The 54,337-nt window shown below is 68.3% G+C and carries 62 protein-coding genes (2 of these 62 cut by a window edge); 23 read left to right on the forward strand and 39 right to left on the reverse strand.

The annotated features are described in order from the left end of the window. The 3 genes in view from ACAG20_RS04240 to ACAG20_RS04250 are tightly spaced (at most 57 nt apart) and all read left to right on the forward strand, a layout consistent with a single transcriptional unit that may run on beyond the window. Positions 1-343, forward strand: the 3' portion of a protein-coding gene (locus tag ACAG20_RS04240; RefSeq protein WP_370491630.1) for an ABC transporter ATP-binding protein. The gene continues 596 nt to the left of window position 1, outside the view; the window shows 343 of its 939 coding nt (coding positions 597-939); its start codon lies beyond the left edge, outside the window; it ends in the stop codon at positions 341-343. Next, positions 340-1,128 (forward strand): ABC transporter permease, encoded by a 789-nt coding sequence (locus tag ACAG20_RS04245; protein ID WP_370491631.1) that lies wholly within the window; start codon positions 340-342, stop codon positions 1,126-1,128. Before ACAG20_RS04240 ends, ACAG20_RS04245 begins: the two co-directional genes overlap by 4 nt. A 57-nt stretch (positions 1,129-1,185) precedes the next feature. After that, positions 1,186-2,121 (forward strand): heme A synthase, encoded by a 936-nt coding sequence (locus ACAG20_RS04250; protein ID WP_370491741.1) that lies wholly within the window; start codon positions 1,186-1,188, stop codon positions 2,119-2,121. On the opposite strand, the gene ACAG20_RS04255 is transcribed toward ACAG20_RS04250, so the two are convergent. Next, the gene (locus tag ACAG20_RS04255; protein ID WP_370491632.1) at positions 2,077-2,784 is read right to left on the reverse strand and encodes a hypothetical protein; all 708 of its coding nucleotides are present in this window, start codon (positions 2,782-2,784) and stop codon (positions 2,077-2,079) included. The two genes, ACAG20_RS04250 and ACAG20_RS04255, sit on opposite strands and share 45 nt — an antisense overlap. A 31-nt stretch (positions 2,785-2,815) precedes the next feature. Here ACAG20_RS04255 and ACAG20_RS04260 point away from each other — a divergent pair, with 31 nt between their 5' ends. After that, positions 2,816-3,802 (forward strand): quinone oxidoreductase, encoded by a 987-nt coding sequence (locus ACAG20_RS04260; protein ID WP_370491633.1) that lies wholly within the window; start codon positions 2,816-2,818, stop codon positions 3,800-3,802. A gap of 23 nt (positions 3,803-3,825) precedes the next feature. Here ACAG20_RS04260 and ACAG20_RS04265 read toward each other — a convergent pair whose 3' ends face one another. The 3 genes from ACAG20_RS04265 to ACAG20_RS04275 form a co-directional block, all read right to left on the reverse strand. Continuing rightward, positions 3,826-5,421, reverse strand: a complete 1,596-nt coding sequence (locus ACAG20_RS04265) for a PPE family protein (protein ID WP_370491742.1) — start codon at positions 5,419-5,421, stop codon at positions 3,826-3,828. A gap of 64 nt (positions 5,422-5,485) precedes the next feature. Next, positions 5,486-7,033: a PPE family protein gene (locus ACAG20_RS04270; protein WP_370491743.1), complete on the reverse strand. Its 1,548-nt coding sequence runs from the start codon at positions 7,031-7,033 to the stop codon at positions 5,486-5,488. A 169-nt stretch (positions 7,034-7,202) separates the two neighbouring features. Then, entirely contained in the window at positions 7,203-8,126 is a 924-nt protein-coding gene (locus ACAG20_RS04275; RefSeq protein ID WP_112688603.1) for a heme o synthase, read from the reverse strand. 186 nt (positions 8,127-8,312) lie between these two features. Between ACAG20_RS04275 and tkt the strand changes: the two genes are divergently transcribed. Genes tkt through ACAG20_RS04305 form a run of 6 tightly spaced genes read left to right on the forward strand, consistent with a single transcriptional unit; the run spans position 8,313 to position 15,217 of the window. Then, entirely contained in the window at positions 8,313-10,403 is a 2,091-nt protein-coding gene (gene tkt / locus ACAG20_RS04280; protein WP_370491634.1) for a transketolase, read from the forward strand. A 44-nt stretch (positions 10,404-10,447) separates the two neighbouring features. Next, entirely contained in the window at positions 10,448-11,560 is a 1,113-nt protein-coding gene (tal, locus tag ACAG20_RS04285) for a transaldolase (protein WP_370491635.1), read from the forward strand. A gap of 4 nt (positions 11,561-11,564) precedes the next feature. Then, positions 11,565-13,121, forward strand: a complete 1,557-nt coding sequence (zwf, locus tag ACAG20_RS04290) for a glucose-6-phosphate dehydrogenase (RefSeq protein ID WP_370491636.1) — start codon at positions 11,565-11,567, stop codon at positions 13,119-13,121. Further along, positions 13,122-14,042, forward strand: coding sequence for a glucose-6-phosphate dehydrogenase assembly protein OpcA (gene opcA, locus ACAG20_RS04295; protein ID WP_370491637.1), 921 nt, complete (start codon positions 13,122-13,124; stop codon positions 14,040-14,042). Next, positions 14,039-14,785, forward strand: coding sequence for a 6-phosphogluconolactonase (gene pgl, locus ACAG20_RS04300; RefSeq protein WP_370491638.1), 747 nt, complete (start codon positions 14,039-14,041; stop codon positions 14,783-14,785). The genes opcA and pgl overlap by 4 nt, the downstream gene beginning before the upstream one ends. A 33-nt stretch (positions 14,786-14,818) precedes the next feature. Then, positions 14,819-15,217, forward strand: a complete 399-nt coding sequence (locus ACAG20_RS04305; RefSeq protein WP_370491639.1) for an ATPase — start codon at positions 14,819-14,821, stop codon at positions 15,215-15,217. 12 nt (positions 15,218-15,229) lie between these two features. On the opposite strand, the gene secG is transcribed toward ACAG20_RS04305, so the two are convergent. From secG to ACAG20_RS04370, 13 genes are all read right to left on the reverse strand, one after another. After that, positions 15,230-15,463 (reverse strand): preprotein translocase subunit SecG, encoded by a 234-nt coding sequence (gene secG, locus ACAG20_RS04310; protein WP_013829205.1) that lies wholly within the window; start codon positions 15,461-15,463, stop codon positions 15,230-15,232. 42 nt (positions 15,464-15,505) lie between these two features. After that, positions 15,506-16,291 carry a triose-phosphate isomerase gene (gene tpiA, locus ACAG20_RS04315; RefSeq protein ID WP_370491640.1) on the reverse strand — a complete coding sequence of 262 codons (786 nt, stop codon included), beginning with the start codon at positions 16,289-16,291 and terminating at the stop codon, positions 15,506-15,508. Next, complete coding sequence (pgk, locus tag ACAG20_RS04320; protein WP_370491744.1) at positions 16,288-17,499, reverse strand: phosphoglycerate kinase; 1,212 nt, start codon at positions 17,497-17,499, stop codon at positions 16,288-16,290. The genes tpiA and pgk overlap by 4 nt, the downstream gene beginning before the upstream one ends. Positions 17,500-17,540: 41 nt before the next feature. Continuing rightward, positions 17,541-18,563: a type I glyceraldehyde-3-phosphate dehydrogenase gene (gene gap / locus ACAG20_RS04325; protein WP_370491641.1), complete on the reverse strand. Its 1,023-nt coding sequence runs from the start codon at positions 18,561-18,563 to the stop codon at positions 17,541-17,543. Between the two features lie 102 nt (positions 18,564-18,665). Next, positions 18,666-20,417, reverse strand: coding sequence for a DUF3556 domain-containing protein (locus tag ACAG20_RS04330; RefSeq protein ID WP_370491642.1), 1,752 nt, complete (start codon positions 20,415-20,417; stop codon positions 18,666-18,668). A gap of 126 nt (positions 20,418-20,543) precedes the next feature. Next, a complete protein-coding gene (gene whiA, locus ACAG20_RS04335) occupies positions 20,544-21,521 on the reverse strand; it encodes a DNA-binding protein WhiA (protein WP_085975770.1) in 978 nt (325 codons plus the stop codon). Beyond that, positions 21,518-22,597 carry a uridine diphosphate-N-acetylglucosamine-binding protein YvcK gene (gene yvcK / locus ACAG20_RS04340; RefSeq protein ID WP_370491643.1) on the reverse strand — a complete coding sequence of 360 codons (1,080 nt, stop codon included), beginning with the start codon at positions 22,595-22,597 and terminating at the stop codon, positions 21,518-21,520. The genes whiA and yvcK overlap by 4 nt, the downstream gene beginning before the upstream one ends. Before the next feature lie 112 nt (positions 22,598-22,709). Next, positions 22,710-23,645 carry an RNase adapter RapZ gene (gene rapZ / locus ACAG20_RS04345; protein ID WP_370491644.1) on the reverse strand — a complete coding sequence of 312 codons (936 nt, stop codon included), beginning with the start codon at positions 23,643-23,645 and terminating at the stop codon, positions 22,710-22,712. Next, complete coding sequence (gene uvrC / locus ACAG20_RS04350; RefSeq protein WP_370491645.1) at positions 23,642-25,600, reverse strand: excinuclease ABC subunit UvrC; 1,959 nt, start codon at positions 25,598-25,600, stop codon at positions 23,642-23,644. The genes rapZ and uvrC overlap by 4 nt, the downstream gene beginning before the upstream one ends. Positions 25,601-25,666: 66 nt before the next feature. Continuing rightward, complete coding sequence (locus ACAG20_RS04355; protein WP_370491646.1) at positions 25,667-26,158, reverse strand: PH domain-containing protein; 492 nt, start codon at positions 26,156-26,158, stop codon at positions 25,667-25,669. Next, a complete protein-coding gene (ribH, locus tag ACAG20_RS04360) occupies positions 26,158-26,637 on the reverse strand; it encodes a 6,7-dimethyl-8-ribityllumazine synthase (RefSeq protein ID WP_013829216.1) in 480 nt (159 codons plus the stop codon). The genes ACAG20_RS04355 and ribH overlap by 1 nt, the downstream gene beginning before the upstream one ends. Positions 26,638-26,665: 28 nt before the next feature. Then, the gene (locus ACAG20_RS04365) at positions 26,666-27,943 is read right to left on the reverse strand and encodes a bifunctional 3,4-dihydroxy-2-butanone-4-phosphate synthase/GTP cyclohydrolase II (RefSeq protein ID WP_370491647.1); all 1,278 of its coding nucleotides are present in this window, start codon (positions 27,941-27,943) and stop codon (positions 26,666-26,668) included. 186 nt (positions 27,944-28,129) lie between these two features. After that, positions 28,130-28,621, reverse strand: coding sequence for a hypothetical protein (locus tag ACAG20_RS04370; protein WP_370491648.1), 492 nt, complete (start codon positions 28,619-28,621; stop codon positions 28,130-28,132). A gap of 261 nt (positions 28,622-28,882) precedes the next feature. Between ACAG20_RS04370 and ACAG20_RS04375 the strand changes: the two genes are divergently transcribed. The 9 genes from ACAG20_RS04375 (at position 28,883) to ACAG20_RS04415 (ending at position 31,859) form a co-directional block, all read left to right on the forward strand. After that, entirely contained in the window at positions 28,883-29,275 is a 393-nt protein-coding gene (locus ACAG20_RS04375) for a hypothetical protein (RefSeq protein WP_370491649.1), read from the forward strand. After that, entirely contained in the window at positions 29,272-29,586 is a 315-nt protein-coding gene (locus ACAG20_RS04380) for a hypothetical protein (RefSeq protein WP_370491650.1), read from the forward strand. The genes ACAG20_RS04375 and ACAG20_RS04380 overlap by 4 nt, the downstream gene beginning before the upstream one ends. Then, positions 29,583-29,792 (forward strand): hypothetical protein, encoded by a 210-nt coding sequence (locus ACAG20_RS04385; protein ID WP_370491651.1) that lies wholly within the window; start codon positions 29,583-29,585, stop codon positions 29,790-29,792. The genes ACAG20_RS04380 and ACAG20_RS04385 overlap by 4 nt, the downstream gene beginning before the upstream one ends. Continuing rightward, the gene (locus ACAG20_RS04390) at positions 29,789-30,067 is read left to right on the forward strand and encodes a hypothetical protein (RefSeq protein ID WP_370491652.1); all 279 of its coding nucleotides are present in this window, start codon (positions 29,789-29,791) and stop codon (positions 30,065-30,067) included. The genes ACAG20_RS04385 and ACAG20_RS04390 overlap by 4 nt, the downstream gene beginning before the upstream one ends. Beyond that, positions 30,064-30,261 (forward strand): hypothetical protein, encoded by a 198-nt coding sequence (locus ACAG20_RS04395; RefSeq protein WP_370491653.1) that lies wholly within the window; start codon positions 30,064-30,066, stop codon positions 30,259-30,261. Before ACAG20_RS04390 ends, ACAG20_RS04395 begins: the two co-directional genes overlap by 4 nt. Positions 30,262-30,281: 20 nt before the next feature. Further along, positions 30,282-30,689: a DUF732 domain-containing protein gene (locus ACAG20_RS04400; RefSeq protein WP_370491654.1), complete on the forward strand. Its 408-nt coding sequence runs from the start codon at positions 30,282-30,284 to the stop codon at positions 30,687-30,689. After that, on the forward strand, positions 30,686-30,931 hold the full coding sequence (locus ACAG20_RS04405; RefSeq protein WP_370491655.1) for a hypothetical protein: 246 nt from the start codon (positions 30,686-30,688) through the stop codon (positions 30,929-30,931). The genes ACAG20_RS04400 and ACAG20_RS04405 overlap by 4 nt, the downstream gene beginning before the upstream one ends. A gap of 182 nt (positions 30,932-31,113) precedes the next feature. Continuing rightward, positions 31,114-31,446, forward strand: coding sequence for a hypothetical protein (locus ACAG20_RS04410; RefSeq protein WP_370491656.1), 333 nt, complete (start codon positions 31,114-31,116; stop codon positions 31,444-31,446). Further along, positions 31,446-31,859, forward strand: a complete 414-nt coding sequence (locus ACAG20_RS04415) for a hypothetical protein (protein ID WP_370491657.1) — start codon at positions 31,446-31,448, stop codon at positions 31,857-31,859. Before ACAG20_RS04410 ends, ACAG20_RS04415 begins: the two co-directional genes overlap by 1 nt. A gap of 207 nt (positions 31,860-32,066) precedes the next feature. Here ACAG20_RS04415 and ACAG20_RS04420 read toward each other — a convergent pair whose 3' ends face one another. From ACAG20_RS04420 to ACAG20_RS04435, 4 genes are all read right to left on the reverse strand, one after another. Continuing rightward, on the reverse strand, positions 32,067-33,464 hold the full coding sequence (locus ACAG20_RS04420; protein ID WP_370491658.1) for a hypothetical protein: 1,398 nt from the start codon (positions 33,462-33,464) through the stop codon (positions 32,067-32,069). Between the two features lie 333 nt (positions 33,465-33,797). Next, complete coding sequence (locus tag ACAG20_RS04425) at positions 33,798-34,217, reverse strand: HNH endonuclease (RefSeq protein WP_370491659.1); 420 nt, start codon at positions 34,215-34,217, stop codon at positions 33,798-33,800. 166 nt (positions 34,218-34,383) lie between these two features. Continuing rightward, entirely contained in the window at positions 34,384-35,046 is a 663-nt protein-coding gene (locus ACAG20_RS04430; RefSeq protein ID WP_370491660.1) for a hypothetical protein, read from the reverse strand. Positions 35,047-35,062: 16 nt separating this feature from the next. Continuing rightward, entirely contained in the window at positions 35,063-35,470 is a 408-nt protein-coding gene (locus ACAG20_RS04435) for a helix-turn-helix domain-containing protein (RefSeq protein ID WP_370491661.1), read from the reverse strand. Between the two features lie 68 nt (positions 35,471-35,538). Here ACAG20_RS04435 and ACAG20_RS04440 point away from each other — a divergent pair, with 68 nt between their 5' ends. Then, positions 35,539-35,853: a DUF732 domain-containing protein gene (locus ACAG20_RS04440; protein ID WP_370491662.1), complete on the forward strand. Its 315-nt coding sequence runs from the start codon at positions 35,539-35,541 to the stop codon at positions 35,851-35,853. 30 nt (positions 35,854-35,883) lie between these two features. Here ACAG20_RS04440 and ACAG20_RS04445 read toward each other — a convergent pair whose 3' ends face one another. From ACAG20_RS04445 to ACAG20_RS04495, 11 genes are all read right to left on the reverse strand, one after another. Beyond that, positions 35,884-37,662 carry a hypothetical protein gene (locus ACAG20_RS04445; protein WP_370491663.1) on the reverse strand — a complete coding sequence of 593 codons (1,779 nt, stop codon included), beginning with the start codon at positions 37,660-37,662 and terminating at the stop codon, positions 35,884-35,886. A gap of 90 nt (positions 37,663-37,752) precedes the next feature. Further along, positions 37,753-38,130 (reverse strand): helix-turn-helix domain-containing protein, encoded by a 378-nt coding sequence (locus ACAG20_RS04450; RefSeq protein WP_370491664.1) that lies wholly within the window; start codon positions 38,128-38,130, stop codon positions 37,753-37,755. After that, positions 38,127-38,432: a hypothetical protein gene (locus ACAG20_RS04455; protein ID WP_370491665.1), complete on the reverse strand. Its 306-nt coding sequence runs from the start codon at positions 38,430-38,432 to the stop codon at positions 38,127-38,129. Before ACAG20_RS04455 ends, ACAG20_RS04450 begins: the two co-directional genes overlap by 4 nt. Before the next feature lie 144 nt (positions 38,433-38,576). Continuing rightward, positions 38,577-38,873, reverse strand: coding sequence for a WhiB family transcriptional regulator (locus tag ACAG20_RS04460; protein WP_370491666.1), 297 nt, complete (start codon positions 38,871-38,873; stop codon positions 38,577-38,579). Beyond that, complete coding sequence (locus ACAG20_RS04465) at positions 38,870-39,166, reverse strand: hypothetical protein (RefSeq protein ID WP_370491667.1); 297 nt, start codon at positions 39,164-39,166, stop codon at positions 38,870-38,872. Before ACAG20_RS04465 ends, ACAG20_RS04460 begins: the two co-directional genes overlap by 4 nt. Positions 39,167-39,182: 16 nt before the next feature. Then, on the reverse strand, positions 39,183-40,523 hold the full coding sequence (locus ACAG20_RS04470; RefSeq protein WP_370491668.1) for a DUF3631 domain-containing protein: 1,341 nt from the start codon (positions 40,521-40,523) through the stop codon (positions 39,183-39,185). Beyond that, a complete protein-coding gene (locus ACAG20_RS04475) occupies positions 40,520-40,780 on the reverse strand; it encodes a hypothetical protein (RefSeq protein WP_370491669.1) in 261 nt (86 codons plus the stop codon). Before ACAG20_RS04475 ends, ACAG20_RS04470 begins: the two co-directional genes overlap by 4 nt. Then, entirely contained in the window at positions 40,768-41,001 is a 234-nt protein-coding gene (locus ACAG20_RS04480; RefSeq protein ID WP_370491670.1) for a DUF6011 domain-containing protein, read from the reverse strand. The genes ACAG20_RS04475 and ACAG20_RS04480 overlap by 13 nt, the downstream gene beginning before the upstream one ends. 414 nt (positions 41,002-41,415) lie before the next feature. Next, on the reverse strand, positions 41,416-42,042 hold the full coding sequence (locus ACAG20_RS04485; protein WP_370491671.1) for a hypothetical protein: 627 nt from the start codon (positions 42,040-42,042) through the stop codon (positions 41,416-41,418). Then, positions 42,042-42,944, reverse strand: a complete 903-nt coding sequence (locus ACAG20_RS04490) for a tyrosine-type recombinase/integrase (RefSeq protein ID WP_370491745.1) — start codon at positions 42,942-42,944, stop codon at positions 42,042-42,044. Before ACAG20_RS04490 ends, ACAG20_RS04485 begins: the two co-directional genes overlap by 1 nt. 75 nt (positions 42,945-43,019) lie before the next feature. Next, positions 43,020-43,622 carry a riboflavin synthase gene (locus ACAG20_RS04495; RefSeq protein WP_370491672.1) on the reverse strand — a complete coding sequence of 201 codons (603 nt, stop codon included), beginning with the start codon at positions 43,620-43,622 and terminating at the stop codon, positions 43,020-43,022. A 107-nt stretch (positions 43,623-43,729) separates the two neighbouring features. Between ACAG20_RS04495 and ACAG20_RS04500 the strand changes: the two genes are divergently transcribed. After that, complete coding sequence (locus ACAG20_RS04500) at positions 43,730-44,428, forward strand: LppX_LprAFG lipoprotein (protein WP_370491673.1); 699 nt, start codon at positions 43,730-43,732, stop codon at positions 44,426-44,428. Next, positions 44,428-45,990, forward strand: a complete 1,563-nt coding sequence (locus tag ACAG20_RS04505; RefSeq protein ID WP_370491674.1) for an MFS transporter — start codon at positions 44,428-44,430, stop codon at positions 45,988-45,990. The genes ACAG20_RS04500 and ACAG20_RS04505 overlap by 1 nt, the downstream gene beginning before the upstream one ends. A gap of 47 nt (positions 45,991-46,037) precedes the next feature. Here ACAG20_RS04505 and ribD read toward each other — a convergent pair whose 3' ends face one another. From ribD to ACAG20_RS04535, 6 genes are all read right to left on the reverse strand, one after another. Beyond that, positions 46,038-47,069: a bifunctional diaminohydroxyphosphoribosylaminopyrimidine deaminase/5-amino-6-(5-phosphoribosylamino)uracil reductase RibD gene (ribD, locus tag ACAG20_RS04510; RefSeq protein WP_370491675.1), complete on the reverse strand. Its 1,032-nt coding sequence runs from the start codon at positions 47,067-47,069 to the stop codon at positions 46,038-46,040. Between the two features lie 63 nt (positions 47,070-47,132). Beyond that, on the reverse strand, positions 47,133-47,798 hold the full coding sequence (gene rpe / locus ACAG20_RS04515; protein WP_370491746.1) for a ribulose-phosphate 3-epimerase: 666 nt from the start codon (positions 47,796-47,798) through the stop codon (positions 47,133-47,135). A gap of 17 nt (positions 47,799-47,815) precedes the next feature. Continuing rightward, the gene (locus ACAG20_RS04520; protein ID WP_370491676.1) at positions 47,816-49,216 is read right to left on the reverse strand and encodes an RsmB/NOP family class I SAM-dependent RNA methyltransferase; all 1,401 of its coding nucleotides are present in this window, start codon (positions 49,214-49,216) and stop codon (positions 47,816-47,818) included. After that, positions 49,213-50,142: a methionyl-tRNA formyltransferase gene (fmt, locus tag ACAG20_RS04525; RefSeq protein WP_370491677.1), complete on the reverse strand. Its 930-nt coding sequence runs from the start codon at positions 50,140-50,142 to the stop codon at positions 49,213-49,215. The genes ACAG20_RS04520 and fmt overlap by 4 nt, the downstream gene beginning before the upstream one ends. Positions 50,143-50,179: 37 nt before the next feature. Further along, a complete protein-coding gene (locus ACAG20_RS04530; protein ID WP_370491678.1) occupies positions 50,180-51,679 on the reverse strand; it encodes an AAA family ATPase in 1,500 nt (499 codons plus the stop codon). Between the two features lie 33 nt (positions 51,680-51,712). Further along, complete coding sequence (locus tag ACAG20_RS04535; protein ID WP_370491679.1) at positions 51,713-52,597, reverse strand: universal stress protein; 885 nt, start codon at positions 52,595-52,597, stop codon at positions 51,713-51,715. Positions 52,598-52,800: 203 nt separating this feature from the next. Between ACAG20_RS04535 and ACAG20_RS04540 the strand changes: the two genes are divergently transcribed. Next, positions 52,801-53,781 carry an NAD(P)H nitroreductase gene (locus tag ACAG20_RS04540; protein ID WP_112689244.1) on the forward strand — a complete coding sequence of 327 codons (981 nt, stop codon included), beginning with the start codon at positions 52,801-52,803 and terminating at the stop codon, positions 53,779-53,781. A gap of 51 nt (positions 53,782-53,832) precedes the next feature. Here the strand turns inward: ACAG20_RS04540 and ACAG20_RS04545 are convergent, their stop codons facing one another. Then, positions 53,833-54,337, reverse strand: partial view of a primosomal protein N' gene (locus tag ACAG20_RS04545; RefSeq protein ID WP_370491747.1) — the end only. The gene runs 1,439 nt beyond the window's last position; 505 of the gene's 1,944 nt are visible here — the last part of the coding sequence; its start codon lies off the right edge, out of view; the stop codon is at positions 53,833-53,835.

The raw sequence follows: 54,337 nt of genomic DNA on the forward strand, positions 1-54,337 counted from the left end.
CGAGGAACTGGCCGACCGGCTGCTGATCATCGACCACGGCAAGGTGGTCGCCGCCGGCACGCCGGCGGAGTTGACCCGCAGCGGCGCTCAGGGCCAGGTGCGGTTCACCGCCCCTCCCCGACTGGACTTGTCGTTGCTGCTCACCGCGTTGCCCGAGGACTATCGGGCCAGCGAGCCGCAACCCGGCGAGTACCTCGTCGAGGGGGCAGTCGACCCGCAGGTGCTGGCGACCGTGACCGCATGGTGCGCCCTCCTGGATGTGCTGGCCACCCAGCTGCGGGTGGAGCAGCGCAGCCTGGAGGATGTGTTCTTGGACCTGACCGGACGGGAGCTGCGCAAATGAGTGACCAGCCGGTCTTCCCGCCGGGCACCTTCACGCCCGACCCGCGCCCGGCCGGCGTGCCCACGATGCTGGCCGCGCAGTACCGGCTCGAGTTGACCCTGCTGCTGCGCAACGGCGAACAGCTGCTGTTGACGATGTTCATCCCGATCACGCTGCTGATCGGGCTGACGGTGCTGCCGCTGGGCCCGTTCGGTGAGGGGCACGCCGAGCGCGTCACCACCGTGCTGCCGGTGATCATGTCGCTGGCGGTGATCGCCACCGCCTTCACCGGCCAGGCGATCGCGGTGGCATTCGACCGCCGGTACGGCGCGCTGAAACGCCTGGGCGCCACCGCGTTGCCGGTATGGGGCGTCATCACCGGTAAGTCGCTGTCGGTGGCGACGGTGGTGCTGTTGCAGTCGGTGCTGCTCGGGTTGATCGGCATCGCCCTGGGCTGGCGGCCGACACCGCTCGGGCTGGCGCTGGGCGCTGTCGTCATCGCACTGGGCACGGCGTGCTTCGCGGCGTTGGGGCTGCTGCTCGGCGGCAGCCTGCGCGCCGAGATCGTACTGGCCGTCGCCAACCTGATGTGGTTCGTTTTCGGCGGGTTCGCGGCGCTGACCGTGGAAACCGAGCTGGTGCCCGGCGCGGTCCGCTGGCTGGCCCGGCTGACGCCGTCGGGGGCGCTCACCGAGGCGCTGGCGCAGGCCCTGGCGGTCTCCTTCGACTGGTTCGGATTCGCGGTGGTGGCAGCGTGGGGGCTGCTGGCCGGCCTCGGCGCGGTGCGCTGGTTCCGGTTCAGCTGACCTACTACGGTACGTAGTTACCGATCCTCTACGATCAGCCCCGTGGCACGCTTCCTGATGCGCCTGGTGGATCTGCTGCCCGATCCCAGTCTGCGCACCCAGCGGCTGCTGGCCGCCGCCGTCGTCTTCACCCAGGGCTTCATCTCGGTCAGCGGAGCGATCGTCCGCGTCACCGCGTCCGGGCTGGGCTGCCCGACGTGGCCGCAGTGCTTCCCGGGCAGCTACGTCCCGGTCGCGGTCTCGGAGGTGCCGCGAATCCATCAGGCCATCGAGTTCGGCAACCGGATGGTGACCTTCGCGGTGGTCATCACCTCGGCGCTGGCGGTGCTGGCGGTGATCCGGGCGCGGCGACGCCGGGAGGTGCTGGTCTACGCCTGGCTGATGCCGGCCTCCACGGTGCTGCAGGCGATCATCGGCGGCATCACGGTGCGCACCGGGCTGGCCTGGTGGACGGTGGCGGTGCATCTGCTGGTCTCGATGCTGATGGTCTGGCTGGCGGTGCTGTTGTACGTCAAGGTCGGCGAGCCCGACGGCGAGACGGTCGTGGTACGCCACCGGGTCCCCGTCCCGTTGCGGCGGCTGACCGCGCTGTGCGCCGTCATGCTGGCCGCGGTGCTGGTCACCGGAACCCTGGTGACCGCCGCCGGACCGCACGCCGGCGACAAGAGCACCACCCGCACGGTCGCTCGGCTCAAGGTCGAGGTGGTCACGCTGGCACACGTGCACGAGTCGCTGCTGATCGGCTTCCTGGGCCTACTTGTGGGACTGGCGTTCGGGCTGGCCGCGGTACGAGCGGCCAAACCGGTGATCAACCGGCTTGCCTGGTTGACCGCGCTGACCCTGGCGCAGGGGGTGATCGGGGTCGTTCAATACTTCACCGGGGTGCCCGCGGTGCTGGTCACCATCCATGTGGCGGGCGCCGTGCTGGTCACCGGCGCGACCGCGGCGCTATGGGCGTCGCTGCGCGAGCGGGCCCAGCCCGAGCCGGTCTAGCGCCGAGGTGACCGCCAGCGCGAATCGGCGCTGCGCGCGGTCACATTCGTCGGCGCCGAGTTCCGCCCAGCCCAGGTCCGGCGCGACCAGATCCAGGCTGACCAGCCGCGCGTCGGCGCCGGCTCCGGTCACCTCGGCGCGCGCGTAGAGCAACTCCTCGAGGCGGATGCTCAAGCGTTCGGCGGCGGCGCGCAGTGCGGCGCGGCCGACGTCCCACAACTCGAAGTCCGGGTCGGTACCCGCGGCGCCGAACGCGTGCGACCGGCCGGCGCCGAAGAACACCAGCGCCGTGCGCTCCGTGGCCGCGCCGGACGCCGTCGGCACCCCGTCACACTGCAGGTCGGCCAGATAGCGGGGATCGGCGTTCCAGGCCACCACCTCCGGTGGGTTCAACAGGTTGCGCACCCGCTTGGTCCACGCCGTGAATTCGGCGCGCCGGTCCGGCTCACCGCCCGCCGACCGCAGGATCACCAGGTCGGCCTCAAGGGTTTCCGGCTCGTCCCAGGGCAATTGGCGGGCGTGCAGGCCGCGGTGTCGCAGCGCATGCACCAGCCCGGCGTCATCACCGGCGTCATCACCGGCGTCGGAAGCGTCGTGGTCGCGCCGCGAATCGCCCGCCAACACGATGCGCGGGTGGAAGATCTCGGGCCGGGCCAGCTTCATGCAGACTCCACAGTCGGAGATGATAGTCACCATGCACGCCGTGGAAATCGCCGCGACCGGCGGCCCTGAGGTCTTGGAACTGGTCGACAGGCCGCAACCCTCCGCCGCCGCCGGGGAGGTGGTGATCCGGGCCGACGCCATCGGGGTCAACTACATCGACACCTATTTCCGCTCCGGGATCTACCCGGCGGCATTGCCGTTCGTGCTCGGCAATGAAGCCGCCGGCGTCGTCGCCGAGACCGGCGCGGGCGTGACGACGCTGAGCGCGGGTGACCGCGTGGTGACGGCGGCCGCGACCGGCGGCTACGCGCAGTACTGCACCGCGCCGGCAGCGTTGGTGGCGCCCATCCCGGCCGGCGTCGACTCCGACGTGGCGGCGGCGGTACTGCTCAAGGGCCTGACGGCGCATTACCTGATCAAGTCGGTCTACCCGGTGTCACCCGGCGACACCGTGCTGCTGCACGCCGGCGCCGGCGGGGTGGGGCTGATCCTGACCCAGTGGGCCACTGCGCTCGGCGCCCGGGTGATCACCACGGTGTCGACACCGGCGAAAGCCGACTTGTCCCGAGAGGCCGGCGCCGTCGAGGTCCTCGACTACCCCGGCTCGGGTGACACGGCCGCCGCCGCCTTCGGCGCCCGCATCCGGGAATTGACCGACGGATCCGGGGTCGCCGCGGTGTACGACGGCGTAGGCGCGGCGACGTTCGACGCGAGCCTGGCCAGTCTGGCAGTCCGGGGCACGCTGGCGCTGTTCGGCGCGGCCAGCGGGCCGGTTGCCCCGGTGGATCCGCAGCGGCTCAACGCCGCGGGCTCGGTCTACCTGACCCGGCCGAACCTCGCTCACTTCACCCGCAGCGAGCAGGAATTCTCCTGGCGCGCAGGAGAATTGTTCGACGCGGTCGCGGCAGGATCGATCGAGGTGACGGTCAGCCGGCGCTACCCGCTGGCCGAGGCCGCCGACGCGCACCGGGACCTCCAGGCCCGCAAGACCACCGGTTCGATCGTGTTGATCCCCTAACGACGAGCCCCCGGTCCGCACGCTCAGCCGGACCGCCAGCTCTCCGGCAGCAGCGGCAGCCGCGGCCCCTCGGCGAATTCGGCCCCTTCCAGCCGGGTGAGCCCGGTGGCGCGGCTGCCGTCAGCCTGGGCTCTGCCGGTGCGCCCCAGTTCCCCAGCACCACGATCGGACACCGATGCCGGCTCCCAGTCCGGGGTCACCCCGACGGTCAGATCCATCGCGGCGTCACCGTGCCCCGCTCTGGTCTTGCGCAGCCGGAGGCGTTTGGCCCGGCGTGACTCCGCCGCCGCAGCCGAGGCGGCCGCCGGGGTGGGCCGCTTCCGCTTGGCGCTGTCGGCGGCGGCGGCGTGGGCGCCGAGCCCCGATCCGTAGTCGATCCGGGGCCCGCCCCCGACCAGGTAGGGGAACAGCGGTGTACCGGCAGACACGGTCGTCGCCGGTGGCGGGGCAGCCGGAGGCGCCGGGGCCGCACCGGCCGCCGGGGCTGCTGGCGGCGGGGCGGGCGGCGGCGGGGCAGCCGCCACCGCCGGGCCGACCGCGACCGCAGGCACATCGGCCACAACCGCTGCAGTCACTGGGCCTACCGGCACCGCAACACCCGGCACCGGCTCGGCCAACCCGGCCAGGCCGGCGAGGCCGCTCAGACCGCCGCCAGGTGCCACCACCGCACCCGCCGCGGCGACCATCGCCGTCGGCTGGCTGATCGCCTGCAGCAACTGGGCGATATGGGTGGGCCAGTCGAACAGCATCAGGGCCGCGACGTACTGCAGCGCCGGGATGATCTGCGTTGGGTCCTGGGTCATGATCAGGAAGTCCTGGTATAGCTCCAGAGTTCGCACGAGGTACCAGATCGGTTGGGTGGCATCGACGTATAACTCATAGTCGAAGCCGTTGAGTGTTCGGGCGGCTGGCTCCCAGTTGATCCCGAAGTGCTCCAGAAAGTCCGCGACGACGGTTGTCACGGCGTTGGTGATGGGCTCGCGCACCGGGCCGCCGTCTTCAAAACCGAGGCTTTTCAGGAACGGCTCGAGGACATCAAGGAGCTGCTGCAGCGGATTCTCGGTGATCGGTTCCGATGACCACGCTGACGGGCCCGCAGCCTTCTGGATCGGGACCGCCTGAGCAGCATGGGGGGTCGCTGCCGCCAACGCCTCACAGGTCGCCTGATAGGTGGTCATGGTGGTGGCCGCCTGCACCCACATCCGGAAGTAGTCGGCCTCGTTGACCGCGATCGGAATGGTGTTGATGCCGAAGAAGTTGGTCGCCACCAGCAGGGCGTGCGCCGCGTGATTGGCGGCCAGCTCCGGAAGTGTCGGCATGGCCGCGAACGCAGCGCTGTAGGCGCCCGCCGCGCTCTGGCACTGCGCGGCGACCACCGCACTGTGCGCGGCCGCTTGGTTCAACCAGGCCAGGTACGGCCCGTGGGCACCTAGATAGGCCTCCGCGCCGGTCCCCTGCCACACCCCGGCTGCGACGGTGGCCAGCACTGCGGTCAGCTCCTCGGCGACCGCCGTGTACTCGGCGCTCAACGACGACCACGCCCCCGCCGCCGCCAGCAGCGGCCCCGCCCCCGGCCCGGCGCTCAACAACGCCGAATGCACCTCCGGCGGCGACGCCATCCATACCCCTGGCACAACCACCGAGTTTACTGCATAGGAACTTTGTTTTTCGGCTACCCGAACTTTACCGGGCGGTGTCGGCTTCGCCCCAGCTACCCGGCACCATCGGCTGCTGTGGCCCGCCGCCGAACGCGTCGTCCAGCCGGGCCATCCCCACCGCGGTGAACCGCCCGTTGGCCGCGCTGCCGGCGACACCCAGCGTTCCGGCACCCCGGTCGGCGGCCGCCGGGTCGTCATCGGGCCGCTGCCACTCCGGGTCGACACCGACGCCCATCGTCATGAACTGATCGGCGTGTCCGCGGTTGGCGGCGCGCCGTCGGCGCCGGGCCTGCCCCCGCCCACGATGGGCCTCCGGTGCCGCTGCGGCCGCCGCGGCGCCGTCGGGTTCGGAGGCCTTGCGGGCCGCGCGGGCGGCGGCGCCCATTGCCGAACCCGAACCGATTCCGGGTCCGCCGATCAGGTAGGGCGGAACGAACGTCGAACCGCCCGCCGGTGGCGGCCCGGCCACTGCCGGCGCGGCACCCGTGGCCGCGCCAGCGGGGGCCGCCGGGACCGACGCGCTGACGGTTCCGGGCACCGCCGGTGCGGGCGGGACGGTCCCGATCGCGGGCAACGCATGGCCGCCGGGGCCGGCCGGCAGCGCGGGGATCGGCGCCACGGGCTGCGGCAGACCGGCCAATCCGGCCAGCCCGGCGAACCCACCCGCGGCGCCGACCGGGGCGACCACCACGGCGAGCGCCGCGGCGAACAGCTGCGGCGACTGCCCCGCCCAGGTGGCGATCTCGGCGAGGTGTGTCGGCCAGTCGAACTCGGCGAGCTGGACCAGATACTGAACGGCCAGCGCCGGATTCTGCTGGAAATTCACGCCGAGCTGCTGGAAATCCTCGAACAGCTCAAGCGCCCGTACCAGCCAGAACAGCGGCTGGTTGGGATCGACGTACTGGTCATAGGGGATTCCGTTGACCATGGCGTGGGCCGGATCCCAGTTGACCTGTCCGTTGCTGGCCGTCTGCAGCAGCTGGGCGATCAGCTGGTCCAGCGGGTCGTTGACCGTGGGGTCGGTGCCCTGATTGTCGCCACCGTGGGCATCGGCCTTGAGAATCGCCGGCGCCGGCGGCGGCTGTGGAGTCGAGGCCACCGCCGCGCCACTGACCGCTTGATAGATCGACATCGTCGTCGCGGCCTGCACCCACATCCGGACGTAGTCGGCCTCGTTGAGCGCAATCGGGATGGTGTTGAGCCCGAAGAAATTCGTCGCCACCAGCACCCCGTGGGTGAGGTGATTGGCCACCAGTTCCGACAGCGTCGGCATGGCCGACAGCGCGCTGCGATAGGCCCCGGCGACCGTCTCGCAGCGGGCCGCGGCCGCCGCGCTGTCCGCCGCGGCCTGCCGGAGCCAGGACAGGTAGGGCGCATGGGCCCGCAGGTAGGACTCCGCGGCGGGCCCCTGCCACGCGCTGGCCCCGACCGCCCCCAGCAGCGCCATGAGGTCGTCGGCGGCCTCGGTGTATTCGGCGCCCATGGCCGACCAGGCCGCTGCGGCCGCCAACAGTGGACCGGGTCCCGCTCCGGTGCTCAACAGCGCCGAGTGCACCTCCGGTGGAGATGCCATCCAGACCGGCGCCGGCGCGGTCACCGCCCGGCATCCACCGAATTATTGAATATGATTTTCATTAGCGATAATGAAAACCTGCCGCCGCCATCGGCGCAAGGTGTTAAACCCTCGCGTTACCTGGGGGCACGCTGGGAGATCGGTGGGCCGGCGGCAACCGCCGAGGGACTCAGAACAGGGTGGGCAGGCCGATGGCCGAGTCCACCGCCAGGGCGCAGAACACCACCGCCAGGTAGTTGTTCGACTGCAGGAAAAGCCGCAGCGGTTTGACCGGCTCGCCGCGGCGCACCCCGGCGTAGAGCTGGTGGGCCATGGTCAGGAACCAGACGCCGGCCAGGAACGCGACCGAGGCGTACAGCCACCCCGCAGCCGGCACCAGCGCCAGCGTCGCGATCACCGTCGCCCAGGTGTAGACCACGATGCGGTGGGTGACGACACGCTCGCTGGCGACCACCGGCAGCATCGGCACCCCCGCCGCCGCATAGTCATCCTTGTAGCGCATGGCCAGAGCCCAGGTGTGCGGTGGCGTCCAGAAGAAGATGACCGCGAACATCACCAGCGCCTGCCAGCCGACGGTGCCGGTCACCGCCGACCAGCCGATCACCACCGGCATGCAGCCGGCCGCACCGCCCCACACCACGTTCTGCGAGGTGTGCCGCTTGAGCAGCATCGAATAGACCAGCACGTAGAAGGCGATGGTGGCCACCGCCAGCAGGCCCGACATCAGGTTGGTGAACCGCCACAGCCAGCCGAAGGAGATAGCGCCGAGCACCAGGCCGAAGATCAGCGCGTTCCGGGTCGGTACCGCGTCGCGGGCCAGCGGCCGGCGCGCGGTGCGCTTCATCACCTTGTCGATGTCGGCGTCGACGACGCAGTTCAGCGCGTGGGCGCCCGCGGCGGCCAGCATCCCGCCGATGAGCGTGTTGAAGATCAGCAGCGGATTCACCGTGCCGCGGTCCGCCAGCAGCATCGCCGGGATGGTCGTGACCAGCAACAACTCGATGATCCGCGGCTTGGTCAGTGACAGGTACGCCAACAGGGTGCTACGTACGGCGCGTATTCGGCGCGGCGCGGCGCGCTCCCGAATACTCACGTGATGACTCCTCAGATGGCAGCAGCGACGCCAGCGTCTACTACGGACGATGGTAGACCGCGCTGCCGGGTCGACCGAATCCCAGGGTCGATTCGCGGGTAATCCACTCGCCGACCGGGCCTGCAACACTGCCCGTGCCCGCATTAGGCTGAGAACCAACCAGGCTTGTCGACAATGAGGAAGTTCGTGACCACTGCTGCAGAGATCTCCGCCCTGACCCGCCCGCACCACCCCGCCGACTGGGCCGAGATCGACTCGGTCGCGGTCGACACGGCCCGAGTGCTGGCCGCCGATGCGGTCCAGAAGTGCGGGAGCGGCCATCCCGGTACGGCGATGAGCCTGGCGCCGCTGGCCTACACCCTGTTCCAGCGGGTGATGCGCCACGACCCCTCCGACGTCCACTGGCTCGGCCGCGACCGGTTCATCCTGTCCTGCGGGCACTCCAGCCTGACGCTCTACATCCAGCTGTACCTGGGCGGTTTCGGGCTGGAACTGTCCGACATCGAGGCGCTGCGCACCTGGGGCTCCAAGACCCCGGGGCACCCGGAGTTCCGCCACACCAAGGGGGTGGAGATCACCACCGGCCCGCTCGGTCAGGGTCTGGCGTCAGCGGTCGGGATGGCGATGGCCGCCCGTTACGAGCGTGGTCTGTTCGACCCGGACGCCGCCCCCGGCGAGAGCCCGTTCGATCACTACATCTACGTGATCGCCTCGGACGGCGACATCCAGGAAGGCGTGACCAGCGAGGCGTCGTCACTGGCCGCGGTCCAGCAACTGGGCAACCTGATCGTGTTCTACGACCACAACAAGATCTCCATCGAAGACGACACCGACATCGCGATGTGTGAAGACACCGCCGCCCGGTATGAGGCCTACGGCTGGCACGTGCAGCGAGTCGAGGGCGGCGAGAACGTGACCGGCATCGAGGAGGCGATCGCCAAGGCGAAGGCCGTCACCGACAAGCCGTCGTTCATCGAGCTGCGCACGATCATCGGCTACCCGGCGCCGAACCTGATGAACACCGGGAAGGCTCACGGCGCGGCACTCGGCGACGACGAGGTGGCCGCCACCAAGTCCGCCCTCGGATTCGACCCGGACAAGTCCTTCGACGTCCGCGAGGACGTGATCACCCACACCAGGGCGCTGGTAGGCCGCGGCAAAGCGGCCCACGATGCCTGGCAGGGCGAATTCGACGCCTGGGCGGCCCGCGAGCCGGAGCGCAAAGCACTGCTGGACCGGTTGACCGCCGGTGAGCTGCCGGACGGCTGGGACGCGGACCTGCCGTACTGGGAGCCCGGCTCCAAAGCGGTGGCGACCCGTGCCGCCTCCGGCAAGGTGCTCAATGCGGTGGGGCCGAAGCTTCCCGAATTGTGGGGCGGCTCAGCCGATCTGGCCGGCAGTAACAACACCACGATGGACAATGTCAAGTCCTTCGGGCCGGCGTCGATCTCGACCAAGGAGTTCACCGCCGACCCGTACGGCCGCACCCTGCACTTCGGGATCCGCGAGCACGCGATGGGCGCGATCCTGTCGGGCATCGTGCTGCACGGCCCGACCCGCGCCTACGGCGGCACCTTCCTGCAGTTCTCCGACTACATGCGGCCCGCGGTGCGACTGGCGGCGCTGATGGACATCGATCCGATCTACGTGTGGACCCACGACTCGATCGGTCTCGGCGAGGACGGGCCCACCCACCAGCCGGTCGAGCACCTGTCGGCGTTGCGCGCCATCCCGCAGCTGTCGGTAGTGCGTCCCGCCGACGCCAACGAGACCGCCTACGCCTGGCGCACCGTGCTGGCCCGGGGCGCCGACAGCGGTCCGGTCGGGCTGATCCTGACCCGCCAGGGCGTGCCGATCCTGGAGGGCACCGACGCCGACGGCGTCGCACGCGGCGGATACGTGCTCGGCGGGGCCGGAGCCGAGCAACCCGACGTGATACTGATCGCCACCGGGTCGGAGGTGCAGCTCGCGGTAGCAGCCCAGAAACTCCTGGCGGACAAGGACATCAATGCGCGCGTGGTGTCGATGACCTGCCTGGAGTGGTTCGAGTCGCAGCCGGCCGAGTATCGCGACGCGGTGCTGCCGCCCGCCGTTTCGGCGCGGGTCGCTGTCGAGGCCGGCGTCGCGCAGTGCTGGCATAAGCTGGTGGGCGACACCGGGGAGATCGTCTCGCTCGAGCACTACGGCGAGTCCGCGGACTACCAGACCTTGTTCCGCGAGTTCGGATTCACCGCAGAGGCCGTCGTCGCCGCCGCCGAACGCGCCTTGGAGAGATGACGCAAACTGTGGCCGCATGACGGCCGATTGAGAAGGAGCGCAACATGACTCAGAACGAACGGCTGGCCGCGCTGAGCGCCGCCGGCGTATCGGTGTGGCTCGATGACCTGTCCCGTGACCGGCTGACGTCGGGCAACCTGGCGCAGCTCGTCGCCACCCGCAGTGTCGTCGGGGTGACAACCAACCCGACCATCTTCCAGAAGGCGCTGGAAAAGGGCCACGCCTACGACAAGCAGCTGGCCGAGCTGGCCGCGCGCGGCGCCGATGTGGACGCCGTGATCCGCACCGTCACCACCGACGACGTCCGTAACGCCTGCGACGTGCTGACCAAGGCCTGGGAGGCATCCGACGGCGTCGACGGCCGGGTGTCGATCGAGGTCGACCCCCGGCTGGCCCACGACACCGACAAGACCATCGCCCAAGCCGTCGAGCTGTGGAAGATCGTCGACCGGCCGAACCTGTTCATCAAGATCCCGGCGACCAAGGCGGGGCTGCCGGCCATCACCGCGGTACTGGCCGAAGGGGTTTCGGTCAACGTCACGCTGATCTTCTCCGTCGAGCGCCACCGCGAGGTGATGGACGCCTACCTGGCCGGCCTGGAGGCGGCCAAGACGGCCGGACATGACCTGGCCAAGATCCACTCGGTGGCATCCTTCTTCGTCTCCCGGGTGGACACCGAGATCGACGCTCGCCTGGAGAAGATCGGCTCGGCCGATGCCCTGGCGCTGCGCGGCAAGGCCGGCGTCGCCAACGCCCGGTTGGCCTACGCCGCCTACGAACAGGTCTTCGGCGGCGAGCGCTTCGCCACGCTGGCCGCCGACGGCGCCCGGGTCCAGCGGCCGCTGTGGGCCTCGACCGGGGTCAAGAACCCCGACTACCCGGACACCCTCTACGTCACCGAGTTGGTCGCCCCCCACACCGTCAACACCATGCCCGAGCCCACGTTGGAGGCGGTGGCCGACCACGGCGATATCACCGGCAACACCATCGCCGGCACCGCGTCGGAGTCGCAGCGGGTCTTCGATCAGCTCGCCGCCGCGGGCATCGACGTCTCGGATGTGTTCTTGGTGCTCGAATCCGAAGGTGTGGATAAATTCGAGGCGTCGTGGGGGGAACTGCTGGAGGCCACCGCGTCGCAGCTCAACGCCGCCAAGTGACCTGATGGTGAGCGCAGCAACAGCGCGACACACCGCCGGGGGCTGGCGAAACCCGCTGCGGGACAAGCGGGACAAACGGCTGCCCCGCATCGCTGGCCCGTGCGGGGTGGTGATCTTCGGTGTCACCGGTGACCTCGCGCGCCGCAAGCTCATGCCGGCCATCTACGACCTGGCCAACCGGGGCCTGCTGCCACCCACCTTCGCGCTGGTTGGCTTCGCGCGCCGGGAGTGGGCCGACCAGGATTTCGCCGAGGTGGTCTACCAGGCCGTCAAACAGCACGCCCGGACCCCGTTTCGCCAGGTGGTCTGGGACCGGCTGGCCGAGGGATTCCGGTTCGTGCAAGGCACTTTCGATGACGACGCGGCATTCGCCCGGCTGGCCGAGACGCTGCAGAAGCTCGACGCCGAACGCGGCACCGGCGGCAACCACGCCTTCTACCTGTCGATCCCACCCGATTCCTTCCCGGTGGTGTGCGAGAAACTGCACGCCAGCGGGCTGGCACGCCCGCGGGACGGCAGTTGGAGCCGGGTGGTGATCGAGAAGCCGTTCGGCCACGACCTGGACAGCGCCCGCGAGCTCAACAGCGTGGTCAACCGCGTCTTCCCGGAAGAGTCGGTGTTTCGCATCGACCACTATCTGGGCAAGGAGACCGTCCAGAACATTCTGGCGCTGCGGTTCGCCAACCAGCTGTTCGACCCGATCTGGAATGCGCACTACGTCGACCATGTGCAGATCACCATGGCCGAGGACATCGGCCTGGGCGGGCGGGCCGGCTACTACGACGGCATCGGCGCGGCCCGCGACGTCATCCAGAACCACCTGCTGCAGTTGCTGGCCCTGACCGCCATGGAGGAGCCGGTCAGCTTCTCCCCCGCCGAGTTGCAGGCCGAGAAGATCAAGGTGCTCTCCGCCACCCGGCTGGCACAACCGCTGGACGAAACCACCTCGCGGGGCCAGTACGCCGCCGGGTGGCAGGGCGGCGAACACGTCGTCGGCCTGCTCGACGAGGAGGGCTTCGCTCACGACTCGCGCACCGAGACCTATGCGGCGATCACGCTGGAGGTCGACACCCGGCGCTGGGCCGGCGTGCCGTTCTATCTGCGCAGTGGAAAGCGGCTGGGGCGCCGCGTCACCGAGATCGCGCTGATGTTCAAACCGGCGCCGCACCTGCCCTTCGACGCCACCATGACCGACGAGCTGGGCAAGAACGCACTGGTGATCCGGGTGCAGCCCGATGAGGGGATCACGCTGCGGTTCGGTTCCAAGGTGCCCGGCCACCTCATGGAGGTCCGCGACGTCAACATGGACTTCTCCTACGGCTTGGCGTTCTCCGAGGACTCGCCGGAAGCCTACGAACGCTTGATCCTGGACGTGCTGCTCGGCGAGCCGTCACTGTTTCCCGTCAACGCCGAAGTCGAATTGTCTTGGGAGATCCTCGATCCCGTGCTGCAGAACTGGGCGGAGCACGGCAGACCCGAGCCGTACGCGGCCGGCACCTGGGGGCCGCGGTCGTCGTTCGAGATGCTGGCACGCTCCGGCCGGGAATGGCGGAGGCCGTAAATGATTGTCGAGCTGCCCGACACCTCCACCAACGCGATCAACAAGAAGCTCGACGAGTTGCGCGAGCAGGTCGGAGCGGCGACGACGGGCCGGGTGCTGACCCTGATCATCGCCCTGGAAAGCACCGAGAACGACATGCTGCTCGAAGAATCGATCGCCGCGGCCAACATCGCCAGCCAGGAACATCCCAGCCGGGTGATCGTGGTGATGACCGACGACACCGATGCCGGTGACCCCCGCCTGGACGCCCAGCTGCGGATGTTCGGCGACGCCGGTGCCGGCGAGGTGGTGGTGCTGCGGTTGTCCGGCCCGCTGTCCGGGCACGCCGATTCGGTCGTGGTGCCGTTTCTGTTGCCCGACATTCCGGTGGTCGCCTGGTGGCCCGAGGTGGCGCCGGCGGCGCCGGCCGAGGATCCGCTGGGAGCGTTGGCGCTGCGGCGGATCACCGACGCTACCAACAGCCCCGACCCGCTGGCGGCGATCAAGAGCCGGTTGGGCGGCTACACCGCCGGCGACACCGATCTGTCGTGGAGCCGCATCACCTACTGGCGGGCGCTGCTGGCCTCCGCGCTGGATCAGCCGCCCTACGAACCGGTCCGCTCGGCCCTGGTATCGGGGCTGTCCACCGAGCCGGCCCTGGACATCCTGGCCGGCTGGTTGGCCAGCCGCATCGACGGCCCGGTGCGACGCGCCGTCGGCGAGCTGAAGATCGAGCTGGTACGCGACACCGAGACCGTGACGCTGAGCCGGCCGCAGCACGGCGTGATCGGCACCTTGAGCCGCACGGCCAGGCCCGACGCGCTGGTGCCGCTACCGCGCCGGGTGACCGCTGAATGCCTGGCCGAAGACCTCCGCCGACTGGACTCCGACGCTGTGTATGGTGCCGCGCTGGCCGGCCTCGAAGAAGTGGAGTATCTGTGACCGTAGTGATCTACCCCAGTACCGACGACCTCATCGCCGCGGCCGGTGACCGGCTTGCCGATGCCATCGAGGCGGCGCTGGCCGCGCGGGGCCGCGCATTGATAGTGCTGACCGGCGGCGGCAGCGGCATCGCGCTGCTGCGGCGCCTCGGTGATCACGCCGCCCGCATCGACTGGAAAAACGTGCAGCTGTTCTTCGGCGACGAACGGTTCGTCCCGGCGGCCGACGACGAGCGCAACGACAAGCAGGCCCGCGAGGCGCTGTTGGGCCGCATCGACATTCCGGCCGCCAACATCCATGCCATGCCCGCCAGTGACGGGGAATGCGGCGATGACCTCGATGCCGCCGCGCAGGCGTACCAGGAGGTGTTGGCCGCCAACGCCGAGCCGGGCCAGCCCGCCCCCGACTTCGACGTGCATCTGCTGGGGATGGGCGCCGAAGGGCACGTCAACTCGCTGTTCCCCGACACCCCCGCGGTACGGGAGACGAGCCGTCTGGTGGTCGGAGTGCCCGACTCCCCCAAGCCGCCGCCGCGGCGCATCACGCTGACGCTGCCCGCGGTGCGTCGCTCACGCCAGGTGTGGCTGGTGGTGTCCGGGGCGGCCAAGGCCGAGGCGGTGGCCGCCGCGGTCGGCGGCGCCGACCCGGCGTCGGTGCCGGCGGCCGGCGCGGTCGGGCGGGAAGCGACGGTGTGGCTGCTCGACGCCGAGGCAGCCGCGCAACTGCCCGCGCAATCTCACTGACCGGCGCCCGACACTGGCTGCCGCCGCGTCATAATGAGCGGCATGGCAGACAGAGGCTCGGGTACCGGCGGGGAACGCAATCGGCTCAAGACATTGGCGCAGGCGGCGCTGAACGCCGACGTGACCGTCGGGCAACTCGAAGACGTCCTGAACGGCCTGGGCGACACGATGAACGCCTTGAACAGTTCCCTGGTCGGCCTCAACGCCACCGTCGAACGCCTCGGTGACGGCCTGGACCACCTTGATGAGACCATGGCCAGTCTCGACGACCTGGCCCGCCGGCTGGTTGCCCTGATCGAGCCGGTGGAAACCATCGTCAGCCGGATGGACGACATCGTCAGCGTCGGCGAGACCGCGATGGCGCCGCTGGCCGCGACTGAGAACATGGTCCGGGGCATGTTCAACGCCATGCGGAACCGGGTGGCGCGTTAGACGCCGCCTGGCTCAGGCGTACTTGATCAGCAGCCCGACCGCGATGATCGACACCAGCCAGATGGCGATGACGAAGTAGGTCAGCCGGTCGAGGTTCTTCTCGACCACCGTCGAGCCCGACAGGCTGGACTGCACGCCGCCGCCGAACAGGGTGGACAGGCCGCCGCCCTTGGCGCGGTGCAGCAGCACCAGCAGCATCACCAGCAGGCTGGTGATCACCAAGAGGATCTGCAGCGTCAAGATCATGGCCGCTACCCTACCGTGCCGCCGAGGCGCGACCGGGCGCGGCTAGACAAGCGGCCCGCCGGCCGCCAGCGCCGCCAGGGTGGCGAACTGCTCGCCGTCCAGCGACGCGCCGCCGACCAGACCGCCGTCGACGTCGGGCTGGGCGATGAGTTCGCCGATGTTCTTGGCGTTGACCGAGCCGCCGTAGAGCACCCGTACCGCCTCGGCGATCTTCGGGGAGGCGAGCTTGGCCAGTTCGGCACGGATCGCCGCGCACACCTCCTGGGCGTCGGCGGCACCGGCGACCCGGCCGGTGCCGATCGCCCACACCGGTTCGTAGGCGATGACGCTCGCACCGATCTGTTCGGCGCTCAGCCCGGCCAGCGAGCCGCGAAGCTGGTCCACGCAGTACTCGACGTGGTTGCCCGCTTCCCGGATCTCGAGGTGTTCGCCGACGCAGATGATCGGGGTGAGTCCGTGCCTGAGCGCGGCGGCCGCCTTGGCGGCCACCAGTGCGTCGTCCTCGCCGTGATAGCTACGCCGCTCGGAGTGCCCGACGATGACGAAGCTGCACCCCAGCTTGGCCAGAAACGCCCCGCTGATCTCGCCGGTGTAGGCGCCCGCGTCGTGCTGCGAGAGGTCCTGGGCGCCGAAGGTCAGCCGAAGCTTGTCCCCGTCGACCAGGGTCTGCACGCTACGCAGGTCGGTGAACGGCGGCAGCACCGTGACGTCGACCTTGTCGTAGTACTTGTCCGGCAGCGAGAACGCCACCTTCTGCACCAGTGCGATCGCCTCGAAGTGGTTGAGGTTCATCTTCCAGTTGCCGGCGATCAGCGGTTTGCGGCTCATTGCGCCCCTTCGGTTTCCAGTACCTGCAGCCCTGGCAGTGGTTTCCCCTCAAGGTATTCCAGCGACGCCCCACCGCCGGTGGAGATGTGGGAGAAACCGTCCTCGGGCAAGCCGAGCGCCCGCACCGCCGCGGCGGAGTCCCCGCCGCCGACGACGCTGAACGCGCCCTTGCCGGTGGCCGTTGCGATCGCCTCGGCAACGCCCTTGGTGCCGGCGGCAAACGCCGGGAACTCAAACACGCCCATCGGCCCGTTCCAGAAGATGGTCTTGGCGTTGCCAAGCAGCGTGGCGAAGCGCTGCACCGAGCCGGGACCGATGTCCAGACCCATCTTGCCCTCCGGAATCACATCGGCGGCAACGGTTTCCGGGGTGGCACCGGCATCGAACTTGTCGGCGACGACGATGTCGACCGGGAGCCGCAGCACGTCGGCGTAGTCGTCGAGCAGTTGCCGGCAGGTGTCGACCATGTCGGCCTCCAGCAGCGAGGTCCCGACCTGAAGACCCTGGGCGGCCAGGAAGGTGAAGCACATGCCGCCGCCGATCACGATGGAGTCGGCCTTGGTCGCCAGCGACTTGATGACACCGAGCTTGTCGGAGACCTTCGACCCGCCCAGCACCACGGCATAGGGCCGCTCGGTCGATTCGGTCAGCTGCCGCAGCACCTGGATCTCCGCGGCGACCAGCGTTCCGGCGTACGACGGCAGCAGGGTGGCGATGTCATAGACCGAGGCCTGCTTGCGGTGCACCACGCCGAAGCCGTCGGAGACGAACGCTCCCGGCGAGCCGTCCGGCGCGGCGACCAGTTCGGCGAGCGCCCGCGCCAGCGCGAGGCGCTCCTGATCGTCCTTGCTGGTCTCGCGGGGGTCGAACCGGATGTTCTCCAGCAGCAGCACGTCGCCGTCGGTGAGGCCTTCGGCGCGGGCCAGCGCATCGGTGCCGACCACATCACCGGCCAGCTGGACGTGCCGACCCAGTTGCTCGCCGAGTGCGGCGGCAACCGGGGCCAGCGACAGCTTGGGGTCCGGCCCGTTCTTGGGCCGGCCCAGGTGCGCGGCCACCACCACCTTGGCGCCGGCGTCGACCAGCGCGCGCAGCGTGGGCACCGATGCGGTGATCCGGCCCGGGTCGGTGATCTTGCCGTCATCGAGCGGTACGTTCAGGTCGGAGCGCACCAACACGCCCCGCCCCGAAACCCCCTCGGCGATCAGTTCTGAAACAGCCTTGACCGAAGACACAGCCACGATCGCTCTTACAGCGACTTGCCGACGAGCGCGATCAGGTCCACCAGCCGGTTGGAGTAGCCCCACTCGTTGTCATACCAGGACACCACCTTGGCCTGGTCGTCGATCACCTTGGTCAGCCCGGCGTCATACAGCGAGCTGTGCGGGTCGGTGACGATGTCGCTGGAGACGATCGGGGCGTCGTAGTACTTCAGGATGCCCTTCATCGGTCCCTCGGCGGCGGCCTTCATCGCGGCGTTGATGTCGTCGATCGAGGCCGACTTGCTCAGCTCGGCGGTCAGGTCGGTGACCGAGCCGGTGGGGATCGGCACCCGCAGCGCGTAGCCGTCCAGCTTGCCCTTCAGCTCCGGCAGCACCAGGCCGATCGCCTTGGCGGCGCCGGTGGAGGTCGGCACGATGTTGATCGCGGCCGCCCGGGCCCGCCGCAGGTCGGAGTGCGGGCCGTCCTGCAGGTTCTGGTCCTGGGTGTAGGCGTGGATGGTGGTCATCAGGCCCTTGACGATGCCGAACTCGTCGTTGAGCACCTTGGCCAGCGGGCCCAGGCAGTTCGTGGTGCACGAGGCATTGGAGATGATGTTCTGGCTGCCGTCGTACTTGTCGTCGTTGACGCCGAGCACGATGGTGATGTCCTCGTCGCTGGCCGGCGCGGAGATGATCACCTTCTTGGCGCCGGCGTCCAGGTGGCCCTGCGCCTTGTCGCGCTTGGTGAAGATGCCGGTGGACTCCACGACGACGTCCACCCCGAGGTCGCCCCAGGGCAGCGCGGCCGGACCCTCCTTGACCTCCAGGGCCTTGATCTTGGTGTTGCCGACCACGATGGTGTCGTCGCCCTCGAGGCTGACGTCGTGGGGCAGCCGGCCCAGGATGGAGTCGAATTTCAGCAGGTGGGCCAGGCTGGCGTTGTCGGTCAGGTCGTTGACCGCGACGATCTCGATATCGGTGTTGGCACCCTGGGCGTGCTGCGCGTCCAATGCCCTGAAGAAGTTGCGCCCGATGCGGCCGAAGCCGTTCACGCCTACCCGGACCGTCACTGGTCTCTCCTCGTGTCGCCTAGTTTGCTGGTGTAGTCGCCGCCAGCCTAGTGCGTGACCGCACCTACAGGTCATCGGGTACGGCGACGACGCGGCCGTAGCCTACTGCGCGGTGATGCGGACCGGAAACTCGTCGCCGGCCTCGGGCCACGGTTGACGGCTGAGCATGTCGGCCACTGCCACGTGGCCCGCTTCGATCAGGCCGGATTTGGCGTCGACGATGCGGTAGGCCTGTTCCTGGCGGTGAATGGGTTGCCCTTCCAGCAGGATCACCCGCAGGTCGCCTTCGGCGAAGTGACAGCGGCGCTGCACCGCGGCCAGCAGCTGCTCGTTGTGCAGGTGGCCTTCGCCGAAGTTCCACCCGATCAGCGGGCCGGCGATGATCTCGCCGTCCCGGATGCTGTAGTCGGCTTGGTTGGCTCCTCCCAAGGCCCGCGGCAGCAGGCCGTTGAGTGCCCGGCCGTGCAGATGCATGGCCCGAAAGGCCCCTGGAACCTTGTCGGCCACCAGGTCGGCGGTGGGGCGGTCGTAGAGCCTGGCGAGCTGGTTGATGACCAGTGCCGAACTCTTGACCGTGCCCGCCTCGAGCGTGTCTTCGGCGCCGTCGCGGAAGCACCACAGGCTCGAGGCCCAGTTTCCGGCGTAGTAACGCATCCCCGGCAAAAACGAGATCTGTTGGGGAAACATGTTTCCCGCGATGGGCATGACCACCAGGCCGGCGACCAGAATGACCCCCAGCAGTGGTGAGCTCAGGTCGTACACCTGAATTTCCGTGTGGTGGCCGAAGAGATAGAACAGCGAGAAGATGAAGAACACGTTCCATTCCAACGGAACTCCCATCGGGAGGTTGGAGATGATGTTGAGGTGGAAGACCACCATGAATGCGATCAGCGCCCACCGCCAGGGCTGATCACCGGCGACCAGCACCAGCAGCGCCGGCACGATGAATTCGGCGGTGGTGCCGCCGACGTGCGCCATCAGTTGCGGTATCCGGGTGGGTCGCAGGTCGTTGAGGTGATCACGGTAGAGCAGGCGTTTGAACCGGGTGAACATCCTCGGCCGCAACAGGGCATTGTTGCTCATCATCACGGCCACCACATATGGGAAGTGATGGTTGAGTTTGGACGTCGCTGCGCCCCACCATAATCCGAGGAGTATGAGCTTGAACGCGGCCATCTGGTCGACGTAGGGAAAGAAGAACACCAGCAACGTCAGCCCGTAGTGCTCGGCGCGGGCCGCCAGGAAGATGGTCTTGTCCCGCAGCCCCAGCAGCACCAGTGCGGCGATGAGCGGGACCACCCGGACAGGGTCGATCAGGCCGATCGCGCCGGGGCCGCCGGGGCTGGTGTCCGGGACGCCCGGCGCGAGCAACACCCAGCTGCCGGAGGCCAGCACCGCGGCGTACAGCGCGACGTCGATGAGCGTCCGGGTGTCGCCGCCGGTGAGCGGGACCCGGTCCGGCCAGGGCGGCAGTCGAATCGTGTGAGGCCGCAGCCAGTACAGGAATCCGCCGATCGGCGGCCAGAATCGTCCGGTCAGCGGGCCGGAACCGCAGCCCAGTCCGAGGATCTCGAACAGCAAGCTGAAGACGACAAGCTTCTGGTAGACGATCGGCTCCGTCCACCACTGCGCCACTTCGCGCAGCCCGCCCAGCCCCGGCGTCAGTGCGACGACCGCCGCGGCGCCGCCGGCGTAGGCCGCGATCTTGAGCAGATACAGCAGGTAGACCGCCGACGGGGTGCCGAATCCGTGCTCGGCCCAGTGCCGGCTGCAGATCTGTGCCCGGGTTGCCCACGGAGTGGTGCGCCAGCCCGCTGGGTCCACGTCCGGAACCGACGGTTTGATGAACCCCATCTTGGCCTCACTCCCTGCCGTGTACCGCGTTCAGTTATAGCGGTAACCGCGGTCGGGCGAGGCGATTTCGGGCTCGGGTGCCGATTTGGGGCCCGCGACCGGTTCGGTGGATCACCGAACACACCCTCAGGCGTCTTCCAGCAACTCCGGGGTGACCGCGGACTCGGTGTCGGGGATGCCGTCCTGCTTGGCCTTGCGGTCGGCCATCGACAACAACCGCCGAATCCGGCCGGCCACCGCATCTTTGGTCATCGGCGGATCGGCGAGCCGGCCCAGTTCCTCCAGCGACGCCTGCCGGTGCTCGACGCGCAGCCTGCCGGCCGAGGCCAGGTGCTCGGGGACGGTGTCGCCCAGAATGTCCAGGGCGCGTTCCACCCGAGCCGCGGCGGCCACCGCGGCGCGGGCCGACCGACGCAGGTTGGCGTCGTCGAAGTTGGCCAGCCGGTTGGCCGTCGCGCGCACCTCACGGCGAATCCGGCGTTCCTCCCACACCAGCCGGGTGTCCTGGGCGCCCATCCTGGTCAGCAAGGCGCCGATCGCCTCGCCGTCGCGCACCACCACCCGGTCCGCACCGCGCACCTCGCGGGCCTTCGCGCTGACCCCGAGCCGCCGTGCCGCACCGACCAGCGCCAGCGCCGCCTCCGGGCCCGGACAACCGACCTCCAGCGCCGAGGACCGGCCCGGCTCCGTCAACGATCCGTGCGCCAAAAACGCTCCCCGCCAAGCGGCTTCGGCGTCGGCGACGCTACCGCCGACAACCTGGGCGGGCAGGCCGCGCACCGGTCGGCCACGCAAGTCCAGCAATCCGGTCTGGCGGGCCAGTGCTTCGCCGTCCTTGGTGACCCGCAGCACGTAGCGGGTGTTCTTGCGCATCCCGCTGGCGGTCAGGACATGCACGATCGCGCTGTAGCCGTACAGGTCGAAGATGTCCTTGCGCAACCGGCGCGCGATGACGCCCAGATCCACCTCGGCTTCGACCACGACCCGGCCGGCCACGATGTGCAGGCCGCCGGCGAAGCGCAGCAACGCCGCGACCTCGGCGCGGCGCGCCGTGACCGAACTAACCACGAGACGGCTCAGCTCGTCCTTGACTTCCGCCGTCATCGCCACGACTTGTCACCTCCCGGCCCGAGCCCGCTCGGTCCACTCACGCCGGATCGCCGGCCCCCGCCCTCGACGGGCGCTGTGGCCGGTGTCGGGATCCTCCGCGACGACGCGCCGGTATCTCGAACCCCGTCCAGCGCTGCCGCCAATTTTCCTGGGTCATGTAAAGGTGTACCAGGTCTGGCGACGTCCACGAACCGAACCTCGGCTTCAAACAGGGTCGCAGCGCGACGCAACTGTACGCGTTCGCGTTCACTGGGCACCCGGCCGGCGTCGATGATGATGTGATCGACGGTGAAACCCGGGGCGTGCTGGGCCAAGACGTGCAGGTGGCGCTCCACCGAGAATCCGGCGGTCTCCCCCGGTTCGGCGACCAGGTTGAGCACCAGGGCGCGGCGGGCTTTGGTGCCCTGCAGCGCCGACGCCAGCCCGGGTACCAGCAGGTGCGGGATCACGCTGGTGAACCACGATCCCGGGCCCAGCACCACCAGATCCGCCGACATGATGGCGTCGACGGCTTGCCTGGTCGCCGGCGGGTTGCCCGGCAGCAACCGCACCCGGCGAACCTTGCCCGGAGTGGTCGCGATCGCCACCTGGCCGCGGATCAGCCGGGACAGCCGTGGGTCGGCGTCGAGCCCGGACACGTCGGCTTCGATCTGCAGCGCGATCGGGCACATCGGCAGCACCCGTCCCTTGACGCCGAGCATCCGCCCGAGTTCATCGAGCGCCGCGACCGGGTCGGCCAGCACCTCGTTGAGGCCGGCCAGCAGCAGGTTGCCGATTGGGTGGCCGGCCAGCGCGCCGGTGCCGCCGAACCGGTGCTGCAGGATGGTGGCCCACAGCCGTCCGGTGGGGCTGTCGGAGGCCAATGCCGCCAGCGCCATGCGGAGATCCCCCGGCGGCACCACGTCCAGCTCGCCGCGCAACCTCCCCGACGAGCCGCCGTCGTCGGCCACGGTGACCACCGCTGTGACGTGCGGGGTCAGCCGCCGGGCGGCCGACAGCGTCGCATACAGGCCGTGCCCGCCGCCGAGCGCAACGATGCCCGGGTTGCCGTTGGCGGGCTCCACACTCATTGCCGCCGCTCCTCATCGCTCCGCAAGCTCCGTCGCCCGCAAGCGGGCGGGGGTACCCCCAACCGCACAGCGGCGAGGGGGTGTGCCCCCACGGCATCGTCGCCGGCGCAACTCATTCGCGACCCAGATCCCGGTGCAGGACGCGCACCGACAACTCGTCCAACGCGTCCTCGGTGTCCAACCGCAACGCCAGCGCCTCGGCGATGGCGACACTGCGGTGCTTGCCGCCGGTGCACCCGATGGCCACGGTCATGTATCGCTTTCCCTCTCGTCGGTAGCCGCCCACCACCAGCGACAGCAGCCGATGGTAGGCGTCGAGGAATTCGTCTGCACCCGGCTGGCTCAACACGTAGTCGCGCACCGCCGGATGCTGTCCGGTGTGCGGACGCAGTTCGTCGACCCAGTGCGGATTGGGCAGAAACCGCACATCCATCACCATGTCGGCGTCCATCGGCAGACCGTACTTGTAGCCGAAGGACTCGACGGTAACCGATGTCGGCGCACTGACGGCGTCCCCGCCGAACATCTCCTCGATGCTCTCCCGCAGCTCGCGCACACTGAGCACCGAGGTGTCGATCACCAGGTCGGCCACCGCGCGCACCGGCGCCAGCATGACCCGCTCGGCGGTGATGCCCTCGGTGAGCGTCTGCTGGCCCTGCAGCGGATGACTGCGACGGTTGTGCTCGTAGCGGCGGATCAACACGTCGTCGCCGGCCTCCATGAACAGCACTCGGGGGTTGATGCCGCGGGTGGCCAGCTCGGTGCGCACCGAGTCGAGGTCGCCGGTGAATCCGGCCGAACGCACGTCCATCACCACCGCCAGCTGGGTGATCCGCGAGCCTGCCGCCAAGCCCAGGTCCACCATCCGGGCGATCAGCTCCGGTGGCAGGTTGTCTGCGACGTACCAGCCCAGGTCCTCGAGCACCTTGGCGGCGGTCCCGCGCCCCGCACCGGACAGCCCGGTGACCAGCACCACGTCGATGCCGGCACCGTCTCCGGGGCCGCCGACGTCGCGCTCTCGCACGCCCTTGGGCACTTCGCTGTTCATCCCGACATCCGTTGCTGTTCAGCGGCACCCGTCGTGCCGTCGGCCCCCAGTGCCTCGAGCACGGCCGCCGCAGTCGCCGCGCCGATTCCCGGGATCGAGGTGAGCTCCTCGACGGTAGCCCGTTTCAGCCGCGCCACCGAGCCGAAATGGGAGATCAGCACCTTGCGCCGATGCTCACCGAGCCCGGGCACCGCGTCCAGCACCGACGCCGTCATCCGCTTGGACCGCTTGCTGCGGTGGTAGGTGATGGCGAACCGGTGGGCTTCGTCGCGGATCCGCTGCAGCAGATACAGGCCTTCGCTCTGCCTCGGCAGGATGACGGGGTCCGGTTCAGCGGGCACCCACACCTCCTCCAGCCGCTTGGCCAGGCCGATCGTCGCGACGTCGGTGATACCGAGCTCGGCGAGTACCGCGGCCGCCGCGTTGACCTGCGGGGCGCCCCCGTCCACCACATACAGATTCGGCGGATAGGCGAACTTACGTGATTTGCCTTCCGGGGCAAGCACTTCGGTGTCCAGGTGACGACGGAACCGGCGGCGGGTGACCTCGGCGATCGATGCCACGTCGTCGGAGCGGCCCTCGCCGGCCGCCTCCCGGATGGCGAAGTGGCGGTAGTCCGACTTTCGGGGCAAGCCGTCCTCGAACACCACCAGGGACCCGACCACGTCGGTGCCCTGCACGTGGCTGATGTCGACGCATTCGATGCGCAGCGGAGCGTCGGCGAGCCCCAATGCCTCCTGAATGTTCTGCAGCGCAGCAGACCTGGCGGTGAAGTCCCCGGCCCTTTTCAGCTTGTGTTGCTGCAGTGCGTCTTTGGCATTTCGTTCAACGGTCTCGGCCAGTGCCCGCTTGTCACCGCGCAACGGCACCCGCAGCGACACCCGCGAGCCCCGCAGCTCGGAGAGCCAGCTGATCAATTCGTCGGCGTTGGCCGGCAGACAGGGCACCAGCACCTCGCGCGGCACCGGGTTGATCGGCTCGTCGGCCGAGCCCTCCAGCGCAGCCTGATCGCCGTAGAACTGGGTGACGAACTGCTCAACGAGACGCTCCAGCGAGTTCTCGGAATCTCCGGGGTCGCCGGGCTTTTCGACGATCCAGCCGCGCTGGCCGCGAACCCGCCCGCCACGCACGTGGAAGACCTGGACCGCCGCCTCCAGATCGTCGTCGGCGAACGCCGCGACGTCGGCGTCGGTGCCGTCGCCGAGCACCACGGCCTGCTTCTCCAGCGCCCGTTTCAGCGCGGCCACATCATCTCGCAACCGCGCGGCCCGCTCGAAGTCGAGCTCATCGGAGGCCGCCAGCATCTGCTGCTCGAGGCTGCGCACCAGCCGGTCGGTCTTGCCCGCCAGGAAGTCGCAGAAGTCCTCCACGATCCGGCGGTGCTCCTCGGCGCTGACGCGTCCGATGCACGGCGCCGCGCACTTGCCGATGTAACCCAGCAGGCAGGGCCGTCCGATCTGTTGATGCCGCTTGAAAACCCCGGCCGAGCAGGTGCGCGCCGGAAACACCCGCAGCAACAGGTCCAGGGTTTCGCGGATCGCCCAGGCGTGCGAGTAGGGACCGAAGTACCGAACCCCCTTGCGGCGCGGTCCGCGATAGACCATCAGCCGCGGGTATTCCTCGTTGAGGGTGACGGCCAGCACCGGATAGGTTTTGTCGTCGCGGTAGCGGACATTGAACCGCGGGTCGAACTCCTTGATCCAGTTGTACTCCAGTTGCAGCGCCTCGACCTCGGTGCCCACCACCGTCCACTCCACCTTCGCGGCAGTGGTCACCATCTGGCGGGTGCGCGGGTGCAGGCCGGCGACATCGGCGAAGTAGGACGTCAGCCGCGACCGCAGGCTTTTCGCCTTGCCCACGTAGATGACCCGGCCGTGTGAGTCGACGAACCGGTAGACACCGGGCTCGACGGGAATGGAGCCGGGCGCCGGGCGGTAGGTCGCGGGGTCTGGCACGTAACCAGGCTACTTTCTACGGCGAGCAGACATGAAAGCCCCGTTTTCAGGCAGAACAGCGGGCCGTCACTGCGGGTACCTCCCGGTTGCGGGGGACTTCTCGCCGGGGGGACGGTAACGCGCCACCAGGGCCCGCAGCGTGCGCATGGCTGCCACGGCGGCCTCCTTGTCGGCGGACTGGATGGCGACCAGCGGAATGTATTCGTCGTCGGGCAGCTCCAGCCGGGCCCATCGCTTGCCCGGCGGGAAAGACACCCCGAGCACCTCCGACCACGGGATCAACCGGTCGCCGAGCCCGTTTCGCACCGACACCCCGGATTCGCCCGCCCGCACCCGGGCCCGCGTCCACACCAGCAGGGAGCCGGCCACGATGATGCCCAGCACCACCACCGCCACCCGGTCGTAGGTGCGAAAGATGACCCCGCTGGAGCGGATCGTCAGCAGAAAGCTCACCACCACGTGAATCGCCACGATCAGGATCGCCGCACTCCACAAGCCGATGCGCATCAGGCGCGGACGCACCTCCAGATCCCACTGCGGGGATCCCGACCCGGCCATCACGGCGCGGCGCGCAGGTCGCGCAGGGTCAGCGCCGTGCTCAGCGCGGCGGCGGCGGCCTGAGCCCCCTTGTCTTCGCTCGACTCGGGCAGTCCGGCGCGGTCCAGCGCCTGTTCCTCATCGTTGACCGTGAGCACGCCGTTGGCCACCGGTATCGCCGCATCCAGCGACACCCGGGTCAGCCCCTGGGTGACCGCGTCACACACGTAGTCGAAATGCGGTGTCCCACCGCGGATCACCACTCCCAGTGCGATGACCGCGTCGTGGTTGCGGGCCACTTCCTGGGCCACCACCGGAATCTCGATGGCCCCGAGCACGCGCACCACCGTCGGTTCGGCGATGCCGGCGTCGGCGGCCACGGTGCGGGCGCCGGCCAGCAGGGCGTCACAGATCCGCGCGTGCCACGTGCTGGCCACGATCGCCAACCGCACGCCCGAGGCGTCCAGGGCCGGCATGTCCGGCACACCCAGGCCGCTCATCGATGCCGCTCTCCCACGACAGCGCGGCTCACAGCGCCCCGCCGAACTCGCCCGGCAGGTGTGCGGAATCGTCGAACTCCTCCAGTCCGGTCAGGTCGTGGCCCATCCGGTCGCGCTTGGTCATCAGGTAGCGGATGTTCTCGGCGTTGGCCCGTACCGGCAGCGGAACCCGCTCGATGATGTGCAACCCGTAGCCGTCCAGCCCCACCCGCTTGGCCGGGTTGTTGGTGAGCAGCCGCATCGAGCGGACGCCGAGGTCCACCAGGATCTGCGCCCCGATGCCGTAGTCGCGTGCATCGGCCGGCAGCCCCAGTTTGAGGTTGGCGTCCACGGTGTCGTCGCCGGCGTCCTGTAACTGGTAGGCCTGCAGCTTGTGCAGCAGCCCGATGCCGCGGCCCTCGTGGCCGCGCATGTAGAGCACCACCCCGCGGCCCTCGTGCGCCACCATCGCCAGCGCGGCGTCGAGTTGCGGCCCGCAATCGCAGCGCCGTGAACCGAACACGTCACCGGTCAAGCACTCCGAGTGCACCCGGACCAGCACGTCGTCGCCGTCGTGGTGCGGGCCGGCGATCTCGCCGCGAACCAGCGCCACGTGCTCGACGTCCTCATAGATGCTGGTGTAACCGACCGCCCGGAACTCGCCGTGGCGGGTCGGGATGCGGGCCTCGGCGACCCGCTCGATGTGCTTCTCGTGCTTGCGGCGCCACTCGATCATGTCCGCGATCGAGATCATCGCCAGACCATGCTCGTCGGCGAAGACCCGCAGCTCGTCGGTCTTGGCCATCGCGCCTTCGTCCTTCTGGCTGACGATCTCGCAGATCGCGCCGGCGGGCTGCAGGCCGGCCATCCGGGCCAGGTCGACCGCGGCCTCGGTGTGGCCCGGCCGGCGCAGCACCCCGCCGTCCTTGGCCCGCAGCGGCACCACGTGACCCGGCCGGGTGAACTCGTCGGCGGCGGCCGCCGGGTCGGCCAGCAGCCGCATCGTGGTGGCCCGGTCCGAGGCCGAGATACCGGTTCCCACATTGTTTTTCGCGTCGACGGTGACGGTGTAAGCGGTGCCGTGCTTGTCCTGGTTAAGCGCATACATCGGCAGCAGGCCCAGCCGGTCGCAGATGGCGCCGTCCAGTGGCACGCACAGATACCCGGAGGTGTAGCGCACCATGAACGCCACCAGTTCGGGGGTGGCCTTCTCGGCGGCGAAGATCAGGTCGCCTTCGTTCTCCCTGTCCTCGTCGTCGATGACGACGACGGCTTTTCCTGCCGCGATGTCGGCAACCGCCCGCTCGACGGTGTCCAACTTCGTCATCTATGCCACCCTTGAGTTCGCCGTCTCCGGGCCGCCCGATCGGCGTAACCCGCCCGTCCAGTATGAACCACCGGGGGGCCGCGCCTTGCCGCGTGACTCGGTGAGCGGGATCTGGCACCGTGTCGGCACGGCGCTCAGCAGCCCGCTAGCGGCCGTGACCGTGCCTTTACCAGCGGCGATCCCGGGTCAAGCCAACAGCAGCAACTCCGCGGCGGCCGCGAGCACCTGGTCGGTACCCTGCCCGAGATCTGCAAGGAGTTGGCTCACGTCCGCCCCGACGTCGCCGGGGGCGGTGATCATGTCGCGCAGGTCGCCGATCACCGGTACCAGCAGCTCGGTGACCAAAACCGTTGACAACGTGCTCGCGTAGACACCAGAAAGCAGGTTCATCAATTCGACGGATGAGGTGGCGAAGAACCACTGTCCGAGGCTCTCGGTCGGGTCGGTGGTGCCCAGCAAGAAGTCGTTGTCGGTGATCACGTCGCCCAGCCCGATATCGTTGAGGAAGCTGTCCAGATCACCCACATCCAGCCCGGAGCTGTCGCTGGTCAACGCCACCTCAGCACGGTGTGCCGCCGGGCCGAGAGTCGACAACACCGGCGCGGTGGCGACGCTGAGCACGGCGGCGAACAGCACCGCCCCGGTGGCAGATGTCACGCGATTGCCGCTGTGCAGCATTGATTCTCCTACGTCCTCGTCCGCAAGTCGGTAGGCCAACTTACGCCGCGAAGACCGCGATTCACCCGCCGTCACATGCCGCTGACAGTGACTTCGTAGGCAATTCACCGGCTGGTGGTCACCAGTCGCTCGACATACTTGGCGAGTAGCCGAGAGCTATACGGTGTTCTGACCAGCGTAAATGCAGGTCGAAACACAGCGGTGTAGTCAAAATATGTTGAGTGCAGCTAACGCCCGGTTCCGAGAACCGAGGGAGTCACGATGAACCGCACCACCCCCGCCAAAGCACGATTCGAGAACGTGTCAGACCCCGGTGCCACGCTGCCGGGTATGAACACCACAACCGACATCAACAACCCCAACGTGCCCATCCCCGCTGGCGCGACCAGCGTCAGTGACTGGGACGGCGGCGGGCGAATGATCTACGGCGCCACCTCGGAGACCGTCGAGGCATCTGGATCGCTGCGCGAAGATGTGGAAATCGCCACGGGCGGCTACCAGGAAGACGATGGCACTTTCGTCGGCTGGGAGGTTTGGGCCGGCCCGATACACCCGGACAACCCGATGACCGCAGCCCAGGCCCGCCAGATCGGCGAGGCGCTGATCACCGCGGCCGACGAGTTGGACGCGATCGCCGGGGCGGTGACCCGATGACCGCCGCGGGTGCCGACATCGGCGCCGCGCCGCAGCCGCCGTCATGGTGCCTGCCAGACGCCAAACCCGACTACGGCAGCGACAAGGCGGGCAACCCCGTGACCTACTGGGACCGTGGCGTCGGCGATTACGCGTGGATCGAGGGGCAAGACGCTGTCATCGACGGGCGGGTGTTTCGGTCGGCGGTCATCGGCTTCAGCGACCCGCCTGATCGCAAGACGGGCCTCAACGGGACGACCGCGTTGCAGTTGGCGCGGGAGCTGGTCGCCGCAGCGCAGCTTCTCGATGATGGCGAGGGAGCGGCCCGATGACCGCCACACAACGGTGCTGCAGTGGCGCCGACTTCCACAGTGGAGACTGCACCGCACCCGTCGACGTGCTCCTGGAGAGCGCCTACACGCATGCCGTAGCTGCCGCAGCAGCCATGAAAGCCGCACGCGCCCGCCTTCACGAGCGCGGCCAGTTCGTCGCCGACATCACCTTGTCGGCCGCAGCCGGCATCGGAAACCTGCGATGAACGCCGTCACCGCCAGCCCCCCACTGCCCGTCGGCGCGACCAGTTGCAGTGAGTTCGACGTGGAGGATGGTGCCCGCAGCGTCACGGCGGACATCGCCGGGAGCAAGGCAGTCCAAGTGTGGGCCGAGCAAGACCTCGACGGCCGGCTTACGGCCATCGGGATTCTCTTCGATCAGCGCGAGTCCGAGGAGGGGTATTCGGCGGCGCAGGTTCGCCAGCTTGTCCCGGTGCTACTGGAAGCCGCCGATCTTGCCGATCAGTGGGAGACGCGATGACCACCGAGCCCGCCGGCCCGGACCTGTTCGACCGCATCCATAGGGAATTCGACGACACTCCGCCTGAATCCTGGACCGAGGACGAAGCGCGTTTGGTTCTGCTCGTCCTGGAAGCGATTCGCCGGGGGCGCCAGCCAAAGCACCCGCGGCTCGACTTCCGGCCAGGTGGCCTGCAGAAATACCACTACAACTAGCCGCGAAGAAGGGGCGCACAATGAACAACATGGAGGCTCGACTGCGTGCCCGGATCATCGCGGGCAGGCGGCGAACAGACGTGGTCGGCAAACGTCTCATGGCTGGCAGACCGACGATGAGAACCATCCTTACCGCCATCCTGCTGGCCCTGGGCGCCATCTTCGCCACGCCGGCCCACGCTGACAGCAGGTCATTCCTTGACCGCGTGCACGCCAACGGACTGCCCGACCGCTACGGCTTCTTCGGAAACATGGGCGACTCGGAAACTCTGATGATCGGCAACATGACCTGCGACGGAATCAGAGCTGGCATACCACCGGATCAAGCAATGCCGAAATCCACCTGGGACACCGCGGGTCTGCGACCGATGCTCATCGAGGCGGCGCAGCACGAACTGTGCCCGGATACGCTCGGAGGTGCCGCATGAAAACCTACGCAGTCATCCTCGGCGTACTCGCAGCGCTACTCGCAGCGGTTCCCGCAGCGAACGCAGATCCGGCCGGCAACGCCATCTGCCGACTCCTGGCCGCAGGGAACACCCCCGAGGGTCTGGAGAACTCGGTGACGGTGCGACAGGTGCTCGGGCCGGACGCCACCGATGCCGATGCGCGGGTGTATATCAGGTCCGTGGTCGCGGGACAGTGTCCACAGTTCTTGTGGAGGTACTAAGCACTAACACCGACAGACCGGCCCCCTGGCGATTGCTGGGGGCCGGTTCTTTGTATCAACCTTTGTGTCATGCGGGACGCGGGGTGATCAGCAACGACAAAACCGGCGCCCGGCCACAGGCAGGGGCTGGTTCTTACGGCAGGTAGATCCATTAAAAGATCCGCGGCGCGCTACAGTTGTCGGTGGGCGATGGTCAACTAAGCGGTATCGTCAAAAATGTGCCAAGCCAGGAGAAGCAGCCCATGATTTCGGCCGACACCCTCAAGTTCGAACTCGACGGTCGACTCCAGCCTTTAGTAGAGGAGACGGGCAAGACCCACCTCAGCGTCCGATGGGAGGCGGGTCCCCGGATAGTGCGCGTTGGTGCGTGTATCGATCGGTACACCTGGGAAACTCGGATGCTGGTACTCGATGCCCTCCTAAAGTTCGAAGAGGCCCACGCTGACGAGTGGGCTCTTGAATTCGACATCTTGCCTTTGGAGTCTGTTCAGGACGAGGCGTTTGCCGAAGCCTGATGGGTGTCCGTAAGTGGCATTTGAAGCGGGCCGAACATCACAAGGCTGCGTCTGACTACTTGGTCGGCCATTTTGACGACTGGGCAGTGGTGGCGTTGTTCTACTCAGCCATGCACTACGTGCATTCTTCTCTGGCTGACGAACCCGGCCTCACTAAGGACGAGCGCAACCCGCGAAAGCATTCTGGCGTGGAGCAAGGTAGTCGCGGCACCAATCAACTCGTCAAAGCGGTCTACCCTTCGATAAGCGCCCCATACCGGAGCCTCTACGAGGCCTCGCGTCGTACGCGCTACGACATCGCGCAACTTGGAACGGCCGCGATCCCGCTGTTCAACCGACAATGGACAGAGATCAAGCAATTTTGTGAGGGTCTGAACCAGGGTCGGCCCTGGCTACCGAGCCAAGCCAACTGACGAGAGCTTCCCGGCTCAGACGGTTGTGGTCCAGTAACGCAGCGGCGTGCCTGGGCTCCAAGTGCAAAGCGCCGTTGTCACGGCGCGGAGGCGATTCCGGCTCAGGTGTTGCATTTGCAGCACGTCACCAGCTGAAGCTATCGCGGCAGCGACTGGCGAGAGCAAAGACACCGTGAGTTGGCGGTGCTCCCCTTTACTTAATAGTTGTTATGCGAACGCGGCGGTGCTCCTTCGGCGCGGGTTCTCCGCAGCCCCGTACAGGGCCAGGGTGGCGGCGACGAGCGGATGAATCCGGCATGACGAGTCCCGGCGGTCCCAGCCCCAACCCCCGGCGTCTCCGATGGGGCGTTTCTGCGCTCCCAGCACCGCATCGGTCAGTGAGGCTTGCCCGCGGTGGGTCAACGTGCCGGCCTTGAGCCGCGATTCGAACAGTCCGCAGCCTTTGGCCATGTCCCGCGCCGTGGACCTGGTGGCCTTGACGCGGCGGGCCTTCAGTTCGGGGATCATCTGCGCGGCCGGCGACAGGTCATCGATGATGATGGGCGTGCGCCAGTTGGCCACGTCGACGATGCACTCGACGGCGGCCGAGGTGTCGGAACCGGCGAACAGTTCCTCAACATGCACAGTGCCGTCATCGCGGCTCCAGCATCCGATGACCGAGATGTCCAGGCCGTGCGACATGTCCACACCGAGGGCATTGGGGGCCTCGTCCACGCCCGCGCCGAGTAGCTCCTGCCAGGCGGTGTCGGTGATGATCGCGGGCTGGCGCGCAGCGGCCGGCACCCACATCGACAATCGCTCAGCCTGGAACTGGCCCGCCGGCAGGATCGCCCGGTCATCGACGATGGCCTGCAACGGCACACGTCCCGCCGCAACGGCGGGATTGACCCGTACCCACATGTCCTGGTCGTCGATGTCGTGGCCCCACTCGGCGCACCACTCCCACCACGCCAGGCGCGGATTCAGGCCGTCGTGAGCGGTGGAGCGCATCGTCGCGAACGCCAGGGCATCGTGGGTCACGCCCGGTGCCGTACCGAAGTACAGCGACTGCGCCCGTGGCCGGGAGAACACCGTCGGTGCCAATGCGCCGACCTCGGCAGCCGGGAGGTCTTCGGCCTCATCGACCACCAGGCGGTCCACCGACAGACCGCGGCCCGCCGACGCCGAGCGGGTGGTGAACGCGATGCGCGCCCCGGAGTCCAGCTCGACGTACTCGGCGCCGATCATCTGCGAATGGCGGCGCACCCGGCGGGCGAGGTCGTCGTGACCCTGGATGACCGACCAGAGGCGGCGGAACGCATCCGATGAGGTCTTGACGGCGTGCGCGGTGTGCAGGATGTTCTCGCCCAGCTCGAACAGGCCGAACAGCTCGACGGCGAGCAAAATCTGGCCTTTTCCGTTCTGCCGCGATACCACCAGACCGGCTTGGGAGGCAGACCACGCACCGCCGGATTCACGCAGCAGCTCGCGCAGGATGTCGGCCTGCCAGTCATCGAGCGGGACACCGTAGGCCGCGGCCAGGTCGACGCAGTCCTGCCCTGTGGCCTCATCACCGGCCGGTACACGGGTGAACGTCGGCGACGTGGTGGCGGCCGCGGCGCTCATCTAGGCACCCCGTCTGCGGCGGCGTGCGGCGATCTCGTCCAGCTTCGACGTGCTGGTCGCCGGTGTCACCGCAGCCAGCGCCACCAGTGTCTGCCGGTACTCCCGGCCGACTGAGGCAAGGTCACGAGGCGACGTTTCCGGATCGGAGATCACGGCCTCCAAGCGGTCCCGAAGGGCCTCCAGCCGGGCAAAATCAGCGTTTGACGCTTCACGGGTCAATTGGGGCCTCCAGATTAATCCCTATGCCACGAGCCGGACTCGGGTGCTGGCCGGGGGTCACCCCCCACCCCCTTGGGCGGTCGAGGCTCTGACCTGCTGTTATGCGTGTGGGGTTCATTCAGTCACCCACCGTCGCGAGGTCTCGAACGTGCAGCCGGGGCGCGGGTTGTGGACGCCGTTGCAGCGCGGGCAGGGCTGGCCGTCGGGGGCGCAGCCAAGCCGGGTGGTGCGCTGGCCTGCCGGCGGGGTGAGGGTGACGCCGTAGTGAGCAGCAGCGGCGATGGCTGCGGCGTCGATGGTGGTTCCGCGGCGACGGTTGCAGGCACGATGCGAACTGGCTGCGTTGACGGGGTCGTGCTCGGGGCCACCGAGTGCTACCTGCCAAAGATGATCAAGCTGAAAACTCATGGGGTCCAGGTGGTCGGCGCCGTAGTCGATGTCACCACCGCAGATGTGACACGGCCCGCCTTCAGCCCTGATCTGCGCGCGCAGGCGCTTGGCTCGGATGTCGTTGATCCGCCGGGGTGCTCTCATGTGCCCTCCCTTGATGGTGTGAGCGCGGACCGGTCGTCGGGCTGACAAGGGCGACGACCGGCCCGCGACTTCCGCCACAGCCCGAGCGGAAGGGGACGCTGTGGGCCTGGCGTCACCAGTGGGCCGTAGGAGTGTCGGCCTTGCCTGGTGGTGTTCATGGGGGTGGTTAGAGGTAGTAGTTCGGCTTCTCGGGTTTGGTGGGTTGTTCTGGCGGCGTCTCGGCTAGGCGCTGCAGCTGCAGGTCGGCGCGCAGGTCTCCGGTGCTGGTGGTTGCGGAGCGCATGCGGTCGGCCACGTCGGCGGGCAGGTTGGGTGTGTGAACGTTGAAGACCATGGCGCAGGCGGTGTCGAAGTTGCCGCCTGAGGGCAGGTCATTCAATGCGGCGACGTCATCAGTCTGGCCGGTGCTGTCGGCATAGCGGCTGACGACGTCGGAGCAGCCGAGGGTGTCGGCGCGGCCGGCGATAGCGCGGGCGAGAATGTCGTCACCCTTGTCGAGTGCGCGCGTGAGCGCGGGGGCCAGTTCGTCGGGGTCGGTGATTCTGGCGACGCGGTCCTCGGCGTCCCGGTAGCTCAAAGTGGTGGCGGGGTCGGCGTTGGCGGGCAGCCCGAATAGCTTGCGCCCGAGTGTGCGTCGGGCGTTGTCGCTGGTGGTGACGAAATCATCACGCAGAGAGACGGCCTGCTGGCGGGCGTCGAGGATGGCCTTGGCGACTTGGTGGACGATGCCGTCGGTGGAGTAGTTGGGGTTGCTGGTGATGGTATCCACCTCGGCCTGGAGGTCGGAGCGGAGGCGGGCCATCTTGGTTTTGGCGTCGTTGAGCTTCATTGGGGCTTCTCCTATGTCAGGTGATCTGTACGGTGTTGAGGTGCCGGCTGTGGATGAGCCAGCGGCAGCCGTGGCGTTTGGCGGGTATTCGCCCGTTGCGACACCATTTTCGAATTGCCCTGTCGGTGACGCCGAGTTGCTCGGCGGCCTGGGTGGTGGTCATCCATGGGTTTGATTCTTGCGGCTTTGGTTGCGCCGCTGCTGGTTTCGTTCCGGAACCGGAACGGTGGCTGAGGGCTGACAGATGCAACGCCGCCAGCACTTCGTAGGCCGCTGGATCGGCGGCGCGCAGGTTGATACGGCGGTCTGCGGTCAGGCCGGCTTGGGTTTCGAGCCAGTGCGCGATACGTGGCGGGACCATGACCGCACCGTCCGGCCCTATGTGGCTGGCGATACGGTCCGCCCAGTTGTCGGCGGCATTCATTTGCGGGCCTTCCATCCTCGCGGCCCGACGGGTGATAATTGGGGGCGTAATTGACAGGAGCCAATGTGATGAATCGCGCTACTTCGGCAACGGGAATCGGGGTTGTGTCGCTGGGATTGCTGCTCGGCCCGGTCGCAGTGACCCAGGCAGACGACCAGGCGTTCTTGGACCAGATTCCGCCGCGCAACTACATCTCCATGTGGACGACCGATGCGGGGCGGTTGGCCCAGGGTTACCAGCTCTGCACGATGATCAAGACCGGCACACCACCTCACGTGATTGCCGAGTCCTACAGGTGGGATGACGGCTGGGCGTGGGTGAATGCTGCACAGCGTGAGCTGTGCCCTGACACCCTGGAAGGCGCGGCCGGCCACAACGGCTGATGTGGTTGACCGCAGCGGCTTTCCCATGACTCAGTAAAGGTCGTTAGAACCAAACAGCGTGCCAACTGCGTTCCACATGGTTTGCAACGTCCGCACGGCCTGTCCTAGTGGGTCGTCCATGTCGCCACCGGAGCCGACGGTGATGTCGAAGGTTTTCGGAGTGTCCTCGTCGTAGTGCAAGCGGATGCCGCTCACTTGATCCGTGTAGAGCAGCCCGTCAATCTCAAACAGGGTGCGGTCACCGAGGTCGAAGTCGAAATAGACCGAGTACGGGCGCCGATTCCAGATCGACACTTTGAAGGATTGGTACGGGCGGGTTTTCCAATGTCCTTGTCGAATCGTGAGTGCCGAGCTGATGGTGTAGGCGGTCCCGCCGCCCTCTTGCGTGAAATATTCGAGGTACCCGAAGTTCCCGGCCTCGATTTCACGCAATGGGTCTGTGTATCGCTGGAAGGCCAGCAGCATGTTGTCAAATTGACCTTGGTAAATCTCCTCCAGGCCGGAACCCTGTGGCGCGGGGCCGGTTTGGTTCGTGGGGCCGCCACCAACGTTGACGATCTGGAATTGCGACAAGCCGTACTTGATTCCAAAGGTCTGAAGTTGGTTAACCCAGCCGGGTGATTTCCCGCCTGCAAGAATGCTTTTCGCTGTGCTCTTGAACGTTGCGTGCTCACTGGACTTGATAGCCGACTGAGGTGTTGAGTCGCGGAAGACGATGCTCGGCAGGCTCGGCGCGATGCCGATTAGGTCACGAATGATTGGCGGTACGTTTCGCCCGGTGCGTGGGTCGATGGCGTCGGCATCGCGGAACTCATACAGCAGCTCCGAAATCAGGTCATCGGCAGTGGTGGCGACCAGGTTGATCGCGCCGTCAACAGCGGTGCCCGTGAGGCCCACAACACCCGACTTGTCTTCCACCGCAATGACAAGGCAGGCACGCGAGGGGCGTGCGGCTTCCTGACCGATGAGCGCGGCCAGCTCCGGGTGCGGGGAGTCCTCATCTTCGGGTAGCCATGTATAGACGCGGACGTGACACCCGGCGTCCTTGAGCAACCCCTGGCAGGTGTCGTGAGCCGGCGACCAGCGCGAGGCGATGACAGAGAAGCGGCTGGTGTCGGTGAACGGGTTCACGAACTGCGCCTGTATGGGCCAGCCCAGTGGCGACCACAACTGCCCATCCGTCAGCGGCTTGAACCACGCGCCGGGATTCACAAAATTGTCGATGATGCCCAGCGGCGGCCAGAAGATTCGCGCGAGGTTGATGAACGCCGTCGCCGAGACGATGGTGCGTGTGTTTCCAGGCAGCACCCAGGCTTTGAGCGGTTGGACCTCCGGGGCGAACCACGGTGTGGCGGCAAAATATAAGTGTTTCCAGTGCTCGCGGTTCTCGGCCACGTCCAGGTGCAGCTCGTGTAAGCCCGCTTCGGTGCGGACCTGACGAACAGCAGTCACCTTGCCTCCCCAGCGCCACCGCCAGTTGCGGCGATTCGGGTACGGGTCAATCGTGATATTCAAATCGTCGTTCGCCCGGACATCGGTGCGGAGAAAGCGGTTAATCCAGTCGCTGCCGCGCAAGATGATGCTGCCGGTGCCGGTGTCGTGCAGGAGCTGGTTGACATCCAATGACTTCTCGCCGCCGATGACGCCGATGAACTCCATGTTCTTGTCCCAAAGCCGAATCAACGGTCGGGCTTTGGATTCGGCGTCGATGACCTCGCGCTTAGCAAGTGCGTAACGGTAGGCAGAGATGGGGGCCGTGAGCGGGTCGGGAACGCCGTTGGCGCCGATGGGAGGGAATGTGACCGTCATGGGCGGCCCGCCATCGTCGGCAGTCGGCTGCCCTGATGCTCGGGAGGGCGAACGCGCCTGATCAGCGCATCAAAGTCTTCGTCGGAAAGTTCAGCGAGCTGTTGCTCCACCTCGGCCGGAAGTTCGCTCATGCGCGTACTCCTGCACCGTTTCCCGCTTGAACAGCCAGCGTCCGCCGATTAGCTGTCCGTCGAGGTCCGCGTGCAGCCGTTGCGCCTGCCGCTTGGACACGCCGAGGATGTCGGCTGCCTCTCGCGCTGTAATCCATACATCCGATTGTGTTGGCACAGCAGATATCTGATGTCCCGAGTCGGACACCGGCGTGCGGATGGCCGCGTCAATTCGCCGGTAGAGCAGCTCCACTGATCGAGGCACCGGGCGCTGTCGAATACGTTGCTGCCGCATAAAGTGCGCCAGCCCGTAGTAGCAGGCCTGCACCTCGGTTTCGTTTAGCTGAACGTCGGTCATGTCGGCGGCACCTCGACCAGCACCAGCTCGGCGCCAAACTCGATGTCGGCGTAGTAAGCCAGCACAGGGCCCAAGCCATGATGGCCATGCTCCGCGGCCTCCTCGATTCGCCAAGTAGCCCAAAGCCAACGGCCTTCCGAATGCTCTTCGCCGGCAACGATCTCGTCCTCGTCAATGCCGAACAGCAGCGCCAACCCGGCGTTGTCGATATGCAGATTCTCGCCGTCCAGGACGTAGCGCACAACAATGCGGTTCGTCGTGATCAGGTCGTCGAGGTCGTCGCTGTCGTGGATGTCAGTCATGGTGTTGGCCCTTCGATTTGGTGGCGAGGATTCCGAGGGCACGGTCTTGACGCGCCCGGTGTGTGCCGCCGCTTCTGCGGCAGGGCTCGTCGGCTCGTGCGCGGCAGGTCGGGCAGGCCACGGCGAGGGCAAATTCGGCGGTCATCATGACGCCACCGCCTGTCGTGGTCGCCGTCCCCGCCCAGCCGGTCGATACGCCCCGCCGGTGACCCCGCGGGGGCGCCGATGACGGTGGATTGAGCCGACCCATTGCGCGCACTCCCGGCGCACGGGGCACCCGCGGCAGATCGCGAGGGCCGAGGCAATGGCGTCGTCGTGCCCGTCCTCGGCGGCCTGGAACACCGCCTGGCGGTCGCGGCAAGCGGCCCCCGGTAGCGCGGGCATGTCGCGAAAAATGGCCGCCAGCAGGTCAATGACAGCCTCGCCATTGAGTGCGCTCATAGGGTGCCGCCCCCGGCGCAGGTGCACCGCTGGCCATCGGTAGCCGCGCGGTAGGCGGCGATGGCGGCTTCCAGGGTTGCGACATCGGCGGCGCCGAAACTGTACGGTCCAGCCTCAATGCGCCACCCCGCCGCGGTGTCGTGTGTTAACCGGACGGGTAGCGCGACCCAGGCGTCCATCTCGTCGACGTAGGGCTCGGTGAAGCCGAAGCAATCGATGATGGCGCGGTGGTGCTCCTGGTTGGCGACGGCGCGATCCGAGTCGAGGACTGGAAATTCGGTGTGGCGATTCATCTGCGGAGGTCTCCTTCTAGTTGTCCGTGGCGCATTCAAGACAGCGGCCGGCGGTAATGGATTCGGGTCGGGTCAGTTCGGTGCCGCATGGGCACGTCGCCTTTGTTGCGGGGGTGGGCCGCGATTCATCTGCTACATCTGCTACATCTGCGCCAGCGCAGTCGGGCTCAGGTGACCCATTTGGATCACCTGTAGCGGGTGGAGCGGATGTAGCACGTACGTCGGGTAGGTACCGCGACCACGCGTCGATGAACTGGGCGGTGGTGTATCCACGCAACCCCCGCTCTCCGGCATGGAGTTTCGACCCAATGCCGTACTTACCCAGTCGTTGTGACAGACCACGACTATCGAGGGGCTCACCACGGCGAATGGTCGACCAGGGTGATTCATCCATCCGATTTAGCTCGGAGAGCAACTGTTCAGTGGTGAGCTGGTCGGCACCAACGTCGACGAACGCCTGTCTGATGTCGCGCAGAAGAAGTACACCGACACTGGGGGCCTTTTCCTTGGATGCTGCTACAAGTGCTACAGCCGCTCCACGAGCCCGTTGTGGCCAGTCCCCACCGGCGAGGTCGGCCACGGCAAGTAGGGCCTCCCATACGTCGGCGTCACGGTCAGTAACCGAGTCGGGAAGATCGGGCCAAAAATCACCAGCCAGGCGCGCAACGACGGCGCCCGAGGTAGCCCAGGTGGCCAACTGCTCGCGAAGCGCGTGCGCTTCCGGGTGATTGACCCGCGGTCGCCAGGGTTCGACATCCTCACCGGGTGCACGTCGACGCATCCGCACCACCACCGACCGCGACATGATGGTGTCGGGCAGGTCATCGAGACCGGCGAGCATCACCGCGCAATAAGCGGGCAGTTCCTCGGTTTCGACCACCTTGCCGCGCATGACGCACCGGCCGGCGGTGGCTCCCTTGCGATGCCCTGCGTTGAGCATCCCGCGGATGTCTTCGTTGTCCTTGGCCTTCGGCCCGAACACCGTGTCGACTTCGTCGTACAGGATGGTGGGCCGCCCGTCTTCGTCGGACACCTTGCGGAACAAGTAGGCCGGGGTGGTGTTCACCGCGTGCACCGGCCGAGGCACCAGAGGTTCGGTGACCTCTAGTGCCCTCGACTTGCCTGACCCCGGCTCTGGTGACAAGAACGCGATGCGCGGTGTCGATTCCCAGTGGTCCATCAACCAGGCGTGAACTATCCAGAGCACGTGAGCAACTCGGGCGTGATGACTTGGGTAGACCACGAACCGGGCTAGAAACGTCTCGATGTCATCGAGCAATCGCGCGCCGGCTGTCTGGCCATCCTCGTCAGGCCAGGTCGGTTCGGGCCAATCGTGACCGTAAGGAATGTCGCTCATGCGGCCTCCCCACCATTCAGGCGCTCAGCCAGTGCCCGGTCAGCGCCGCCGCGCCGCCATAAGGCACGGCGGGCTTCGAGATTGAGCAGCGGCGCAAGCCCCTCGGCCTCTAGGTGTTCGACGGTCCAACGCCACATATCGAGCTGGTTGTCGGTCAGCGGTATCGACGGGTGCTCAGTCGGCCAGGGGTCGGCGCAACCAGTGCTGAGGATCGCCAGGCGCTGTGCCGCCTCGCGACGACGGGTTAATGGATGCATGACGCCACCCCCGCTCGGCGACGGCAGACCGGCCCGATTCCGCGGCCCACCGACACGTCGGCCCGGAGTGGATGCCGACAGACACGGCAGCGCGGCACGTCCTGCTGGGCGCACGATTCGCTATGCTGGGCGGCACTGGTGTGTGCGGTTAGGAATCGGCCGGTCTCTTGGCGGGGGCCGGCCTTTTCAATGGGCGGGCTCCCCCCGCTGCGGGCGGCCATTACGCGCCCTCTTTGCGGGCTCGCCGCGCAGTAGCCGACTTAAGCGCCAGCGCCTTGAAGTACGCCTGCCTGGCCGCGTCCGCGCGTTTGGCGCGTTCGTCTGGCGGCAGAATACGGTCGGGGTCTACTTGATCCTCAAACCGCCTATTGAACGCCTCACGCGGCTTGCGGGTACGCGCGGAGCGGTCCTCGGTGTTCGCCCAAGATGTGTAGGCGCCGAGCTGCGCTCGTAGTTTTCGTTCGGTCGGTGTTAACCCTGTTGTGGGCACGGTTCGTCAGCCTTCCGCTGAACGAACCCCGTCCATGGGTTCCGGCCTTGAGCGTCCCGCTCGGGATGGCGACTCGCCCTCGCGGGCGGCGCTGGCCAAACAGTTGAACTAGCACAGTGTAGCCCATGCGGTGTGCTTTGAGCGGTTAGCGCCCACGGGTGTGTCGCCGACGTTCAGCTAGCCGCGCTTCGAATTCTTCCACGCGCATTACGTCGGCCTTTGGTTTCCTTACCGCCTGCCGCCCAACAGATTTAGTCCTCAGATTCTCTATTGCTGGCGGCTCATAATCGAATGTTTCGCCAGTCGGGCGAACTTTGTGAACATCAGCACCACGGCGCAGTTCCTCGATGACTTCGAGTCGATCTGCGATGTAGTCGCCGTGACGGCTGCACCTCATCAGCAGCGGTGGATAGTCCTGTTCGAGCTGGGGAGGTAGTGCGAGCAGCGCGATAATTCCATGTCGCAACGGCTCATTCATTGGCTTACCTGATGCGGAAAGAGTCTCGTAGTGCTCGGATATCCATCGCGAGCGTGCGCGGTCGCCCAGCACTTCTCCGTTGACGATGACACGGTGCCAGCTATCAGCTGTGACGGCCCACGACGATGCGAACAGCGGGCCGAATTCGGGAACAGTCCCGACGGTTGCCAGTTTGGCTCGGCACTTAGAACATCGGATCTCGAGCGTTGGCCGCACTCCCTGTTCATTGCTCGCCTGCACTGCGGCGGCGGTTCGCTCGCGCACTGCGGGATCGCCAGCTTCCAGTCGCAACATCACAACTCCCCCAGGTTCAGGCCGCGCGCCTCGGCGGCGGCACGCTCAGCGGCACTTGCGGTCGTGTACCTGTCCAGCATCGATCGCGACGACCAGCCGGCCACCGCCATCAATCCCTGCTCAGACCCGCCGGCCCGAAGCCATCGTGTCGCCGCCGTGGACCGCATCAGGTGCACATGAAAGCCGGTGATGCCCGCACGCTCGGCCCGGATCTTGAGCGCCCTGTCTAGACCGTGATAGCCAAGGCCTTGGCCGTTGCCGCCGAGCCACATCACCGGTCCATCCCCAAGTCGGTGTCCACGGCGCATACGTAGGTATCGGTCCACGGCTGCGGCGGTCATCGGGCCGAACGGGACAACACGGCCTTTGCCGCCCTTGCCGCGCCGGACGACGGCTATCCCCCGCGACACGTCGATGTCGTCGGGCAGTGCCATCCCAAGCAGCTCCCCCGCCCGCACGCCCGTCTCGGCCATGAACCGCACGATGGCCTCGTCACGTCTGTCGATCAGATCCTTGCCCGCGCAGGCTTTGATGAGCGCCTTCAGTTCGTCGTCGGTGAGCGCCCGCGTCACCTTCGTGTCCAGCTTCGGCGGCGTGATTCCGGTCAGCGGGTCCGACTCGAGTTCGCCCTCGTCGACCAGCCACGCGACGAACCGCCGCACTGCCTGGTGCCTACTACGCGCCGTGGCCGGCGCGGCACCGTCCGCGAGTAGGTCGGCGGTGAATGCCTGCACATTGGTCCGTGTTATCTCCGGCGCGGTGTCGGCGGCCTCGGCCCAGCGCAGGAATGCCAGCACGCCTTCCCGGTACGCGGCGATTGTTGATGGTGATTTGCGCTCGGCGCGCAGGGTCAGCCGCCATGAGTCCAGTAGTCCGTACAAGTCCGGCAAAGAACCACCCATGCTGAATATCTTGACATGTAGCGGTGTACTTACGTGGTAACCTCGCCGTGACGGGCAAAATCGCACGTCAACCAACTAGGGCCGGGCAAGCAACCGCTCAACATACTTGGCGATGACGTCGACCTCGAGATTGACCAGCGTGCCGACCGGGGCGCGACCCAGCGTGGTCAGCTGCAGGGTGGTCGGAATCAGCGACACCTCGAAGAAGTCGTCGGGGTCACAGCCCAGCCCGGCGACGGTCAGCGAGACGCCGTCGACGGTGATCGAGCCCTTCTCCACCACATAGCGCGCCAGGGCGGCGGGCAGCGCGATGCGCACCACCTCCCAGTGCTCGCCGGGAGTGCGGGAAAGCACCCGGCCGGTGCCGTCCACGTGGCCCTGCACGATGTGGCCGCCCAGCCGGCTGCCCAGTGCGGCCGCGCGCTCCAGGTTGACCGGCCCGCCGACCTGCAGGGATCCCAGGCTGGACCGATCCAGCGTCTCGCGCATCACATCGGCGGAGAACCGGCCGCCGGGCAGCACCTCCACCACCGTCAGGCACACCCCGTTGACGGCAATCGAATCGCCGTGGCGGGCGTCGGACACGACGGTCGGGCCCTGGATGACCAGGCGCGCGGCGTCGGTCAGCTCGTCGCGGCTGACCAGCTCGCCCAGTTCCTCGACGATTCCGGTGAACATCACAACAGGCTAGCGACGATCGCAAGCGCGACGGAGTCGGGCGCAGCGGGTCGGCGCCATCGGTTATGCGCCCGCTGGACCGCCCCCGGCTGGGGGGCCTCTATACGATGTCACCCATGCGCAGACTTGTGATCGCCCTGGCCACCGCCACCACCGCTGCCGCGCTGTTCGCCGGCTGCTCCAGTAAGGATGCCGGCGGGCCGTTGCCGGACGCGACGACGCTGGTCAAGGAGTCGGCCACCACCACCGCCGACCTCAAGAGCGCCCACCTGGCCCTCTCGGTGACCGGCCAGATCAAGAACCTGCCGGTCAAGACGCTCGAGGGCGATCTGACCAACGAACCGACCACGGCGGCCAAGGGCAGCGCGACGATCACCATGCTGGGCTCGGACGTCGACGCCAAGTTCGTCGTGATCGACGGCGATCTGTATGCGGCGATCACCGGTGACGACTACGACAACTACGGCGCCGCCGACAAGATCTACGATGTGGCAGCGATCCTGAGCCCCGACAAGGGGCTGGCCAACATGCTGGCCAAGCTGAAGGACCCGAAGGCGCAGGCCCGCGACACCATCAACGGCCAGAAGGCGGTCCGGGTCACCGGCGATGCGCCCGCCGACGCCGTGAACGCCCTGGCCCCGCAGCTCAAGGCGACCGCGTCGACGCCGGCCACGGTCTGGATCCAGGAGGATGGCGACCACCAGCTGGTCCAGGCCCAGCTCGACCCCAGTGCCGGCAACTCGATCCAGATGACGCTGTCGAACTGGAATGACCCGGTCACGGTTGAGAAGCCGGCGGGAGCGTGATGCGGGTTAACCGCAGACTCGCAATCAGCGCAGGTAGCCTCGCAGTCCTGCTCGGTGCCCTCGACACCTATGTCGTGGTCACCATCATGCGCGACATCATGGCGCCGCAGCCTGCCGGTGTCGGGATCCCGATCAACAAGATCCAGCAGCTCACCCCGATCATCACCTGCTATCTACTCGGTTACATCGCCGCGATGCCGCTGCTGGGGCGGGCGTCGGACCGATTCAGCCGCAAACTGCTGCTCCAGGTGAGTCTGATCACGTTCGCTATCGGCTCGGTGGTGACCGCACTGGCGATGGATCTGTCGATGCTGGTGGTGGGCCGCACCATCCAGGGCGTCGCCAGCGGCGCGCTGCTGCCGGTGACGTTGGCCCTGGGCGCTGACCTGTGGTCGCAGCGCAACCGCGCCGGTGTGCTCGGCGGGATCGGCGCCGCCCAGGAGTTGGGCAGCGTGCTCGGGCCGCTGTACGGCATCTTCATCGTCTGGCTGCTGCGGGATTGGCGCGACGTGTTCTGGATCAACGTGCCGCTCACGGCGATGGCGATGGTGATGATTCACTTCAGCCTGCCGTCGCGGGCCGACGCCGCCCCGGATGACGCGCCGCCCGAACGCGTCGACGTGGTCGGCGGGCTGCTGCTGGCCGCGGCGCTCGGGCTGGCCGTGATCGGCCTGTACAACCCCGAACCCAACGCCAAGCAGGCACTGCCCGACTGGGGCCCCCAGGTGTTGGCGGGCGCCTTGGCGGCCACGGTGCTGTTCGCGCTGTGGGAGCGGTTTGCCCGCACCAAGCTGATCGACCCGACCGGCGCCCGGTTCGGGCCGTTTCTGGCCGCGCTGGGCGCCTCGGTGTGTGCCGGCGCGGCGTTGATGGTCACGCTGGTCGACGTCGAGCTGTTCGGGCAGGGCGTGCTGGGCATGACCCAGAACGAGGCCGCCGGACTGCTGCTGCGGTTCCTGGTCGCGCTACCGGTGGGTGCGCTGCTGGGCGGCTGGATCGCCACCCGGGTCGGTGACCGCGGGGTGACGTTCGTCGGCCTGTTGATCGCGGCCGGCGGCTACTGGCTGATCTCGAAATGGCCGGTCGATCTGCTGGCCTACCGGCATGACATCTTGGGGCTGTTCTCGCTGCCCGCCCTGGACACCGACCAGATGCTGGCCGGCTTCGGGCTGGGGCTGGTGATCGGCCCGTTGACGTCGGCGGTGATGCGGTCGGTGCCGCCGCGCGAACACGGCATCGCCGCGTCCGGCGTGGTGGTGGCCCGCATGACGGGGATGCTCGTCGGGCTGGCCGCCCTGTCGGCGTGGGGCCTGTACCGCTTCAACCAGATCCTGGCCGGCATCCCCAAGGTGCCCGGCGGCAGCCTGGCCGAGAAGATGGCCGCGACCGCGCACAACTCGAAGCTGGCGTTCGCCATGATGTACGGCGAGATCTTCGGGATCACCGCGATCGTCTGTGTGGTGGGCGCGGTGCTCGGGCTGTTCATCGGCAGCAACAAGGATTCCGTCGAGGACCCCGACGCCGCTGTTTCTGTTGCGCGAGCAGACGTGAAGGCCCCCTGAATCGTCCTATTTTGGGGGACTTCACGTCTGCTCGGCGCTGGGATGGCTCAGTGCGGAACCAGGGACAACAGCAGGTCCGGGCCGATCGGCTCGACGGTGTCGAACCGCCACCGCAGCGCCCGGGCGATGCTGGATACGCCCACATCGTCGACGGCGGTGATCGGCCCGCCCAGCAGGATCGGCGCCACATAGGCCAGGATCCGGTCGATGGCCCCGGCCCGCAGGAATGCCCCGGCCAGCGTGGGACCGCCCTCCAGGAGCACATCGGTGCGATCCGAGAGCGCCCGCAGCACCTCGGCCGGATCGTGGGTGCGGATCACCATGGTGCGCGAGTCGTCGTTGAGCACCTGGGCGTCCGCGGAGATCTCGCGCTCCCCCACCACCACCCGCAGCGGCTGCCGGTCGGCCAGGGTGCCGTCGGGCAGCCGGGCGGTCAGCGTCGGATCGTCGACGAGCACCGTTCCGGTGCCCACCACGATGGCGTCCGCGGCCGCGCGGCGGCGGTGCAGGTCGGCCCGCGCCGCCTCACTGGTGATCCATTGGCTCGACCCGTCGGCGGCGGCGCTGCGCCCGTCGATGCTGGTGGCGTACTTCCACGTCACGTGCGGCAAACCGGTGCGCTGCTTGTGCAACCACTCCCGCAGCGGCCCGACGGTCACCGCGGCGGCCTGCACCCCGGAGAGCACCTCGATCCCGGCCGCCGCCAGCCGCGCCGGCCCGCCGGCCGCCTCGGGGTTGGGGTCCTCGACGGCATAGACCACGCGTGCCACACCGGCGGCCAGCACCGCCTCCACACACGGCGGCGTTCGGCCGTGGTGGTTGCAGGGCGCCAGTGTGACCACCACGGTGCCGCCGGCGGCCAGCTCGCCGGCGCGGCGCAGTGCCACCACCTCGGCGTGCGCCTCACCGGTCGGCCGGGTCCCGCCGACACCGACCACCTGGCCGTCACGGTCGAGCACCACCGCGCCCACCGGCGGATTGGGGTAGGTGTTGCCCTTGACCTGCTGCGACTGGTCGATCGCGAGCAGCATCGCCGCATCGAAGCCGGCGGCGTCCGTCGCGGCCGGGGCGGGATTCATGCCTCGGCTCCTTGCTCGTTCGTCCCTCGCTCGCCGTCGCCTTCGGGATTCATGCCTCGGCGCTCATGCGCGCAGATGCGGCGAGGCGGCGAGGGCCTGGCGGCGCAGTGATTCGACCGCGGCGCCCGGGTCCTCGGCGCTGTAGACGGCCGAACCCGCGACAAAACAGTCGACGCCGGCCTCGGCGGCCTGTTCGATGGTGTCGGCGTTGATGCCGCCGTCGATCTCCACCAGGATGCTCAACTCGCCGGCGTCGACCAGTTTGCGCACCGCGCGCACCTTGCTCAACACCTCGGGGATGAAGGACTGCCCGCCGAATCCCGGTTCCACCGACATCACCAGCAGGGTGTCGAAGTTCCGCAGGATCTCCAGGTAGGGCTCCAGCGGCGTGCCCGGTTTGATGCTGAGCCCGGCCCTGGCACCGGCGGCCCGGATGTCGCGCCCGACCGCGATCGGGTCGTCGGTGGCCTCGGCGTGGAACGTGACGTTGTAGGCGCCCGCCTCGGCGTACGGCGGCGCCCACCGGCCCGGGTCCTCGATCATCAGATGGCAGTCCATCGGGATGTCGGTGGCCGCCAGCAGGCTTTCCACCACCGGCAGGCCGATCGTCAGATTGGGCACGAAGTGGGCGTCCATCACGTCGACGTGCAGCCAGTCCGCGCCCTTGACGGCGTCGGCCTCCTCGGCGAGCCGGGCGAAGTCCGCCGACAGGATCGACGGCGCGATCATGGGTCGTGACACGTGGCTCAGCCTACTTGTAGCGCCGCAGCGAACATGGCGTCGGTGCCGTGCCGGTGCGGCCACAGCTGCACGTGCGGGCCTTCCCCGAGCAGGCCCAAGCCGTCCAGCGGCGCGAACAACGGCCGGGTGTCCAGCGCCGTCACCGGGTGCCGCCGCAGCGCGTCGGCGACCACGCCGACGGTTTCGGCCAGGTGCGGTGAACACGTCGCATACAGCACCACGCCGCCGGGCCGGGTCAGCGCGATCGCCGCGGCCAGCAGTTCGCGCTGCAGTTTCGCCAGCACCGGGACATCGGCGGGCTGGCGGCGCCAGCGCGCTTCGGGGCGCCGCCGCAATGCGCCCAGGCCGGTGCACGGCGCATCGACCAGTACCCGGTCGAAGCCGGGCGGCAACCCCGAATCGCGGCCGTCGGCGGTCAGCACCGCTACATCCAGGCCGCGGGTGTTCTCGGTGACCAGGTCGGCGCGTTGCGGCGACTGTTCCACCGCGGTGACCCTGGCCCCGGTCGCGGCTCCCAGCGCGGCCAGCAGCGCGGTCTTTCCGCCGGGTCCGGCGCACAGGTCCAGCCACCGCCCGGTGTCGTCGCCGGCCACCGGAGCCAATGTCAGCGCCCGGGCCACCAGTTGACTGCCTTCGTCCTGCACCAGGGCCGCACCGGCCTGCACCGGTTCCAGCCGGCCCGGGTCGCCGCCGGGCAGATACACCGCGTACGGCGAATACCGGCCGACGGTGCCCTCGACGGCAGCCGCCAGCTCGGCGGCGGTCAGCATGCCCGGCCGGGCGGCGAGATGCACCTGGGGACGCTCGTCGTCGGCGGCCAGCACGGCGTCGAGTTCACCGGCGTCGGCCCCCAGCGCATCGGCGAAGGCCTGCGCTATCCAGCGCGGGTGCGCCCGCACGAACGCCGCGTGTCCGATCGGGTCGGCGGCCGCGTCCGGCGCCAGCTCCGCGGTCCAGGATTGCTCATCGCGGCCGCTGATGGTTCGCAGTACCCCGTTGACGAAACCTGCACGCGCCGAATCGAATTCAATAGCGGCCTGCTCGACGGTGGTGGACACCGCGGCATGGGCGTCGACTCGGGTGCGCAGCAACTGGTAGCTGCCCAGCCGTAGCAGGTCCAGCAGCACCGGGTTGATCGCGTCGGACGAGCGCTGCGCGGCCGCCCCGATGATCGCGTCGAGCAGCCCCAGCGCCCGGCAGGTGCCGTAGGTCAGTTCGGTCGCGAAAGCGGCGTCGCGGCCGGTGATCCCGCGTTCACGCAGCAGCGCGGGCAGCATCAGGTTCGCGTAGGCGTCGCGCTGCGAGACCGCCCGCAATACGTCGAATGCGGCGCGGCGTGCCGGGTCCAGCGGTTTGCGTTCGCGTTTGTGCGGGCCGCGCTGCGGCCGGCGGGACGGGCGGGTCATGACGCCCGCGCTCCGGTGAGCCGGGCACCGCGCGCCCAGTCGGCGGCATCCATGAATTTTTTTCCGGGCGGCTGGATTTGGCCCAGTCTTACCGGCGTCGACCCGGTGCCGACCCAGACGCTTCGCCGGTCGACGTGAATGTCACCGGGCGCCAGCGTCTTCGGCGCTTCATCGGTGATGCTGATCGGTCCGAGCTTGATCCGCAGATCGCCGATCATCGTCCAGGCGCCCGGATTCGGGGTGACGGACCGGATGCGACGGTCGATCGCCGCGGCGGGCAGCTCCCAGCGCACCCGCGCGTCCTCGACGCTGATCTTGGCGGCATAGCTGACCCCGTCGGGTGACTGGGGGACCGGGGTCAGTGCGCCGTCGGCGATGCCGTCGAGCGTGGCCGCCAGTAGTTCGGCGCCCGAGACCGCCAGGCGACCCAACAGCTCACCGGCGGTGTCGCCCGGGCGAATCGTCTCGGTGGCCACACCGTAGACCGGGCCGGAGTCCAGGTCCGGTTCGATCCGGAACGTCGTGGCGCCGGTCACTTCGTCGCCGGCGGCGATAGCCGCCTGCACCGGGCTCGCCCCCCGCCAGGCCGGCAGCAGCGAGAAGTGCAGGTTGACCCAGCCGTGCACCGGTACCGACAGCAACTCCTCGCGCAGCAGCGCCCCGTAGGCGACCACCGGGCAGCACTCGGGTGCCAGATCGGCCAGCTCGGCGACGAACTCCGGCGAGTTCGGCTTGGCCGGCCGCAGCACCGGGATGTCGTGGTCGAGGGCCAGCCGCGCCACCGGCGACGGCTGCGGGCGCCCCCGCCGTCCCGACGCCGCGTCGGGCCGGGTGAGCACCGCCGCCACCTCGTGGCGCGGTGAGTCGATCAGCCGCTGCAACGACGGCAACGCGGTGTCCGGGGTGCCGGCGAAGACGATGCGCACCGGGACAGTTTAGGGAAGCGACGGGTCGCGGCGGCGGCTACCGCGCGGCGCCGTCCCCGTACGGCTGTGCAATGGCGGCCTGCCAGTGCTCGTGGGCCTCTTGCACGCACTCATCGAGCGGCTTGGACGTGTCGACGTGATGCGCGGTGTCCCACTCGAAGTCGTCAGCGCCCAGCGCGCCGGCGATCTGGGGTGTCGCATCGGAGTTGCCCGCCGCCCTGGTCCGGACGCGCTCGGCGGCGACCTCGATCGGCACCACACAGCGGATCTCGCCGAACGCGGCATGCTTGTCGCCGGCCAGCCGGCGCGCCTCGGCGCGGATCTCCGCGTCACGCCAGGTGCCGTCGAGCACGACCGACACGCCGTCGCCCAGATACCGGCCCGCCCGCTGCAGTACCGCGCGATAGACAGCCGCGACATTGGCCGGCGCGTAGAGACCCGCGCCGAGGCTGCCGGCCTCGCCGCTGAGCTGCCCGGAACTGCGCAGTTCCCGGCGCACGTCGTCGGTGGACACCACCACCGCGCCGACGTGGCCGGCGAGTGCGCCGGCCAGGGTCGACTTCCCGGTACCGGGACCGCCGCCGACGAGCACCAACCGCACGGCACCGGCCTCCAGGTGACGCAAGGCGATGTCCAGGTGCTCGGCCGCCACCGCCGCGGCCCCCTGCTTGCCCTGAGTCAGCCGCACACAGTCGACTTTGGCCCGCACCAGCGCGCGGTAGGCGATGTAGAAATCCCGCAGCGAGCGTGCCGCGGTATCGCCCGAACATGCCGCGTAGCGCTCCAGGAAATAGTCACCGAGATCCTTGCGTCCCAGGAACTCCAGGTCCATGGCCAGGAAGGCGGCGTCGTCGATGCGGTCGACGTAGCGCAGTTCGTCACTGAACTCCAGGCAGTCGAGCAGCACCGGCCGGCCATCCACCCAGAAGATGTCGTCGGCGAGCAAATCGGCGTGGCCGTCGACGATGCAGCCCTGCTCGACGCGCCGGGTGAACAGCTTCGCCCGGCCACTCAGGTATTCGGCGCCGAGATGCTGCACCCGCTGCACGGTTTCGGGTGGCACAGCGGTGCCGGCGTGCTGGTGCAGCGTGGGAAAGTTGTCGTCCCAGCGCCGCCGGACCGCCTCGAGGTCCCCCTGCCGGCTGATCGTCGGGCTGCGCTCGGCGCGGTCGTGGAAATCGGCCAGCAGGCCGGCGATGCGGTCCAGCACGTGTTCGACGGGCTCGGCGCGCTTGACCATCGAGGCCAGCCGTTCTTCGTCGTGATAGCGCCGCATCACAATGACCGGTTCGGCCGGCGCGCCGGCGGGTCCCTGAAAGTGGGCCACCCCGAGATAGCTATCGGGGGCAAGGCGGCTGTTGAGCTCGACTTCTCGCCTACACGCCTGCTCGCGCTGCGCCACGGTGCGGAAATCGAGGAAGTCGGTCTGCAGCGGCTTTTTGGCCTTGTAAGCCCGGTCACCCACCAGCACCACCACGCCGGAGTGCGTTTCGTGTGCCTGAACGTAGGGCGCCGCCTGCTCTATCTCAGACGCCATGGCTTCCAGTGTTGACGATCGATGCGGCCAAGGTCATTTCGCGCCGGGCCGGGGGCGGACCACGATCACCGGAATCCCCGCCGCCTGGGCGACCGCGGAACTGACCGAACCCAACAGCTGACTCGCGAATCCGCCACGGCCGCGACTGCCGACCACCACCAGTTGGGCCTGCTCGGCCGCGTGGATCAACCAGCGTGCGGGCTGGTCACTGACCACCTTGCGGTGCACGGTCACATCGGGATACTGCTCTTGGTAGCCGGCAAGCCGTTCCGCGAGAATCTCGTGTGCCTGCTCTTCGTAGCCGCTGCGGTCGATGTTCAGCAGCGGCATGACCCCGACGTCGCTCCAGGCGTGCAACGCCACCAGTGGCACTCCCCGGTGGGACGCCTCGTCGAACGCCAGCGCCGCCGCGGTCTCCGAGGCCGGCGATCCGTCGATCCCCACCACCACCGGTGCGTCGTCGGCGACGGCGCGATCCGTCCGGATGACCGCCACCGGGCCGTGGCCGTGATGGATCAGGCTGGTGCTCACCGAGCCCAGCAGCAAGCGGCCGATCGCGCCCAGGCCCGTGCTCCCGACGACGGTCATCCAACTGCCCTTGCTGGCACCGATCAACGTGGCGACGACCTGGGAGTAGGCAATCTCGGTGTGCACCGCGGGTACCGCGTGCCCGCGGGATTCGACAACTCCGCGGGCCCGTTCGAGGACCCCTCGCGCCGCGTCGGCCTGCCAGCTGGGCATGCCGTCAGACCGCGGGTCCGGCGGCCATCCGGTCTCCAGCGGGGTCACCACATGCAACAGGCTGAGCGGCAGGTTGCGCATCGCCGCCTCGTCCGTCGCCCAGGCGACCGCCGCATCGGATTCGGCCGATCCGTCGACACCCACCACTATCCCGCGGGTGTTCTCCGCTTGTGACATCGTGCGGCCCTCCAGCCATCGTCGCCCGCCCCGACCTCGAAGCTACGGCAGGCCGGGCCGGTTCGCAGGAGTCGTTGGTCCTGACCCCGGGGGCCGTTGGCCTGCTATGCAGGTAGGACGACGACCCGCAGAGTGCCAACGGCCCTTTCGCCGGCGCTCGGTTCACGGGATCATGGGTGATAGGTGGAGATCGGAGGACTGAGGTGTCTGCCGCGTTGGTCGCGACCGAAACGATCCGGGATGCGGTGCAGACCGCATGCCGGGCCCCGTCGCAGCACAACATCCAGCCGTGGCGCTGGGTGCTCGACGGCGACGAGCTCCGGTTGTTCGTCGACCCCGGCCGGGTACTTCCGTCGGATCGATCCGGGCGCCAGGCGGTCATCGGGTGCGGTGCGGCGCTGGATCATCTTCGGGCCGCCGTGGCCGCGGTCGGCCTACGCACCGAGGTGCAGCGGTTTCCCAATCCCAACGACCCCGATCATCTCGCGTCGATCCGCTTCGCCCGGATGGGCTTTGTCACCGCCGGACACCATCGCCGCGTAGAGGCGATCCGGGTGCGGCGCAGCGATCGCTTGGCGCTGGCGGCGCCGTCGAACTGGGAGTTGTTCGAACCTGTGCTGCGCAACCACATCGGCCACATTCGGGTGCATCTGGATGTGCTGCCCGAGGACGCCCGCCCTCGGCTTGCGCAGGCGTCGCAGTTGGCGGAATCGTTGCGGCTCTACGACTCCAACTACCATGCCGAACTGAGTCGCTGGACGGTGCCGTTCGAGGAGTCCGCGGGAATCCCCTACCGCTCGTTGGCGTCGCTCGCCGAAGCTGACCGGGTGGGCATCGGGCGCACCTTTCCGGTCGGCCACCGGCAGGAACGGCGGGTTCACCTCAGCGAGGACCAGGCCACGGTCGTGGTGCTGTCGACCGACAGCGATAGCCGCGCCGACGCCCTGGCGACCGGCGAAGCGCTCTCGGCCGTCCTGCTGGAGTGCACGATCGCCGGACTGGCCACCTGCCCGCTGACACACCTGATCGAGGTACAGGCGTCCCGGGAGATCGTCGAGACACTGGTGGGCGGTGATGCCCTCCCGCAGGTGCTGATCCGGATCGGGCACGCGCCCGCCAGCGAAGAATCACCGCGCACCGGCCGGCGCCCGCTGGACGAGGTCCTGACAGTCCAAGGGAGATAGGGGCGGTCACCGCGCGGGAAGGCCGGGCGATCTGGCCTCGCCATCGGCGGGTCAGCCGATGTGCAGCGGGTCGATCTGCACCCGCGCCGGGCGGTGTGACCCGCGGGCGCTGAGCACACCGATGCTGTCACGCAGCGCCGCGGCCAGCGCAAGGCCGTGATCGCGGCCCACCCGGACCAGCATCCGGATCACGGCCGACTCGTCGTCGATACCGGCCGGGCGCCGCACCCCGGGCGGCAGCGGTACCGGGCCCAGCGGTTCGGCGCCGTCGGGTAACCGCGCCTGCTCCAGCAGCGCCGTCACCGACTCCACGTCACCGTCGACGGTGGCGATATGCACCGCCGGCGGCAGTCCGACCTCGGCACGGGCGCCCAGTTCGGCATCGGCATGGCCGACCGGGTCCCACCGGATGAGCGCCTGCACAGTCGGGATCGACGACTCGGCCACCACCGTCACCACCCCGCCGGCAGCACGGTCGCGCACCAGCGCCGCCGCGGCCATCCAGCGGCGCAGCGTGTCTTCGGCGGCGCGCAGGTCCTGGCGGCCCAGCAGCGCC

The organism is Mycobacterium sp. pW045 (assembly GCF_041287085.1).
Taxonomy (GTDB): Bacteria; Actinomycetota; Actinomycetes; order Mycobacteriales; family Mycobacteriaceae; genus Mycobacterium; species Mycobacterium algericum_A.

Bases quoted from the DNA above. Each gene is read 5' to 3' on its own strand.
- ACAG20_RS04420 (WP_370491658.1), bottom strand. From the start codon at position 33,464: ATGAGCGCCGCGGCCGCCACCACGTCGCCGACGTTCACCCGTGTACCG.
- ACAG20_RS04385 (WP_370491651.1), top strand. From the start codon at position 29,583: ATGACCGCCACACAACGGTGCTGCAGTGGCGCCGACTTCCACAGTGGA.
- ACAG20_RS04405 (WP_370491655.1), top strand. From the start codon at position 30,686: ATGAAAACCTACGCAGTCATCCTCGGCGTACTCGCAGCGCTACTCGCA.
- ACAG20_RS04415 (WP_370491657.1), top strand. From the start codon at position 31,446: ATGGGTGTCCGTAAGTGGCATTTGAAGCGGGCCGAACATCACAAGGCT.
- ACAG20_RS04255 (WP_370491632.1), bottom strand. From the start codon at position 2,784: ATGAAGCTGGCCCGGCCCGAGATCTTCCACCCGCGCATCGTGTTGGCG.
- ACAG20_RS04520 (WP_370491676.1), bottom strand. From the start codon at position 49,216: ATGACCCGCCCGTCCCGCCGGCCGCAGCGCGGCCCGCACAAACGCGAA.
- ACAG20_RS04535 (WP_370491679.1), bottom strand. From the start codon at position 52,597: ATGTCACAAGCGGAGAACACCCGCGGGATAGTGGTGGGTGTCGACGGA.
- ACAG20_RS04245 (WP_370491631.1), top strand. From the start codon at position 340: ATGAGTGACCAGCCGGTCTTCCCGCCGGGCACCTTCACGCCCGACCCG.
- ACAG20_RS04425 (WP_370491659.1), bottom strand. From the start codon at position 34,217: ATGAGAGCACCCCGGCGGATCAACGACATCCGAGCCAAGCGCCTGCGC.
- ACAG20_RS04375 (WP_370491649.1), top strand. From the start codon at position 28,883: ATGAACCGCACCACCCCCGCCAAAGCACGATTCGAGAACGTGTCAGAC.
- ACAG20_RS04495 (WP_370491672.1), bottom strand. From the start codon at position 43,622: ATGTTCACCGGAATCGTCGAGGAACTGGGCGAGCTGGTCAGCCGCGAC.
- ACAG20_RS04505 (WP_370491674.1), top strand. From the start codon at position 44,428: ATGCGGGTTAACCGCAGACTCGCAATCAGCGCAGGTAGCCTCGCAGTC.
- opcA (WP_370491637.1), top strand. From the start codon at position 13,122: ATGATTGTCGAGCTGCCCGACACCTCCACCAACGCGATCAACAAGAAG.
- ACAG20_RS04330 (WP_370491642.1), bottom strand. From the start codon at position 20,417: ATGGGGTTCATCAAACCGTCGGTTCCGGACGTGGACCCAGCGGGCTGG.
- ACAG20_RS04485 (WP_370491671.1), bottom strand. From the start codon at position 42,042: ATGTTGCGACTGGAAGCTGGCGATCCCGCAGTGCGCGAGCGAACCGCC.
- ACAG20_RS04450 (WP_370491664.1), bottom strand. From the start codon at position 38,130: ATGACCGACGTTCAGCTAAACGAAACCGAGGTGCAGGCCTGCTACTAC.
- ACAG20_RS04500 (WP_370491673.1), top strand. From the start codon at position 43,730: ATGTCACCCATGCGCAGACTTGTGATCGCCCTGGCCACCGCCACCACC.
- rapZ (WP_370491644.1), bottom strand. From the start codon at position 23,645: ATGAACAGCGAAGTGCCCAAGGGCGTGCGAGAGCGCGACGTCGGCGGC.
- ACAG20_RS04490 (WP_370491745.1), bottom strand. From the start codon at position 42,944: ATGGGTGGTTCTTTGCCGGACTTGTACGGACTACTGGACTCATGGCGG.
- ACAG20_RS04265 (WP_370491742.1), bottom strand. From the start codon at position 5,421: ATGGCGTCGCCGCCGGAGGTGCATTCGGCGTTGTTGAGCGCCGGGCCG.
- yvcK (WP_370491643.1), bottom strand. From the start codon at position 22,597: ATGAGTGTGGAGCCCGCCAACGGCAACCCGGGCATCGTTGCGCTCGGC.
- ACAG20_RS04470 (WP_370491668.1), bottom strand. From the start codon at position 40,523: ATGAGCGACATTCCTTACGGTCACGATTGGCCCGAACCGACCTGGCCT.
- ACAG20_RS04530 (WP_370491678.1), bottom strand. From the start codon at position 51,679: ATGGCGTCTGAGATAGAGCAGGCGGCGCCCTACGTTCAGGCACACGAA.
- ACAG20_RS04305 (WP_370491639.1), top strand. From the start codon at position 14,819: ATGAGCGGCATGGCAGACAGAGGCTCGGGTACCGGCGGGGAACGCAAT.
- ACAG20_RS04445 (WP_370491663.1), bottom strand. From the start codon at position 37,662: ATGACGGTCACATTCCCTCCCATCGGCGCCAACGGCGTTCCCGACCCG.
- ACAG20_RS04475 (WP_370491669.1), bottom strand. From the start codon at position 40,780: ATGCATCCATTAACCCGTCGTCGCGAGGCGGCACAGCGCCTGGCGATC.
- ACAG20_RS04460 (WP_370491666.1), bottom strand. From the start codon at position 38,873: ATGAGCGCACTCAATGGCGAGGCTGTCATTGACCTGCTGGCGGCCATT.
- tal (WP_370491635.1), top strand. From the start codon at position 10,448: ATGACTCAGAACGAACGGCTGGCCGCGCTGAGCGCCGCCGGCGTATCG.
- ACAG20_RS04390 (WP_370491652.1), top strand. From the start codon at position 29,789: ATGAACGCCGTCACCGCCAGCCCCCCACTGCCCGTCGGCGCGACCAGT.
- ACAG20_RS04440 (WP_370491662.1), top strand. From the start codon at position 35,539: ATGAATCGCGCTACTTCGGCAACGGGAATCGGGGTTGTGTCGCTGGGA.
- zwf (WP_370491636.1), top strand. From the start codon at position 11,565: ATGGTGAGCGCAGCAACAGCGCGACACACCGCCGGGGGCTGGCGAAAC.
- whiA (WP_085975770.1), bottom strand. From the start codon at position 21,521: ATGACGGCGGAAGTCAAGGACGAGCTGAGCCGTCTCGTGGTTAGTTCG.
- ACAG20_RS04270 (WP_370491743.1), bottom strand. From the start codon at position 7,033: ATGGCATCTCCACCGGAGGTGCACTCGGCGCTGTTGAGCACCGGAGCG.
- ACAG20_RS04480 (WP_370491670.1), bottom strand. From the start codon at position 41,001: ATGGCCGCCCGCAGCGGGGGGAGCCCGCCCATTGAAAAGGCCGGCCCC.
- ACAG20_RS04250 (WP_370491741.1), top strand. From the start codon at position 1,186: ATGCGCCTGGTGGATCTGCTGCCCGATCCCAGTCTGCGCACCCAGCGG.
- ACAG20_RS04400 (WP_370491654.1), top strand. From the start codon at position 30,282: ATGAACAACATGGAGGCTCGACTGCGTGCCCGGATCATCGCGGGCAGG.
- ACAG20_RS04395 (WP_370491653.1), top strand. From the start codon at position 30,064: ATGACCACCGAGCCCGCCGGCCCGGACCTGTTCGACCGCATCCATAGG.
- ACAG20_RS04370 (WP_370491648.1), bottom strand. From the start codon at position 28,621: ATGCTGCACAGCGGCAATCGCGTGACATCTGCCACCGGGGCGGTGCTG.
- tpiA (WP_370491640.1), bottom strand. From the start codon at position 16,291: ATGAGCCGCAAACCGCTGATCGCCGGCAACTGGAAGATGAACCTCAAC.
- secG (WP_013829205.1), bottom strand. From the start codon at position 15,463: ATGATCTTGACGCTGCAGATCCTCTTGGTGATCACCAGCCTGCTGGTG.
- ribH (WP_013829216.1), bottom strand. From the start codon at position 26,637: ATGAGCGGCCTGGGTGTGCCGGACATGCCGGCCCTGGACGCCTCGGGC.
- ribD (WP_370491675.1), bottom strand. From the start codon at position 47,069: ATGAATCCCGCCCCGGCCGCGACGGACGCCGCCGGCTTCGATGCGGCG.
- rpe (WP_370491746.1), bottom strand. From the start codon at position 47,798: ATGATCGCGCCGTCGATCCTGTCGGCGGACTTCGCCCGGCTCGCCGAG.
- ACAG20_RS04435 (WP_370491661.1), bottom strand. From the start codon at position 35,470: ATGAATGCCGCCGACAACTGGGCGGACCGTATCGCCAGCCACATAGGG.
- ACAG20_RS04355 (WP_370491646.1), bottom strand. From the start codon at position 26,158: ATGGCCGGGTCGGGATCCCCGCAGTGGGATCTGGAGGTGCGTCCGCGC.
- ACAG20_RS04455 (WP_370491665.1), bottom strand. From the start codon at position 38,432: ATGACTGACATCCACGACAGCGACGACCTCGACGACCTGATCACGACG.
- ACAG20_RS04380 (WP_370491650.1), top strand. From the start codon at position 29,272: ATGACCGCCGCGGGTGCCGACATCGGCGCCGCGCCGCAGCCGCCGTCA.
- ACAG20_RS04260 (WP_370491633.1), top strand. From the start codon at position 2,816: ATGCACGCCGTGGAAATCGCCGCGACCGGCGGCCCTGAGGTCTTGGAA.
- ACAG20_RS04430 (WP_370491660.1), bottom strand. From the start codon at position 35,046: ATGAAGCTCAACGACGCCAAAACCAAGATGGCCCGCCTCCGCTCCGAC.
- ACAG20_RS04365 (WP_370491647.1), bottom strand. From the start codon at position 27,943: ATGACGAAGTTGGACACCGTCGAGCGGGCGGTTGCCGACATCGCGGCA.
- ACAG20_RS04465 (WP_370491667.1), bottom strand. From the start codon at position 39,166: ATGAATCGCCACACCGAATTTCCAGTCCTCGACTCGGATCGCGCCGTC.